Genomic DNA, 55,921 nt, shown 5'->3' with positions numbered 1-55,921 from the left:
TCGGCGCGGTCACCGTCGAGGTCCGCTACAGCAAGACGTGCAAGGCGGCCTGGGCGCGAATCCAGGGCGCGGCCCCCGGCGACAGCGTGCAGCTCGACGCGGGCGCCAAGTCGTCGAAGAAGGGCCTGGTCGGCGACGCGGACACGGACGCGTACACGCCGATGGTGGAGGTGGGCACGGCCTCCGACGCGAAGGCGTGCGCCACGCTCGCGACCGGCGTGAAGGGCTGCACCGAGTAGCCCGGCGCCGCCCCGCGAACGAATGTGCATGGGGGCTTCCTTTCGGGGAAGGCGCACCAGTACCCCCACGGGATGGTCACACGGTGACACCCACGACGGCCGCCACGCCCCCGCTCTTCCGGGCCGGCGGCCGTCCCCGTGTCCGGAAGGCGAATCCGCAAGCACGCTCTGTGGGGTGAGCCACACGAACCGGTAGGTCCGGTGGGGGCGGGGCGCGATAGCCTGACGAGCGGATCTCTTGATGCCGAGAGATCGATCAAAAGACCTGCTGTCATACGGAGAACGCCATGACCCGCACTCCCGTGAACGTCACCGTCACCGGCGCCGCCGGCCAGATCGGCTACGCACTGCTCTTCCGCATCGCCTCCGGCCAGCTGCTCGGCGCGGACGTGCCGGTCAAGCTGCGCCTCCTGGAGATCACCCCGGCGCTCAAGGCCGCCGAGGGCACCGCCATGGAGCTCGACGACTGCGCCTTCCCGCTGCTCCAGGGCATCGAGATCACCGACGACCCGAACGTCGCCTTCGACGGCGCCAACGTCGGCCTTCTCGTCGGCGCCCGCCCCCGCACCAAGGGCATGGAGCGCGGCGACCTGCTCTCCGCCAACGGTGGCATCTTCAAGCCGCAGGGCAAGGCCATCAACGACAACGCCGCGGACGACATCAAGGTCCTCGTCGTCGGCAACCCGGCCAACACCAACGCCCTCATCGCCCAGGCCGCCGCGCCGGACGTACCGGCCGAGCGCTTCACCGCCATGACGCGCCTCGACCACAACCGCGCGCTGACCCAGCTCGCGAAGAAGACGGGCTCGACGGTCGCCGACATCAAGCGTCTGACCATCTGGGGCAACCACTCCGCCACCCAGTACCCCGACATCTTCCACGCCACGGTCGGCGGCAAGAACGCCGCCGAGGTCGTCAACGACGAGAAGTGGCTGGCCGAGAACTTCATCCCGACCGTCGCCAAGCGTGGCGCCGCGATCATCGAGGCGCGCGGCGCGTCGTCGGCCGCGTCGGCCGCCAACGCCGCGATCGACCACGTGTACACGTGGGTCAACGGCACCGCCGAGGGCGACTGGACCTCCATGGGTATCCCCTCGGACGGTTCGTACGGCGTCCCGGAGGGCCTCATCTCCTCGTTCCCCGTCACCACCAAGGACGGCACGTACGAGATCGTCCAGGGCCTGGACGTCAACGAGTTCTCGCGTGCGCGGATCGACGCGTCCGTCGCGGAGCTGGCGGAGGAGCGCGAAGCGGTGCGCGGCCTCGGACTGCTCTAGCCTCCGGCCCGACCCTGCTTCAGCCGCCCTCGGTGAGTCTTCACGACTCGCCGGGGGCGGTTTCTGTTGCGACGAGCCACGACGGGAGCCGCGCCCGCCCGACGACCCCGGCACGGCAGACGCTCAGGCACGACCCCGGTAGCCAAGAGCCACCGGCACCACGGCAAGCAACGTCACCGTCCCCACCACGGCCAGCGCGGACGACATGCCGGAGGAAAAGTCCCGCCCGGCAGACGCCAGGACCGTTCCGGTGACGGCCACCCCGAGTGCCGCGCCGAGTTCGCGGGACGCCGTGCCGAGGCCCGAACCCAGGCCCGCCTGATGCGCGGGGAGCGAGGTCAGCACGCCGATGGTCAGGGCCGGCATGCAGGCGCCCGTGCCGAAGGAGATGACCAGGAGCCACAGGACGTAGACGCCGTACGGGGTATGCGGTCCGGCCGTCGACGCGCCGAGCAGGCCGGCGCCGATCAGGGCGAGCCCGGCCGTGACCACCGGGCGGGGCGTCGCCTGCCACCGCCCGACGATCTTCGGAGCCAGCGCCATCCCCACTGTCACCGGCATGATCGCGAAGCCGGTGAGCGCGGGGCCGTACCCCTTGATGTCCTGCAGGTATTGGGAGTTGACGAAGAACAGGGCGAACAGGCCGAAGAAGGCCACCGCCGTGCCGAGTGCCGCCGCCCGCAGCCGCGGTGAGCGGAAGACGCGCGGGTCGAAGAGGGGCGCGGCGGAGCGCAGGGCGTGCGTGGTGAAGGCCGCCGCGAGGAGCGCGCCGAGTGCGAAGGCGACGAGGATGCGGGCCGAGCCCCAGCCGTAGGTCGGACCTTCGATGATGCCGAAGAGGATCGCGACCAGGGCCGTCGTGACGAGGAGCGTGCCCAGCGGGTCCGGGTTGCCGCGGTCGGCGCGCGGAGTGCGCGGGACGGCCCGTGCGACGGCCACGGCCAGCAGAGCTGCGAGCGGGACCATCCCCCAGAACAGCGCCCGCCAGGACAGGAACTGACCCGCGAGCCCGCCGGTGAGGTTGCCGAACGCGCCGCCGACGCCCATCGCGAGCGTCCACGCGGTCATCGCCCGGGCGCGGCGCGCCGGGCCCCCGGCGAGGTGGACCAGGATCGACATGGTCGCCGGGGTGATCAGCGCGGCGCCGGTGCCGCAGACCGCGCGGCCCGCGATGAGGACGCCGGGCGCGGTGGCGAGCGCGCTGGTCGCGGCGCCCGCGGCGAACAGGGCGAGGCCGGACAGGAGCGCGCCCTTGCGGCCGTAGCGGTCGGCGGCGGCGCCCGCCGGGATCAGCAGGCCCGCGAACGCGATGACGTACGCGTCGACCGTCCACATGACCTGCGTCGAGGAGGGGTGCAGGGACGACGAACTCAGCTGGGGGATCAGGAGGTTGATCGCCGCGACCATGCTCTGCGCGACCAGCACGCAGGCGCAGACCGTGAGCAGCGTGAGGCGCCCCAGGCGGGGCGGATCGGCCGCGCCACCGGCCAGGGGCGGGGACGTCGTCCGGGCAGGCGTGGACATGGCTCCTCCAGGGGGCTTCGGGTGGTGGTGTGGGGTGCCCCTCGGGGGCCCGTCCAACGTAGGCTCGGCCCTGGCCTGCTTTCCAGTGCAACTTATGCAGGGGATGATTGTGTATGGCGCAATCCGGTGCGCGAGCTGCGGCGCAGCCGTCCGTGGCGGCCGGCCTCGACCTGAATCTCCTCGTCGCCCTCGACGTGCTGTTGGAGGAGCAGAGCGTGCGCGGCGCCGCCCGCCGCCTTCACCTCTCCGAACCCGCGATGAGCCGCACCCTCGGCCGCGCCCGCAGGGCGCTGGGCGACCCGCTCCTCGTACGCGCCGGGCGGCAGATGGTGCCGACGCCGTACGCGCTGTCGCTGCGGGCCGAGGTCGGGGCGGTGGTGGAGCGGGCGCGGGCGCTGTTCGCGGCGCGCGGGGCGGAGGACCTGCGATCCCTGACCCGTACGTTCACGGTGCACGGGAGCGATTCGCTCGCCGCGCTGCTCGGGCCGCCGCTGCTCTCCCGGGCCGCCGCGGAGGCGCCCGGGATCCGGCTCCGGTTCCTCGGCGAGAGCCACCTGGACGCGCCGGTGCTGCGGGAGGGGACGGCCGATCTGGAGGTCGGTGTCATCGACACGGCCGCGCCCGAGGTGCGGATCGAGCCGATGTCCGTGGACCGGATGCTGGGGGCGGTGCGCGCCGGACACCCCTTGCTGGAGGGGGAGTTGACGGCCCGTCGGTTCGCCGAGGAGGCCGAGCACCTCACCGTGTCGCGGCGTGGCAGGCTGCACGGCCCGATCGACGACGCGCTGGCCGAACTCGGCCTGCGGCGGCGGGTGGTGGGCAGCGTGGGCTCGTTCCCCTCGTCGCTGTTCTTCCTGCGCGACACGGACCTCGTGGGGCTGGTCGGCTCGTGGTGCCTGCCGATGACCGACGCGCTCGGCCTCGTCACCTTCCCGGTCCCGCTGGACCTGCCGCCGCTGCCGCTCGCCCTCGCCTGGCACCCGCGCCACGACGCGGACCCGGGGCACGCGTGGCTGCGGGGCTGCGTGCGGGACCTCATGCGGGCCCAGACACCTCTCTCTCGGGACGCCAACCTCTGAAGGTGCTCAACTCGGCGGCGCCGCACGGAAACCGTGTCGCAGCATGAGGGAATGATCAGGAAGTCGAGCCGTAGCCGTGAGCTGAACGTCCTCGTCCTGCGGGACAGCAACCGCCTCGCGGATGCCGTGGAGGCGGCCCTCCGAACGGCGCCCGACACCGAACGCCCCGGCCTGGAACGGGCCGCCGCCCTCATAGCCGAGGCGGCCGCCCGCAGCGACGCCGAACTGCGCGGCGACTGGGTGCGCGCCCGTCTCGCCGCGGCGGGCCAAGACCTCCCCGCCGACTCGGTCCAGGCCATCAGACTCCTCCGCCAGGCCGAGCCGAGCCTGAGCCTGTACGCGGCGGTCCGCCTGGCGAAGGCCGCGGCGGAGACTGCCTGAGGGCCGAACTGGTGCCGGGTGCCGGGTGCCGGGTGACGGGTAGCGGCTTACGTGGCTCCGAGCGAGGACAGCTTCGACACCTCGACCGACTCGGAGGCCGGCGGCGTCTTCAGGGGCACGGGCTTCCCGTAGTCCGCGTACAGCGTCGTCGTGTCGGTCGTGCGGGCGCCGGCCGCGCCTGCGCTCACCTCGGTGTACTTGAGGGCGTACGGCCTGCCGCGTGCGGCCACGTACAACGTCGTGGTCGTACCGTCCTTCTCGCCGGTCAGCGGGATGACGGGCGTGCCGCCCAGCGTTGTGGGCGTCCCCTTCTTGCCGACCTCGTCCGCGCTCGTCCCGCCGCGCAGCCGCTTCCGCAGCGCGTTCAGGTCGCAGACGCTCGCGAAGTTCTTGAGGGCCGATGTGCCGACGGGGCCCGTGACGTAGCGGCCCTTGAATTGCTCGGCTGCTGCCCGGCCCTCGGCGCCCGGCAGCTGGGCCCGCCAGAGCTTGTCGTCCATGCGCACCCATACGCGGTCGCCGCGCCGCACGATGTCGGCCTTGCCGTGGGCGCCGAAGCTGAGCGTCGCCATGCAGTCCTTGTCGCGGTCGAGGATGAGGTCCATCGCGGACGGGGACGTGGCGCCGGCCCCCTTCGACCGGTCCGCGACCGTGACGTGCAGTGACGAAGTGTTCAGCAGCTCCTGCTCCGCCCGGTCGGACAGCTCGCGGGCGGTGAGTCGTGTGACGCCGGTGGCGGTCCCGGTCCCGTTCGGGCTGCCGCTCCTGTCGCCGTCGCCGCCGTCCGGGCGCGCCGTCGCCGCGAACAGCACCGCCGTGCATGCCGCCGACACCAGCACCCACCCGTATGCGAACTTCTTGGCCTTGACCGTCATGGCGCGCCCCCTGAGAACAGAACGTCCCTCAGGGTACGTTTCGGCTCTTTCCCCGCTACATACGGTGACGCGGCACACTTTCGGCCACCGAACGCGCATGCTTCGCGCCCCTCAGGGCAGGGGCATCCGACATCACGGCAGAGTGCGCCGAGAGGCCGTCTGTGGTGTTCGGGGGAGCGATCCGGAACGGAAGGCAAAGCAGGACGTGTCAGTACAACGCACCATCCATGTCGGCGGCGAGTGGCGCGAAGCCACCTCAGGAGCCACCCGCGAGATCATCGACCCCGCGGACGCCAAGCCGTTCGCGGTGATCGCCGAGGGCGGTGCCGAGGACGCGGACGCCGCGATCACGGCGGCCCGCCGGGCCTTCGACGAGGGGCCCTGGCCGAGGACGCCGGTCGCCGAGCGCGCCGCGCTGCTGCGCCGCGTCGCCGACCTCCTCGTCCGTGACCGGGAGAAGATCGGTCTCCTGGAGAGCCGGGACGCGGGCAAGACCGTCGAGGAGGGCCGGGTCGACGTCGACTGCGTCGCCGACGCCTTCCGCTACTTCGCCGACCTCGTCACCGGCGAGGGCGCCGGACGCGTCGTCGACGCGGGCTCCGAGGAGATCCACAGCGTCGTCGTGCACGAGCCGGTCGGTGTCTGCTCGATGATCACGCCGTGGAACTACCCGCTGCTGCAGGCGAGTTGGAAGATCGCCCCGGCCCTCGCCGCGGGCAACACCTTCGTCATCAAGCCGAGCGAGATCACCCCGCTGACCACGGTCGTCCTCGTCGAGCTGCTGGTGGAGGCCGGACTGCCGGCCGGTGTCGCCAACATCGTGACGGGCCCCGGCGCCTCGGTCGGCGCACGCCTCGCCGACCACCCCGGCGTCGACCTCGTCTCCTTCACCGGTGGCCTGGTCAGCGGCACCAAGGTCGCTCAGGCCGCCGCCGCGGACGTCAAGAAGGTCGCCCTGGAGCTGGGCGGCAAGAACCCGAACGTCGTCTTCGCCGACGCCTGCGAGACCGAGGACGGCTTCGACACCGCCGTCGACCAGGCCCTCAACGCCGCGTTCATCCACAGCGGCCAGGTCTGCTCCGCGGGCTCGCGCCTCATCATCGAGGAGTCGGTACGCGAACGCTTCGTCGCCGAACTCGCCCGCCGCGCCGAGAAGATCCGGCTCGGCCGCGGGACCGAGGACGGCGTGGAATGCGGGCCGCTCGTCAGCGAGCAGCAGCGCGACAAGACCGAGTCCTACGTCGCCTCCGCCCTCGCCGAGGGCGCGGTGCTGCGCAGCGGCGGCAAGCGCCCCGAGGCGAGCGACGTACGGCCCGCCACCGGCTACTTCTACGAGCCGACCGTCCTCGACCAGTGTCACCGCGAGATGCGCGTCGTGCGCGAGGAGACCTTCGGGCCGATCCTCACCGTCGAGACGTTCCGCACGGAGGACGAGGCGGTCACCCTCGCCAACGACACCGAGTACGGCCTCGCGGGTGGCGTCTGGACCGCCGACGCGGGCCGGGCCCGACGGGTCGCCGCGCGCCTGCGCCACGGCACGATCTGGATCAACGACTTCCACCCCTACCTGCCGCAGGCCGAGTGGGGCGGCTTCGGAAAGAGCGGCGTGGGACGGGAGCTGGGCCCCGCCGGCCTCGCCGAGTACCGCGAGTCCAAGCACATCTACCAGAACCTGGCGCCGAAGCCGGTGCGGTGGTTCGCGGGCTGAACCCGCGCTGTTGAACCTACGCCCTCATTACGCGAAGTACCTTGCGACGTCCTGGAGTTGACGCATGCCTGAGAACCCCGAGAATCCCCAGCGCCCCGAACATGCCGAGAACACGTACGACTACGTGGTCGTCGGCGGCGGCACCGCCGGATCGGTGATCGCCTCCCGGCTCACCGAGGACCCGGACGTCACCGTCGCCGTCATCGAGGGCGGCCCCAGCGACATCGACCGCGACGACGTGCTCACCCTGCGCCGCTGGCTCGGCCTGCTCGGCGGAGACCTCGACTACGGCTACACCACGACCGAGCAGCCGCGCGGCAACTCGCACATCCTGCACAGCCGCGCCAAGGTGCTCGGCGGCTGCTCGTCGCACAACACCCTCATCTCGTTCAAGCCGCTGCCCGGCGACTGGGACGAGTGGGCCGCCGCCGGCGCCGAGGGCTGGGACCACAAGGCGATGGACCCGTACTTCGCCAAGCTGCGCAACAACGTCGTCGCCGTCGACGAGAAGGACCGCAACGCCATCGCCCGCGACTTCGTCGAGGCCGCGCAGACCGCGACCGGCGTGCCGCGCGTCGAGGGCTTCAACAAGGGCCCGTTCAAGGACGGCGTCGGCTTCTTCGACCTCGCCTACCACCCCGAGAACAACAAGCGGTCCTCGGCCTCGGTCGCGTACCTCCACCCCCACATGGAGGCGGGCGACCGCCCCAACCTGACGCTCCTGCTCGAGACGTGGGCCCACAAGCTGGCCTTCGTCGACGGCGTTCGGGCGCAGGGCGTGCACGTACGCACGAAGGACGGCACGGAAAAGCTCGTCTCCGCGCGCCGTGAGGTCATCGTCTGCGCCGGTGCCGTCGACACGCCCCGCCTGCTGCTGCTCTCCGGCATCGGCCCCAAGGCCGACCTGGAGCGGCTCGGCATCCCCGTCCTGCACGATCTGCCGGGCGTCGGCGAGAACCTGCTCGACCACCCGGAGTCCGTCATCGTCTGGGAGACGGACGGCCCGATCCCCGACAACAGCGCCATGGACAGCGACGCCGGCCTGTTCATCCAGCGCGACCCCGAGGCCGCCGGGCCCGACCTGATGTTCCACTTCTACCAAATCCCGTTCACGGACAACCCGGAGCGGCTGGGCTACGTCCGGCCCGAACACGGGGTGTCCATGACGCCGAACATCCCCAAGCCGCGCAGCCGCGGGCGGCTGTACCTGACCAGCGCGGACCCCGAGGACAAGCCCGCCCTCGACTTCCGCTACTTCACCGACGAGGACGACTACGACGGGCGGACCCTCGTCGACGGCATCCGCATCGCCCGTGAGATCGCCAAGACGCAGCCGCTGGCCGGCTGGCTCAAGCGCGAGGTGTGCCCCGGCCCGGACGTCACCGGTGACGAGGAGCTCAGCGAGTACGCCCGCAAGGTGGCCCACACCGTCTACCACCCTGCAGGGACCTGTCGGATGGGCGCCAAGAGTGATGAACTCGCCGTGGTGGACCCAGAGTTGAGGGTCCGCGGGCTGCAGTCCATCCGAATCGCCGACGCGTCCGTCTTCCCGACGATGCCCGCGGTGAACCCGATGATCGGAGTGCTCATGGTCGGGGAGAAGTGTGCCGAACTGCTGGGTGGTGACGCGTGATGAGTACGCAGACCGTGGTGAAGGACCCCGCCCCGGACGCCGGCGCGGGCTCCGCCGAGACCGTCTTCGCCGTCCGCAACCTGTGGAAGGTGTTCGGCCCCAAGGCCGAACGCGTCCCGGACGACGCGGAACTGGCCGGCCTGAGCGCCGCCGAACTGCGCTCCCGCACCGGCTGCACCGCCGCCGTGCGCGACGTCTCCTTCGACGTCAAGCGCGGTGAGGTCTTCGTCGTGATGGGCCTGTCCGGTTCCGGCAAATCCACGCTGGTGCGCTGCCTGACCCGCCTCATCGAACCGACGTCCGGCGACCTGTCCATCGACGGCGAGGACGTCCGCGCCATGGACAAGAGCCGGCTGCGCGCCCTGCGCCGGCACCGCGCCGCCATGGTCTTCCAGCACTTCGGCCTGCTGCCGCACCGCACCGTCCTCGACAACGTCGCCTACGGCCTGGAGATCCAGGGCGTCGGACGCGCCGAGCGCCGGGCGAAGGCGATGGAGGTCGTCGCGAAGGTGGGCCTCGAAGGCCTCGAAGGACGCCGCCCCGGTCAGCTGTCCGGCGGTCAGCAGCAGCGTGTGGGCCTCGCCCGGGCGCTCGCCGTGGACCCCGAAGTCCTCCTGTTCGACGAACCGTTCAGCGCGCTCGACCCGCTGATCCGGCGCGACATGCAGGAGGAGGTCGTGCGCCTGCACCGCGAGGAGGGCCGCACGATGGTCTTCATCACGCACGACCTCAACGAGGCACTCCGCCTCGGCGACCGCATCGCCCTGATGCGCGACGGCCGAATAGTCCAGCTCGGCACCCCCGAGGAGATAGTCGGCGCACCCGCCGACGACTACGTCCGCGAGTTCGTCCGCGACGTGCCCCGCGAGCAGGTCATGACGGTCCGGCGCGTCATGCGCCCCGCCGACACGGACGAGGCCGACCGCGGCCCCGAGATCGCTGCCGACGCCACGGTGTCGGCAGCGATCGAGGCGGTGGCGCGCAGCGGGTTCGCCGTCCGGGTCATGGACGACGGCCGGTGCGTCGGCATCGTCGACCACGAAGGCCTCCTCGAAGTCGTGGCCGGCACGAGCGCGGCCGCGGCGTCCGCGGCGTCCGATGGGGGTGGCGTGGCCGCGGAATCCGTTGCGGCGCGTGATGGTGAGGGTGGCGTCGCCGCCGAGCCCGTGAAGGCGCGGGACGCCAATGAGGCGGCGGCGCCCACGTCGGCCGCCGCGCGGCCCGACGGCGAGGAGGCGGTCTGAGATGACAGCTGCCGTCTCGGTCGCCCCCGTCAAGGACAACTCCGCCCGCCGCAGAGACCTGCTCCGCCACCGCGTACTCGGCAAGCTCCTGCTGCTCGCCGTGGCCGCGGCGGTCCTCGCACCGATCGTCAACGCCCGCTGGTCCAGCGGCACCTGGCCCGGCGCCCTCACCGTCGACATCTCCGAACCGCTCGGCAAGGCCAGCGACTGGATCATCGACAACCGCGACAGCCACCCGCTGTTCGTCTACTTCCTCGGCCACATCAGCAACGCGATCGTCATCTCCATCCGCGCCGTGTACCTCGTGCTGCTCGCCGCAGGCTGGGCCGGCGTGACGGCCGCGGCCGGACTGATCGCCTGGCGCGTCGCGGGCTGGCGCCTCGCCGCCTCCGCCGTGCTCGCCTTCCTCGCGTGCGGCGCCCTCGGCATGTGGGTGCCGACCGTGCAGACGCTCGCGCTCATGGTCGTCGCCGTGTTCGTCTCGGTCGTCCTCGGCGCCGTCCTCGGCCTCGCCGCGGGCCTGAGCGACCGGATGTACCGCGCCCTGCGCCCGGTCCTCGACACCATGCAGGTGTTCCCCGCCTACGCCTACCTCCTCCCGGTCGTCCTCGTCTTCGGCATCGGCGTACCCGCCGCGGTCCTCGCCACCGTCGTCTACGCGGCCCCGCCCATGGCCCGCCTCACGGCGCTCGGCCTGCGCTCCGCCGACGGCGGCGTCATGGAGGCCGTCGCCTCGCTCGGCGCGACCGGCCGTCAGCGCCTGCTGACCGCCCGCCTCCCGCTGGCCCGCAGGGAACTCCTCCTCGGCCTCAACCAGACGATCATGATGGCCCTCTCCATGGCCGTCATCGCCTCCGTCATCGGCGCGGGCGGCCTCGGCGACCGCGTCTACCAGGCACTCGCCTCCGTCGACGTCGGCGCCGCACTCGCCGCCGGCATCCCGATCGTGCTGCTCGCCGTCATCCTGGACCGCGTCACGGGCGCGGCCGGCGAACGGCTCGGCTCCCATGAGCCCCCGGCGTCCTGGAAATGGGGCGTCGTCGCCGTCGGCACCGTAGTGGCCGCCCTCGCGGCCCGCTTCGCCGACCGCCTCGAATGGCCCGACTCCTGGGTCGTGAACATCGCCACCCCCGTCAACGACGCCGTCGACTGGATGACCGACCACCTCTACACCGGCGTCCCCTACGTGGGCGGCACCGCCGACTGGGCCGGCCACTTCACCACCTGGATCCTCGACCCCCTGCGCTCCGGCCTGACCTGGCTGCCCTGGTGGTCGGTGCTGCTGATCGTCGCCGCGCTCGCCTGGCTGATCGGCACCTGGCGCACCGCCCTGACCGCCGTGCTCGCCATGGCCGCGATCGGCGTCCTCGGTGTCTGGAAGCCGTCCCTCGACACGCTCTCCCAGGTCCTGGCCGCGGTCGCCGTGACCCTGGTCCTCGGCTTCGCGATCGGCATCGGGGCCGCCCGCAGCGACCGCCTGGAACGGATGCTGCGCCCGATCCTCGACGTCTTCCAGACGATGCCCCAGTTCGTCTACCTGATCCCGGTCGTCGCCCTCTTCGGCGTCGGCCGCGCCCCCGCCGCGGCCGCGGCGGTCGTCTACGCGCTGCCCGCCGTCGTCCGCATCACCGCTCAGGGGCTGCGCCAGGTCGACCCGTCCGCGATGGAGGCGTCCCGCTCGATGGGCGCCACCACGGCCCAACAGCTGCGACAGGTCCAACTCCCGCTCGCCCGCCCCGCGCTGCTCCTCGCCGTCAACCAGGGCGTCGTCCTGGTCCTCGCCGTCGTCATCATCGGCGGCCTGGTCGGTGGCGGCGCGCTCGGCTACGACGTCGTCTTCGGCCTCGCCCAGGGCGACCTCGCCACCGGCCTCGTCGCGGGCGCCGCGATCGTCTGCCTCGGCCTGATGCTGGACCGCGTGACCCAGCCGACGGAACGCCGTAGCCGTACCGGAAAGGAGGCCTGACATGCCCGGAACCCGAACTCGCAGGACGTTCGCGGCCCTTGCCGGCGCCGGTGCCCTGCTGGCCGTCACCGGCTGTGGCGCCGCCGACATGACCAAGCAGGCGTCCCCGTACGCCAACGCCCAGGGCGCCAGGACGGTGACCCTCTCCGTCCAGTCCTGGGTCGGCGCCCAGGCAAACGTCGCCGTCGCCCAGTACCTCCTGGAGCACGAACTCGGCTACCGCGTCGACACCGTCCAGGTCGACGAGGTCCCCGCCTGGGACGCCCTCAGCCAGGGCCGCGTCGACGCGATCCTGGAGGACTGGGGCCACCCCGAGCAGGAACAGCGCTACGTGAAGGACAAGAAGACCATCGAGAACGGCGGGGACCTCGGCGTCACCGGACACATCGGCTGGTTCGTCCCCACGTACTTCGCCAAGCAGCACCCCGACGTCACGAACTACAAGAACCTCAACAAGTACGCCGCCCAGCTGAAGACCGCGGAGAGCGGTGGCAAGGGGCAGTTGCTGGACGGCTCCCCGTCCTACGTGACGAACGACAAGGCCCTGGTCCAGAACCTGAAGCTGAACTACCAGGTCGTCTTCTCCGGCTCCGAAGCCGCTCAGATCACCCAGATCAAGCAGTTCGCCAAGCAGAAGAAGCCGTTCCTGACGTACTGGTACCAGCCGCAGTGGCTCTTCAAGAAGGTGCCGATGACCGAGGTGAAGCTGCCCGCCTACAAGGAGGGCTGCGACGCCGACCCGAAGAAGGTCGCCTGCGCCTACCCGCAGACCCCGCTGCAGAAGTACCTCAACGCCGACTTCGCCAAGGACGGCGGCAAGGCCGCGGCCCTCCTGAAGAAGTTCCACTGGACGACGGAGGACCAGAACGAGGTCTCCCTTCTGATCGCCGACCAGAAACTCTCGCCGGACGAAGCGGCGAAGAAGTGGATCGACGCTCACCGCTCCACCTGGCAGGCGTGGCTGCCCAAGTAACCGGGCAGGTTCTACGGTGCCGGGTGCCTTTCCTGACGGGGGCACCCGGCACGGTTCTGTCTGGGGCGGGGCGTATCACAGCGGGGCGGGTCACAGCGGGGCGGGGTGGGGCACTTTCCCCGGCTGTTGACTCTCGGTTCAGGCGAGATTCTGCGCGATCTCCCGCAGCGCGGCGGCCGCCCGATGCTGCAACCCGGGCCCGAACGTGATCCGCGTCGCCCCCGCCTCGCCCCACTCCCGCAGCGAAGGCCCCGCGGGCGGCGCCCACGTGTTGATCGGCCCCTCGATCCCGGCCCGCAGCCGGGGCAGCACCTCGACCGGGGCCCCGATCGGATACACACAGTCCGCTCCCGCGGCCACGTACAGACGCGCCCGCTCGATCGCCGCCCCGACCGGATCGTCGACGCCCCTGATGAACGTGTCGATCCGCGCGTTGAGCACGATCCGGTCACCGGCCGCCGCCCGCACCTCGGCCAGCCAGTCGGCCTGCCGGCGTGCGTCCTTGAGCCCCGTGCCGTCCGCAGCCGGGTCCGTGGCCGAGTCCTCCAGGTTGCACCCGACGGCCCCCGTCTCCAGCAGCCGCGCCACCAACTCCTTCGGCGCGAGCCCGTACCCGCCCTCGATGTCCGCGGAGACCGGCACCGACACCGACCGCACGATCCGGGTCACGGCGGCGAACATCTCGTCCGCCGGCGTCTGTCCGTCCTCGTACCCGAGCGACGCCGCGACCCCCGCGCTCGGCGTCGCCAGCGCCGGGAACCCGGCCTCCTCGAAGACCCGCGCACTCACCGCGTCCCACGGACCCGGCAGGACCAACGGGCCGCCGGGGGAGCGGTCGTGGTGCAGCGCGCGCAGGACGTCCACGGGGCGCGCGTCCCCCTGCGGCCGGTCGGGGTTCACCATGCGGGGCCTCCAGGCTCGATCCGGCGACTGACCATCAGCCGGTTCCAACTGTTGATCACAGCGATCACCCCGATGAGATGGGCGAGTTCGGTCTCATCAAAGTGCTTGGCGGCGAACTCGTAGACCTCGTCGGGCACGAACCCCTCCGTGAGCACCGTCACCGCCTCGGTCAGCGCGAGCGCCGCCCGCTCCCGCTCGCTGTACAACTCCCCGGCCTCACGCCATGCGTTGAGCAGCGCAATCCGCTTCGCGCTCTCCCCGTTCTTCCCGACGGCGATGTCGACGTGCATGTCCAGGCAGAACGCGCACTCGTTGACCTGCGAGGCCCGGATCATCACCAGCTCGGCAAGGGCCGGATCCCCGATCCCCTTCTTCGCGGCCGCACTGAACGCGGCCATCGCGTCCCGGACACCGGCGTCCAACTGGGTCATACGCGCGCTCACTTGAAGTCCCCCGCCTTGTAGTGCCCCGGCGCCTGACGGGTGGACACACCGAACCGGTTCCACGCGTTGATCGTCGTGATCGCCGCGATCAACTGGCTCAGCTCCCGCTCGTCGTAGAGCTTCGCCGCCCTCTGGTACACCTCGTCCGGCACGAAACCGTCCGTGAGTACCGTGATGGCCTCCGTCAGTTCGAGCGCGGCGACCTCCTTCTCGGTGTAGAAGTGCTTCGACTCCTCCCAGGCGGAGAGCTGGATGATCCGCTCGACGCTCTCGCCCGCGGCCAGCGCGTCCTTGGAGTGCATGTCCAGGCAGAGCCCACAGTGGTTGATCTGCGAGGCACGGATCTTGACCAGCTCGTACGTCACCGGGTCGAGCCCCTGACGCGCCGCCGCGTCGAGCCGGACCATCGCCTTGAACACCTCGGGCGCGTGCTGGGCCCAGGCGAGCCGCGGCGTGTGCTCGTGCACGTATTCGTTCCCGGAGGAGGCGGGGGTGGCAGCCGTCGTCGTGGTTCCGGTGCTCTCTTGCGTCCTGCTCTCGTGCGTCGTCATGCTTCGAGCCTACGAAGGGATTAGCCCAGGGGTATGGTCCATTCCCATGGCAGAACCCTGGGCCACTTCGCCTTCCGGACAGTCCCTCGGCATCGACCTCCACATCGAGCCCACCGGCTCCGGCCTGCGCCGGGGCCTGACCGACGCGCTCCGGGAGGCCGTACGTGGCGGGCGCCTCGCCCCCGGCACCCGACTGCCCGCCTCACGCACCCTCGCCGCCGACCTGGGCATCGCCCGCAACACCGTCGCCGACGCCTACGCCGACCTCGTCGCCGAAGGCTGGCTCACCGCCCGCCAGGGCTCCGGCACCCGGGTCGCCGAACGCCCCGTCGAGGCCCCCCGCCCGGCCCCTGCCCCCGGCCCCCGGGCTCCCGGCGGGCTCCTCCACGATCTGCACCCCGGCACCCCCGACCTGGCCTCGTTCCCTCGGGCCGAGTGGCTCAAGGCCGCCCGACGCGCCCTGACCGCCGCCCCGAACGACGCCCTGGGCTACGGCGACCCCCGCGGCCGCCTCGAACTGCGTACCGCTCTCGCCGGCTACCTTTCCCGGGCCCGCGGCGTGCACGCCCACCCCGACCGCATCGTCATCTGCGCCGGCTTCGTGCACGGCCTGATGCTGCTCGGCGACGTACTGCGCGGCCGGGGCGTGCGCGACGTCGCCGTGGAAACCTACGGCCTCGACGGCCACTGGAACGTCCTGACCCGCGCTGGCCTGCGCACCCACCCCCTCCCCATCGACGAACTCGGCACGTGTACCGCGGAGTTGGACACCTGGGGGACGAGCGCGGCTTCTCATGGCGGAGGTCCTGCCGGGGCGGCGGCGGGGTCGGGCGTGGCGTCGGGGCTGGGTGTCAAGGCGGAACCGGGCGGGGAAGCGGAACCGGGTGGGGAGGCGGACGGCGCTGGGGCAGTGGTGGGCGGGGGAAGAGGTGTCCAAACACTGGGCGGGAGCGCGGCTGTCGGCGCGGCCCTGCTGACGCCCGCCCATCAATTCCCCATGGGCGTCCCACTCCACCCTGACCGGCGCGCCGCCGTGGTCGACTGGGCGCGTCGCACGGCGGGGCTGATCCTGGAGGACGACTACGACGGCGAATTCCGCTACGACCGCCAGCCTGTAGGCGCACTCCAGGGCCTCGACCCGGAGCGGGTCGTCTACCTGGGCACGGCAAGCAAGTCCCTCGCTCCCGGGCTGCGGCTGGGCTGGATGGTCCTGCCCGCGGGGCTCGCCGATGAGGTCATCGAAGCCAAGGGCTCCACCGACTGGTCGTGCGGCGTCCTCGACCAGCTGACCCTCGCGGAGTTCCTGAACTCCGGTGCCTACGACCGCCATCTGCGCAGCGCCCGCCTGCGCTACCGCCGGCGCCGCGATCAACTCGTCGCCGCCCTGTCCGAACACGCCCCCTCGGTCCACGCCACCGGCATCGCCGCAGGGCTGCACGCGGTCCTCCAACTCCCGCCCGGCACCGAACAGTCCGTGGTCCGTGCCGCCGCCTGGCAACGCCTGGGCGTCGCCGGCCTCTCCAGCCTCCGTCACGAGAACGCCGCCGCCTCGCCCGCCCCGCCCGACGCCTTGGTCGTCGGCTACGGCACCCCACCCGACCACGCCTGGGCCGGCGCCTTGGACGCGTTGTGCCGAGTACTGCCCTGACGGCGAGTGGCGTCTTCTCGGCGCCGGGCCTTGGAGAGGGCGGCGGGGATCAGGGGTCGGCGTGTCTGCTTGGCGCCCTGAGTCGGGGGCTGGGGCTGGAGCCCAAGGGCTGGGGCAGGTCGGGCAGGGGCAGAGCTTTGAGACTGGGACAGGGAGTGGAGTGCCGGCTCGTTCTCGCCTACCGAGCCGGGCTCGCTCACCCCTGGGTGCCTGCTGGGTGGGGCCGCCCCGTTGCCACTCACCGAGCCGGGCCCGCCCGCTACTCGCCCACCTGAGCCGGCTTCGTCTCCTCCATCGTCGGCGCCTCACCGAACCGGGCCAGGGCCAGCGCCCCCGCTACCGCCACCGCGAACCCCGATACCGCCAGCCACCCGAGCCCCGACCGCGTCCGGTCCCCGAGCCACACCACTCCCACCAGCGCCGGGCCCACCGTCTCACCGACGACCATCCCGGCCGTGGCCACGGTCACCGACCCGCGCTGCAACGCCGACGTCAGCAGGAGAAACGCCGCCCCTCCCCCCAGCAACAGCGCATAAGTCGCCGGATTCGACAGCAGCGCCGCCGGTGACACCTCGTCGATGAGCCGCACGCTCACCTCGACCACCCCGAAACCGAACCCCGCGCCGAGCCCCAACGCCAGGGCCCGGCCCCGCCCGGGCAGTCTCCCCGCCCCGGCCCCGATCAGCAGCACCCCGACCGCCACCCCGAGCATCGCGAACCGCAGCGCATCCGAACCGGCCCGCTCGCCCTCGGTCCCCGAAGCCAGCCCCAACATGGCGAGCCCCGCACAGACGGCGCCCACCGCGCCCCACTCGGCGCCCCTCAACCGCACGCGCAGCAGCCATGCGGCAACCACCGCGGTGACCGCCAGGCTTGCGGCGAGCGCCGCCCCCACGGCGTAGATGGGGAGGGACCGCAAGGCCACGATCTGCAGCACGAACCCCAAGCCGTCGAACCCGAGTCCTACGAGGTACCGCCACTGCCGCAACGCCCGCATCAGCAGCGCCGCATCCACCCCTGAACCGGTCCCGGGCTCGGCCGACCGTGCCGCCATCGCCTGTAGCACCGAGGCCGTACCGAAGCAGATCGCGGATCCCAGCGCGCAAATCATTCCAAGAGGCACAAAGCGACTCTAGGGGAAGAGAGGGATAGGCCAGTTTTCCCCTTGCCCGCTCGGCCCGCAGGACGAGGCGGTAGGCGCGGGCGGGCTCAAGCCGCCGATCCCGGAACCGGTTCCGGGATCGGCGCTTTCCGGTGTGTCTTCACTCTTCAGGTGTCAAGGAACTTCCGGATGCCTCCGGGCGCTGCCGTTCACGCGCCAAGTACCGCACGGAGCTGATCGAGCCCCCAGTCCAGGTCCTCCTTACTGATCACCAGGGGCGGGGCGATCCGGATCGTGGAGCCATGGGTGTCCTTGACCAGCACTCCCCGGCCCATCAACTTCTCCGAGATCTCCCGGCCCGTCCCGTACGCCGGATCGATGTCGACGCCCGCCCAGAGTCCGCGGCCCCGCACCTCTGTCACCTTGCCCGTCCCGGTCAACAGGCCCAGCTCGGCGTGCAGATGCTCGCCCAGCTCCGCGGCTCGCTGCTGGAACTCCCCGCCGCGCAGCATCGCGATCACCTCGATGGCCACAGCGCACGCGAGCGGATTGCCGCCGAAGGTCGACCCGTGCTCGCCCGGCCGGAACACCCCCAGCACCGCCTTGCTCGACACGACCGCCGAGACCGGTACGACGCCGCCTCCGAGCGCCTTGCCCAGCACATACATGTCGGGGACTACGCCTTCGTGCTCGCATGCGAACGTGCGCCCTGTCCGTCCCAGCCCCGACTGGATCTCGTCCGCGATGAACAGCACACTGCGCTCGCGCGTCAACTCGCGCACGCCCGCGAGGTAACCGGCCGGCGGCACCAGCACCCCCGCCTCGCCCTGGATCGGCTCCAGAAGGACCGCCACCGTGTCCTCGGTGACTGCCTCCTGGAGCGCCGCCAGGTCCCCGTACGGGACGATGTCGAACCCCGGCGTGTACGGCCCGAAGTCCGCTCGGGCCTCCGGGTCCGTGGAGAAGCTGACGATCGTCGTCGTCCGGCCGTGGAAGTTGTCGCTCGCGACCACGATCCGTGCCCGCCCGTCCGGCACCCCCTTGACCCGGTACCCCCACTTACGGGCGGTCTTCACGGCGGTCTCCACCGCCTCCGCCCCCGTGTTCATCGGCAGCACCATCTCCATGCCGCACAACTCGGCGAGCCGCGTACAGAACTCGGCGAACCGGTCGTGATGGAAGGCCCGCGAGGTCAGGGTGACCCGCTCCAGCTGATCCTTGGCAGCCTCGATCAGCCGTCGGTTTCCGTGCCCGAAGTTGAGCGCGGAGTACCCGGCGAGCATGTCCAGATAGCGGTGCCCCTCGACGTCCGTCATCCATGCGCCCTCAGCCGTGGCGACCACGACGGGCAGCGGGTGATAGTTGTGCGCGCTGTGCTCGTCGGAGGCAGCGATCAAGCCCTCCGACGTGGCGCGTGGGTCCTCGGCGGCATCGGCGGAAGTCACAGAAGTCACGGGATCTCCGTTCTTACGGCTCTGAAGGCCTTGCGGCTCTTACGGCGCGAGACGGGTTTGTAACCCTTTCCTATCGTCGCTCGCATCATGGACGCGGAAACCTTGTGCAGGGGCGAGCCCGGTAGGGTGATTCCCGGGCCGTGACTGGCGCGCTGGGATGGGACCGACCATCGGGGAGCGGCCCGTGAACTGTGTGCCGTGCGCCTGGGCCGAACCGTGCTCCGCCCCATGTGCCCGACTCCGGTCGGGCCGGGGAGAACCCGTCCCGGAGGTCCGTCATGCCAGAGCCCACTCCTTCCTCCTCCTTGTCGACCGAGTCCGTCGCCTTCCGTAGCGCCCTCGATGTGATCCGGGGTGTGGAGCCCCGGGTCGCCGACGCCATCGGCCAGGAGATCGCCGACCAGCGCGAAATGCTCAAGCTGATCGCCAGCGAGAACTACGCGTCTCCGGCCACCCTGCTGGCGATGGGAAACTGGTTCAGCGACAAGTACGCCGAGGGCACCGTCGGCCGACGCTTCTATGCGGGCTGCCGCAACGTCGACACCGTCGAGTCCCTGGCCGCCGAGCACGCCCGTGAACTCTTCGGCGCTCAGCACGCCTATGTGCAGCCGCACTCCGGCATCGACGCCAACCTCGTCGCCTTCTGGGCCGTCCTCGCGGACCGCGTCGAGGCCCCCGCCCTGAAGCGGGCCGGCGTGCGCAACGTGAACGACCTGTCCGACGCCGACTGGGCCGAGCTGCGTCAGGCCTTCGGTAACCAGCGCATGCTCGGCATGTCCCTGGACGCCGGCGGCCACCTCACCCATGGATTCCGGCCCAACATCTCCGGCAAGATGTTCGACCAGCGCAGCTATGGCACCGATCCGGCTTCCGGGCTCCTGGACTACGAGGCGCTGCGCGCCACAGCCCGCGAGTTCAAGCCGCTGATCATCGTCGCCGGATACTCCGCTTACCCGCGCCTGGTGAACTTCCGCATCATGCGGGAGATCGCCGACGAGGTCGGGGCGACGCTGATGGTCGACATGGCGCACTTCGCCGGTCTCGTCGCCGGCAAGGTCCTCACCGGAGACTTCGACCCGGTGCCGCACGCCCAGATCGTCACCACGACCACCCACAAGTCGCTGCGCGGCCCGCGCGGCGGCATGGTCCTGTGCGACGACTCGCTCGCCGACCAGGTCGACCGCGGGTGCCCGATGGTGCTGGGCGGGCCGCTTCCGCACGTCATGGCAGCCAAGGCCGTCGCCCTCGCCGAGGCCCGCCGCCCCGACTTCCGCGGCTACGCCCAGGCCGTCGTCGACAACGCTCGCTCCCTGGCCGAGGGACTCACCCGGCGGGGAGCCACCCTGGTCACCGGTGGTACGGACAACCACCTCAATCTGATCGATGTCGCCACCTCCTATGGTCTGACCGGCCGACAGGCCGAGTCCGCGCTTCTTGATTCCGGCATCGTCACCAACCGCAACGCCATCCCCGCCGACCCGAACGGCGCTTGGTACACCTCCGGTATCCGCATCGGCACCCCCGCCCTCACCACCCGTGGACTGGGTGCGACCGAGATGGACGAGATCGCCGCGCTCATCCACCGCGTCCTCGCGGCTACCGAGCCCGGCACCACCAGCAAGGGCGCCGTCTCGAAGGCCCAGCACGTCCTGGAGGCCAAGGTCGCCGACGAGGTCTCCCACCGGGCCGCCGACCTCCTCTCCGGCTTCCCGCTCTACCCGGGTGTCGACCTCACCTGAGCCCTGACCGCCGCCTCCGCCTGGGCCAACCCGGACGGAGGCGGCGCCGTCTCCTCTCTCGAATCAGGAACGTGCTCACCAGACGGCCCCAGGTCTCGCAGCTCCTGTCGAGGCCCCGGATCCATGCGCCTGCGAGCCGATGCCAGAGACTCCGGGAGACGCGTCACCAGCGGGCGCAGCAGCAGAGCCGCCGCGACTCCGGCGACCAAGCCGGGGAGTATCCACCACCAGCCGGTGCCATCGCCCTGTGCCGTCGCTGCGGCCGGTCCAGGCGCGCTGGCGGCCGTGCCTGGACCGGCCGCAGGAATGCCGGGGGCCTCCGGGCTGGGAAATATGGGAGGAGCCCCTCCCGTCGATCGCTTGCCCATCACGCCCAGCTCGTGCAGCAGCGATCGCAGCTCGGTCGGCTTCTCAGCCCTGTGCCAGTAGCCGCTGAACGTCTGGGGGATGGTCGTGGACGTGTATATCCAGACCTCTTTGGTGGCCGGTGTGTCCGGATAGACGCGGTCCACTCGCCAAGGCTGCACGTCGTGGAGCAGCCAGGTCATGTTGAGCTGTCGCCCCGCGCCGACGCCAAGCCCGGGCGGCAGTTTCTCGTGTCCTTCGCCCGGCTTGCCGAGCAGACTGCCGAGTCGCCGGTATCCCTTGTCGCTGAAGTAGAGCGACGCGCTCTGCTTGCTCTCCGGCGAAACGACGAGGACGCTCGTAGGCCCACCGGCCATTGCTTGGGATCCACTCCACACGACCATGACCAGTGCGACAGCGAGCCCTGTGATCAGTGCTGCCACTCTCTGTACCGCACGCATCCGACGCCCCCGATTCGCTCCCCGCACGGCTCGTCCGTAGCGGTTCACTTCTGGTACACCGCTCGAGCTGTCGAGGTTCCCAATCCGGCGGGAGGTCTTTTGCCGATGGCCGCCAGAGCTTGTCCGGCGCATCATGCGGCAGTGGGTGACCGTGGCTCCTCAGCGCGTGACGGAGGCCGGGTGTGCGGGTAGGCCCTAGCGTGGATCCCGGGTCGACTTCGCGATTTTCAGCGCTTCGTCGGCGGATGTGACGCCTTCCAACCGCAGCGTGAGATCGGAGCCGCGCCTCCACAGCAGTGTCGGCCCCGCAGCGCGTGCCGACCGAGCCCACCGTTCGCCGTGCTCGTCGTACATCCAGAAGCTCAGCCGGTGCTCGCGCTCGAACCACAGCCCAGTGTCACCGTCCACCGTCACCCAACGTGGACGGACCGGGACGGTCTTGGTGAAGGCGAGGTCTAGGTAGGCCGGATACTCGTCGAGCCGTATGGTGCGGTCCCCGTCTTGCCAGCACAGGGTGAGCAGAGCGCGATCGCCACGCTCGCGGGTGACCGTGATCGCGTCGGGCGTCCCCAGCTCGGACGGGAACAGCGGCTCGAAACCGGCCCGGCGCACCGCCTGCTCCAGAGAGACGGAGCCACCGCAGTCCGGGACGTGGGCAGCGGCCGACGGCGCTGCCGACGGGTCGTAGTGCACCTCGACACCACCGAAACTGAACCACTCCGTGACCGCCGCCCGCACGGGAGGCGTGAACACGACGATCGTCGCAACCCCGCACAGCGCAGCCACCAGAGCCCGCCAGCGCATCCGCGCCCAGCGCCGTATCCGACGGAGGAGCCTTCGCGGTCCCTGCGGCTCGGCGACCGGCGTGGGCACACGCTCGGCGAGTATCTGCCTCAGCACGCGCTCCGCCATCGTCTCGCCCGCGCCTTCCGGGCCCTCCAGGAGCCGGCCCAGCGATCGCAGTTCGTCAGGCAGCCCTTGCTCGTCATCGCGTCGCTCCTCCACGCTTGTCACCTCCCCTCTTCAACCGCTGCGTCGGTACCGAGGCCGGCTCCTGTCCCGCGGGCAACAACTGGCCGAGCCTGCGCAGCGCGCGATTGAGGCGGGACTTGACCGTGCCGCGCGGCCAACCGAGCGCTTGTGCCGTCTCCGACTCGTCCATCTCCAACAGGTAGCGATAGGTGACGACGAGCCGATGCTCCTCGCTCAGCAGCTCCAGCGCGCCGAGCAGCTCGGACCGGCGCTCTATTTCGACCGCCGCGACCGCCGGATCGGCCGACTCCGGTATCAGCGGCTCGGCCTCGACCATGGCGGCCTCCCGGCCCGCGACGGAGCGCTGCCGCCCCACCGTCCTCACTGTGTTCCTCGTCTCATTGGCGACGATCTTGAGCAGCCACGGCTTGAACGCCGAACCGTCCCTGAACCGCCCCAAGCTGCAGTACGCCTTGAAAAAGGACTGCTGCACCACGTCTTCCGCATCCGCTCCCGCGCCCAGCGCCACCGCGGCCCGCAGGGCCACTCCCGTGAAGGCGCGGACCAACTCCGCGTACGCCTCCGGCTCTCCGGCGCGCACGCGGGCGATCACCGCACCTTCGTCGACGACGCGGCCCCCCTCCAGGACTTCCCCCTGTGCCCTCACACCTTTGATACACCGGCCGACATCGATCGGTTCCCACCCGGCCCGCACGAGTTCTCACAGTCCGTCACGCCTGGGCCCATGCCCGCGCGCACGTCTTCCGCAGGTGGTGTGAGCGCGTCGCGCACCTGGGCCCGAGCAATGAGAGACACCTGAGAGAATGAGGGGCATGGCCTCTGATAGTCCCCGCGTGCTCTCCGGTATCCAGCCCACCGCAGGCTCGTTCCACCTCGGCAACTACCTCGGCGCCGTCCGCCAATGGGTAGCGCTGCAGGAGTCTCACGACGCCTTCTACATGGTGGTGGACCTGCACGCGATCACGGTTCCGCAGGATCCGAAGGAACTGCTTGCGAACACTCGGCTCGCAGCCGCCCAGCTCCTGGCCGCCGGTCTCGACCCGGACCGCTGCACGCTGTTCGTCCAGAGCCACGTTCCCGAGCACGCTCAGCTCGGCTGGATCATGAACTGCCTCACAGGGTTCGGTGAGGCGAGCCGCATGACGCAGTTCAAGGACAAGTCCGCCAAGCAGGGCACCGACCGTGCGACCGTCGGCCTCTTCACCTACCCGATCCTTCAGGTCGCGGACATCCTCCTCTACCAGGCCAACCAGGTCCCGGTCGGTGAGGATCAGCGCCAGCACATCGAGCTGACACGTGACCTGGCCGAGCGCTTCAACGGCCGCTTCGGGGAAACCTTCACCATCCCGGCGCCGTACATCCTGAAGGAGACGGCCAAGATCTACGACCTTCAGGACCCGTCGATCAAGATGAGCAAGTCGGCGTCGACTCCCAAGGGCCTCATCAACCTCCTCGACGAGCCGAAGACCACCGCGAAGAAGGTCAAGAGCGCGGTCACCGACACCGACACCGTGATCCGCTACGACGCGGTGAACAAGCCGGGTGTCAGCAACTTGCTCACCATCTACTCCACCCTCACCGGCACCGGTATCCCGGAACTGGAGCAGAAGTACGAGGGCAAGATGTACGGTGCGCTCAAGACGGACCTGGCTGAGGTCATGGTGGACTTCGTGACGCCGTTCCGGACCCGCACCCAGGAATACCTGGACGACCCGGAGACGCTCGACTCGATCCTGGCCAAGGGCGCGGAGAAGGCGCGGGCCGTCGCCGCCGAGACTCTTTCCCAGGCGTACGAAAAGGTCGGCTTCCTGCCCGCCAAGCACTGAACCCGGACCAGCCGCACGTCCCGCCCGCACGCCCACCACACGATGACAGGAGTACGACGTGGGGACCGTAACGATCGGTGTATCGATCGCGGTCCCGGAGCCTCACGGCAGCCTGCTCCAGGAGCGGCGTGCGGGCTTCGGCGACCCCGCAGCGCACGGTATTCCCACGCACATCACGCTGCTCCCGCCGACCGAGGTGGAGGCCGGGGACCTGCCGGCGATCGAGGCGCACCTGCTGGAGGTCGCGGGCTCTGGGCGGCCTTTCGCCATGCGCCTTTCGGGGACGGGAACCTTCCGTCCGCTGTCGCCCGTTGTGTTCGTGCAGGTCGTCGAGGGCGCCGAAGCCTGCACCTGGCTGCAGAAGCAGGTGCGCGACGCGTCGGGGCCCGTCGCGCGCGAGCTGCAGTTCCCGTACCACCCCCACGTCACCGTGGCGCACGGCATCGCCGAGGAGGCGATGGACCACGCCTTCGAAGAACTGGCCGACTACGAAGCGGCGTGGCCGTGCAATGGCTTTGCCCTCTACGAGCAGGGCGCGGACGGCATCTGGCGAAGGCTGCGGGATTTCACTTTCGGCAAACCCACGCTCCCGGCACAGGCCCCTGACCGCACGACGCGGGGACGGCGGCTGCCCGCCCGCTGATCCGGGCCGGACAGCGCGCACCACGCGGGGAGGCGGTGCCCACCCCGCTCGCCCGGGGGAGGAACGTGCTGCGTAGAGGAGTGTCAGACCGGGAGCCTGCGAAATAGCGGCCGCGGCGCGTGTCGCAGCGCAGACATGACCACGCGTAGCGTTCCCGGTACCCAGACGGTCTCCGACCGGCGACGGAGCCCTGTCTCGATGGCGTGTGCCACCGCCTCTGGCGTCGTGGCCATCGGAGCTTCGGCCATGCCTGCCGTCATCTTCGACCGCACGAACCCGGGCCGCACCACCATGACGTGGACGCCTGTGCCGTGCAGCGCGTCACCCAGTCCCTGCGCGAACGCGTCGAGACCCGCCTTGCTCGACCCATAGATGAAATTGGCGCGGCGGGCCCGCTCACCCGCGACCGACGACAGCACCACCAACGAACCGTGCCCCTGGGCTTGCAACGCCCTGGCACAGATCAGACCGGTCGAGACGGCGCCGGTGTAATTGGTCTGCGCGACACGCACGGCTGCCAACGGCTCGCCCTCGTCGCGGGCCTGGTCGCCCAGGATGCCGAAAGCCAGCAGCACCATGTCGATGTCGCCTTCGGCGAAGACCTTGCCCAGAGTCTCCTCGTGGGACTCCGGATCCAGGGCGTCGAACGGGACGGCACGGGCGTCGGCGCCCAATTCACGCAGTTGCGCCGCCGCGCTGTCGAGGGCGGGGGACGGGCGGCCCGCGAGCCAGACGGTGCGGGTACGTCGGGCAATGAGCCGGCGGGCTGTCGCGAGCGCAATCTCGGACGTGCCGCCGAGGATGAGCAGGGACTGGGGGATGCCGAAGGCGTCCTTCATGAAAATCAAACTCCCAGGGGCAGAAGTGGGTGGCGGTGAGCCGGCATGCGAGAGGCCCGCGATTCGAGTCCGAAAATCGAGGATCGGGGATCGGGAACCTGATCGGCTCGAGCGGTGTATCAAAAGTGCGAGGGCGCGGAGGTTCCGCGCCGACGACGGATCGGGTGGTTCAAGTGGCCGTGGAAATGGGTGAGTTGCGGGACGCGTGGTCGGGTCGGATGGCGAAGGGGAGTGGAAAGAAATGCGGAGGCGTTCGCATGTGGATTCAGCGCATGGCCCGGGCTCTGCCGAGGCTCAAAGATCCAGCCGTCGGGACAGGTCTGAGCGGAACACGCCTCGTGGATCCAGCCGTGCGCGAAGGGAGCGGAAGTCCTCCAGTCGCGGATACATGGCGGAGAGGAGTTCGGGGCGCAGCCGGGAGTCCTTGGCGAGATAGATACGCCCGTCCGCAGCGACCACCTCCTCGTCGAGTTCATCGAGGAAAGCGCCGAGTTCCGGCAGGTTCGCGGGGATGTCGAGAGCGAGGGTCCATCCCGCCATGGGAAAGGAAAGCCAGCCGGGGTCCCCTTCGCCGAACCGCTTGAGCACCGCGAGGAAGGAAGGGCAACCACGGTCGGAGATGCGTTTCACAATGCGGTGAAGCGACTCCTCCTTCCCGTATCCGACGACGAATTGGTACTGCACGAAACCGCTGCGCCCATAGATGCGGTTCCAGTGGGGGACGCCGTCGAGGGGATGGAAGAACGTGGAAAGTTTCTGGATTTCACCGACGCGGGATTTGGGCGCCTTGCGGTACCACAGCTCATTGAAGAGCCCGACGGTGGTACGGCCCAGCAGGCCTTCGGGCAGAAAGGAGGGAGCGGAGGGGAGCCGTCCTGGGCGGAAGGCCAGTGGAGATCGCCGCGCTCGGGCGGGCAGGGCGTCCAGTGGAGCGTGGTCACCGCGGGTGAGGACGGAGCGGCCCATCGCAGCTCCGCGGGCCAGCAGATCGATCCAGGCGACCGAATAGCGGTAGCGATGATCGGTGGCGGTGAGGCGGGACATCAAGTCGTCGAGGTCCGTGGCGCGTTCGGTGTCGACGGACATCAGCGAGGTCTCGACGCGCTGAAGGCGGACGGTGGCCGTGAGGATGACTCCGGTCAGCCCCATGCCGCCGGTGGTGGCGTCGAAAAGTTCGGTGCCGCGTTCGACGATCCGGACCTCGCCATCGGCGGTGAGGAGCTCCAGCGCGAGGACGTGGCGGGCGAACGACCCGGAGACGTGGTGGTTCTTGCCGTGGATGTCGGCGCCGATCGCCCCACCGACCGTGACATAGCGGGTCCCCGGGGAGACCGGGACGAACCAGCCGAGAGGAAGGAGTACTTCCATCAGCCTGTGCAGCGAGATTCCCGCGTCGCACAGCACGGTGCCGCCGGCGGCGTCGATGGCGTGGATCTGGTCCAGGCCGGTCATGTCCAGGACGGCGCCGCCCGCGTTCTGCGCCGCGTCTCCGTAAGCCCGCCCCAAGCCACGGGCAATGCTGCCCCGGCGGCCGGGGGCAGCGCATTCCCGGACTGCCGCCAGGGTCTCCTCGTAGGAGCGGGGGCGCACCAGATGCGCGGATGTGGGGGCCGTACGACCCCAGCCGGTGACAGGCACGGTGTCGTACCCAGGCATCGAGGGTGCACCCGGGGCCGGGGCCGGGGCCGGGGCCGGGGCTGGGGCTGGAGAAGCGGGCGCGGGCGCCGATGCGGAGGTGGGGCCGGGCAGGGGGGCAGCGACGGGTGCGGGTGCGGAAGTGGGGGTGGAGACAGGGTCGGCAGCCATGTGCGCGACCGTATCGTTCCAAGAAGATGGATTCACCCTAAAACTACTGATTCCTCCCCGAAATGGGTGATTGATCGAGTGTCATCCTAAAATGCCCAAGATGTAGATGTTTTGAGATTCAGAGTGGGCCACATGAACGACATGGACCGCCGACTGCTGACGGCACTGCGCGACTGTGGCACCGACCGGCGCGTGGCCGGGGCGGCGCGGGCGCTGTCCTGGGCCGGTGAACACGGGGCGCTGTGGCTGGCGGCCGGCCTGCTAGGTGCTGCGGCCGACCGTGAGCGGCGTCCGGCGTGGCTGCGCGGGACTGCTCTCACTGCGGGGGCGCATCTGGCCAGCATGGGCATGAAGCGGGTGGTGCGCAGGCCGAGGCCGGGTGCGGAGGCGGGTGCCGAGCCGCTGGTGCGGACGGCGGGGAAGCACTCGTTCCCCAGCTCGCATGCGACGTCGGCGGCCGCGGCGGCGGTCGCGTACGGGGCGTTGGGACCGATGGGGGCACGTCTGATTCCACCGCTGGCCGCCGCGGTGTGCGTCTCGCGGATGGTGGTCGGCGTGCACTACCCCTCCGATGTCGCGGCGGGCGCGGCGCTGGGGGCACTCACGGCGCGGCTCGGGGCGCGCTGGATGACGGGGGGTGAGGCGCGATGACGGAGCGCATGGAGAGGGCGGAGCGGCGGAGCGGGGGAGCAGAAGCAGCGGGCGGGGCGCGCGAGTTGGAGACGTTGGACGGCTTGGACGGCGGCCGTGGGGTGCTTGGAGAGGGACGGAACGGACAAGGGGGTGAGGAAGAGATGGCGAGTGGGAACGGAACTGGGCTCGTCGGGGCGGTGAGAGCCGGTGCGGGCGGGGTCGCCACGGCGGTACTGGAGCGACCGCGCGAACCGGTGCCGGCGGGTGGCGGGACGACACCGTTCGCATTGTCCGCCGGGCTGTTCAGGACGGCGCGGCCGAAACAGTGGGTGAAGAACGTCCTGGTGGTGGCCGCGCCCGCGGCGGCGGGGGAGTTGTTCGTCCGGCACGCGCTGGTTCAACTGGCCATCGTCTTCATGCTGTTCACGGCAGCGGCTTCGGCGGTGTATCTGATCAACGATGCTCGGGACGCCGAAGCGGACCGGGCGCATCCGGTGAAGCGGAACCGGCCGGTGGCGGCGGGGCTGGTTCCCGTGCCGGTCGCCTATGCCGTCGGAGGGGCGCTGGCCGTGCTCGCGCCAACCGCGGCGGCGGTGCTGTGCAATCCCGTGACTGCGGCGCTGCTGACCGCTTATGTCGGGATGCAGTTGGCGTACTGCATCAGCCTCAAGCATGTGCTGGTCGTCGACCTGGTCGTGGTGACCACCGGGTTTCTGATGCGGGCGATGATCGGCGGGCTCGCGCTCGGGATTCCGCTGTCGCGCTGGTTCCTGATCACCACCGGTTTCGGCGCGCTGTTCATGGTTGCGGCCAAGCGGTACTCCGAGGCGGTCCAGATGGCAGGCAAGGCGGGGGCCACACGGGCGCTGCTGTCCGAGTACACGACGGGATACCTGCGGTTCGTATGGCAGTTGGCGGCCGGGGTGGCCGTACTCGCGTACTGCCTGTGGGCGATGGAGGAAGGGGGTGTCGCGCGCAGCAGTCTCTTGCCGTGGCGGCAGTTGTCGATGGTGGCGTTCATCGTCGCGGTTCTCAGATACGCGGTCTTCGCCGACCGGGGCACGGCGGGTGAGCCGGAGGACGTGGTGCTGCGGGACCGGGCGTTGGCGGTGATCGGGATTGTGTGGCTGGCGATGTACGGACTCGCGGTCGCGGACTGGTGAGGGGGCGGGCGTGGAGGCAGCGGGGGAAGGAGCAGGGGGCGTGGAGGGTGAGGTGAGGAGGGCCGCGGGAGTGTGGCGCCGAGTGGTGGCGCGGATGCGGGAGCTGGGTCCCGAGTTGGCGGGATTCGCGGCGGCGGGAGTGTGCGCGTACGCCGTTGACCTGGGGCTCTTTGTCTGGTTGCGCGGGCCGGTCGGGATGGATCCGATCTCTGCCAAAGCGCTGTCATTCGTGGCCGGATGCTCGGTGGCGTACCTGGGAAATGCGCTGGGAACGTACCGCAGAAGGACGGCCGGGGTGTCGCGGCTACGGCAGTACGGGGTGTTCTTCGCGGTGAACGTGGCAGGGGCGCTGGTGCAGCTGTTGTGCATCGCGGTGTCTCACTACGTGATGGGCCTCGACTCGCCTCGGGCGGACACGGTTTCGGGGGCAGGGGTGGGGATGGCCCTGGCCACGTTGTTGCGGTTCTGGGGTACGCGGACTCTGGCTTTCGGTGCGAGACCGAGTGAGAGGCCGGCCGGCGACAGGCCGGTCGGAGCGAGACCGGTCGAACCGGTCGATGAGGGCAGGCTGGGATCATGGACTGGCTGAAGAAACTCCCCGTTGTCGGGCCGTTGGTCGGCTGGCTGATGCAGACCCATGCCTGGAAGGCCTACGAGCGGCTGGACGAGGTGATCTGGGCTCGGCTGGCGGCGGCGATGACTTTCATCAGCTTCCTGGCGTTGTTTCCGCTCCTCACGGTGGCCGCGGCGATCGCCGCCGGAACTCTCGGCGCCGGCCAGCAGAAGCAACTCGAGTCGAAGATCAGCGAGCAGGTACCGGGCATCGCCGACCAGCTGGACCTCGGGGCGTTGATCGACAACGCGGGGACGATCGGGGTCGTGGCCGGAGCGCTGCTGCTGTTCACGGGCGTCGGGTGGGTCGGGTCGATGAGGGACTGCCTGCGGACCGTGTGGGAGCTGCCGGACAGTGAGGAGAACCCGATCCTGCGCAAGCTCAAGGACGCCGGGGTGCTGGTGGGGCTCGGGGGTGCGGGGCTGGCTTCGCTGGTGGCGTCGACGGTGGCGTCCACGGCGGTGGGGTGGACCGCGGATCAGTTGGGGCTCGACAAGGAGGGGTGGGGCGGGGCGCTGCTGCAGGTTCTGGCGTTCGCGATCGCGGTGCTGGCGGACTTCCTGCTGCTGTTGTACGTGCTGACGTTGTTGCCCGGGGTCCAGCCGCCGCGGCGGGATCTGGTCACGGCGGCGCTGATTGGGGCGGCCGGGTTCGAGCTCCTGAAGCTGTTGCTCGGCGGCTATATGAAGGGCGTTGCGGCGAAGAGCATGTACGGGGCGTTCGGGACACCGGTCGCGTTGCTGCTGTGGATCAACTTCACGGCGAAGCTGGTGCTGTTCTGTTCGGCATGGACCGCGACGGGGCGCGCTGCCTCGCGCGGGCGGGAGGAGGGGAGTCCCGAGTCCGATGGTTCTGGTGGCGCTGATGACCCCGGCGTCGTTGGTGACGGGGTGGGTTCTGGAGGGAGCTCGGTCGCGCCCGGGGCGGGTTCCGTCAGGGAGTCGAGGTCGGGGAGTTGAGGGGTTGCTCCGGTTGCTCCGGTTGATGCGCGGGCCTGCGGGGCGTAAGGGCCCGGGCGGTGCGGGGCCGCCGGGAGGGTGCGCCCGGCCGGTGTTGTGCCGGATCAGGCAGGTTGTGGCGAGGGTCCGGCCGTCGGTGTTCGAGGGCCCCTGAGCCGTTGCCGTCTGGGGGCGTGCTGGCCGCGCCGCGGGAACCTGCGGCGCCTAGGGCTCGCCGACCGCTGGCAGCCGGTCCCCGGATCCGGGCCCGGCCTCCGATCCGGGACCAGCCTCGGGTCCCCGGTCGTCCGGGACCAGCCTCGGGTCCCCGGTCGTCCGGGACCAGCCTCGAGTCTCCGGTCGTCCGGGACCAGCCTCGGGTCCCCGGTCGTCCGGGACCAGCATCGAGTCTCCGGTCGTCCGGGACCAGTCTCGGGTCCCCGGTCGTCTGGGTCAGCCTCTGGCCTCTGGCCCAGCCGGCGTCTGCCCCCGGCCCCCCGGGCCCCAGCCCCCGGCCCCCGAACCCCGGACCGGGCAGAAGCCAAGACCAGCGTAGGAGCAACTGCCCGTGACCAGCCCGGCTCGGAGTCGTGATCACCCAGCCCAGCCCAGCCCAGCCCAGCCCAGCCCAGCCCAGCCCAGTCAGACCCAAGGCTCCAACTAGGCCCGGTCAGGCCTCAACGCAGTGGAACTCAGCCCAGCCCAGCCGAGTTCTTCGACCCGCTCAGGACTTCGTGCGGATCGGCCACTTCTTGCGGACGGCGTAGACCGCGCCGGCCAGGACTACGAGGATGCCGCCCGTGATGGCGAGGGCGGTGCCGACGCCGCTGGAGCCGCCTGTGGAGACCGCGGCGTGGGCGGCGGGCTTTGCGGGGCCCGCGTCGCCCTGGGGGCTGGCCGCGCCGGCGGTGCCGGAGCCGGGGGACTCGGCGCTCTTCGGCGGGACGAGGGTGCCGACGGGGGTGACCTTGCCGTCGGCCTGGAAGCCCCAGTCGAGGAGGCGGGCGGTCTCCTTGTAGACGGCCTGGCTCTCGGTGGAGTCGGGGTTCATGACGGTGACGAGGAGGACTTTGTTGTTGCGTTCGGCGACGCCGGTGAAGGTGGCGCCCGCGTTGGTGGTGTTGCCGTTCTTGACGCCCGCGATGCCCTTGTAGGGGTCGAGGCCCGAGTCGCCGGTGAGGAGGCGGTTGGTGTTCTGGATGGCGAAGCGTTCGGTGGTCTTCCCCTTCTTCTGCTTCTTGGGGAACTCGGCGGTGGCCGTGGCGGCGTACTCGCGGAAGTCCTTCTTCTGCAGACCGGAGCGGGCGAAGAGGGTGAGGTCGTAGGCGGAGGAGTACTGGCCGGGGGCGTCATACCCGTCGGGGCTGATGACGTGCGTGTCGTCGGCCTGGAGTTCCTCGGCGTGGGCCTGCATGTCCTTGACGGTCTGCGGGACACCGTGGTTCATCGCGGACAAGACGTGCACCGCGTCGTTGCCGGAGCGCAGGAAGACGCCGAGCCACAGGTCGTGGACGGAGTAGGTGTAGTTCTCCTTGACGCCGACGAGGCTGGAGCCCGCGCCCATGCCGGCCAGGTCGGACAGGAGGACCTTGTGCGTCGTGGTCTTCGGGAACTTGGGGAGGAGCGTGTCCGCGAAGAGCATCTTGAGGGTGCTGGCGGGGGGCAGCTTCCAGTGGGCGTTGTGTGCGGCGAGCACGTTGCCCGACTCGGCGTCCGTGACGATCCAGGACTTGGCGGTCAGATCTTTGGGCAGGACGGGGGCGCCGGCCCCCAGCTTCACCTGGGTGCCCGACTTCCCGAGCAGGTCGCCGCCGATCTTCGACATGTCGGCCGGGGGTTTGGCCTTCGCGGAGCTCTTGGACGGCTTGTCGTCCGGCTGGTCCGCGGCGGAGGCGGGAAGCGCGGCAGTCAGGGACAGGGCGGTGGCCGTGAGCAGGACCGCGGAAGTCGTGAACAGCGTGGAGCGCAGCGGGCTCGTCGCGCGCGTGGGCTGCGTGGACTTCTTCATGTACGACATGTACGACGCATGGAAGGCAGACACGGTCGAGAACGTACATGTACCCGGCCCGTAAGTCTCCGCCGAGGTCTTCTGTGTCTCTCCGGCCCCACCCCGGCGGCGGTGCGCGAAGGCGGCTGGCGATACTGAACGTATGAAGCTCAGCCGCCCCGTCTCCTGGTTCCTGCTCGCCTTCGGGGTGTGGAGCTGGATCATCTGGATCACTTTCGTCAAGAACCTGTGGAAGGACGGCAGCGGCCTCGCCTTCGACGATGCCGGTGACCCGACGGCGTACTTCTGGGTGCATCTGACTCTCGCCGTTGTCTCCTTTGTGTTGGGGACGGTGGTCGGGGCCATCGGGTTCCGTGGTGTGCGTGCACTGCGGCGAACCTCATAGGGACAACAAGTGCAACAGGCGCAACACACGCAACATGCGCGATGGGCTGAACGTGCGGAATGGACTGAACGGGCGGTCGGGGTCATGGTCGTTGTCTTTGTGCTGATCGCCCTTGTCGCGCTCGCGGCGTTCGCGGGGCTGCATTACTACGCGTGGCGCCGCCTCGTGCGGGACACGACGGCGGGGCCGGGGTGGCCGAGACGCCTGGGCACGGTGGTGTTCGTGGCGGGGCCGGCGCTGATGTTCGCGGCGGTGGGGGCGGAGCGGGCCGGGGCGCCGTTTCTGCTGCAGCGGGTTCTGGCGTGGCCGGGGTTCCTGTGGATGGCGTTCTCGATCTACCTGGTGCTCGCGTTGCTGGTGGGAGAGGTCGTGCGGCCTCTGCTGCGGCGCGTACTCGATCGGACAGCACCGCCTGTCACAGCCCGGGCCCCGATCCCGCCGCCGGCACCGGAAAACCCGGCCCCAGCCGAACCCCCGGCCCAAACCGCAGCCCCGTCCGCAGCTCCATCCGCAGCCCCGTCCGCAGCCCCGTCCGCAGCCCCGTCCGCAGCTCCATCCGCAGTTCCGTCCGCAGCCCGCCCCGCTCACCCCACCCGCCGCCTGCTCATCGCCCGCTCCGTGGGGGCCGCAGCCACCGTCGCTGCCGTGGGCGTCGTGGGCAATGGCGCGTACGGCGTGCTGCGTGGGCCGAAGGTGAAGCGGGTCACCGTGCCGTTGGCCAAACTGCCCCGCGCGGCCCACGGGTTCAGGATCGCGGTGGTCAGCGACGTCCATTTGGGCCCCGTGCTCGGGCGGGGCTTCGCCGAGCGCGTCGTGGACACCATCAACGCCACACAGCCCGATCTGATCGCGGTCGTCGGTGACCTGGTCGACGGGAGTGTGGCGGACCTCGCTCCCGCGGTCGCCCCGTTGGCCCGGCTGCGCGCACGGCACGGCACGTTCTTCGTCACGGGCAACCACGAGTACTTCTCCGGCGCGGACGCGTGGGTCGCGCACGTCCGCGAGATCGGGCTGCGCCCGCTGGAGAACGCCCGTGTCGAGATGGGCGCCTTCGACCTCGCGGGCGTCAACGACATCAGCGGCGAGAACCACGACGAGGGCCCCGACTACACGAAGGCGCTCGGCGACCGCGACCGGTCCCGCGCCGCCGTCCTCCTCGCCCACCAGCCGGTGATGATCCACGAGGCGGTGCGGCACGGCGTCGACCTCCAGCTGTCGGGGCACACGCACGGCGGTCAGTTGTGGCCCGGCAACTTCATCGCCGACGCGAGCAATCCGACCCTGGCGGGACTGGAGCGCTACGGAGACACACAGCTCTACGTCAGCCGGGGCGCGGGCGCCTGGGGGCCGCCGGTCCGGGTAGGGGCGCCGTCCGACATCACGGTCGTCGAACTCGCCTCGAAGCAGGCCTGACCTCCCCCAGCCGCAGCCACCCCACCCGGATCCCACCCCACCCGGATCCGACCCCACCCGGATCCGACCCCACCCGGCCCCCCGGACCTCACCCCACCCCGCGACTCGTCTCAACGCCCGACGACGTGTCCCACACCCCGGACACCTCACGGACCACTCCTTCCGCCTCCCTTCCCCTGGCTCAAATTCCTGTGCTTGAGTGACCTCCGCCACTGGGGAGTGGCATGGGGAGGGACGCCGAATGCGCTCGGTTCGCGTACGGATCTTCGCGATGGTCATCGTGCTCGTGGCGGCAGGGGTGGGCGTCTGGCAGTTGCTGCCGGACAAGGACGATCCGGGCCGGACGGTCACGGTCGGCACGACGGACGTCATCACCTCGCTCGATCCGGCGGGGGCGTACGACGCGGGGTCGTGGGCGCTGTACAGCAACGTGTTCCAGACCTTGCTGACCTTCGACGCGGGTGGCACAACTCCCGTGCCGGACGCCGCGCGCAGCTGTCGCTTCGTGGGCGCGGGGCTGCGCACCTACCGCTGCGAGGTGCGCGAGGGCATCCGGTTCCCGAGCGGCCGGGCGATGACCGCGCAGGACGTGAAGTACTCCTTCGACCGGGTCAGGGAGATCCATGCGCGGGTCGGCCCGGCCTCGCTGTTCGACACGCTAGGCACTGTCGAGGCGCGCGGCCGCACGGTCACCTTCCACCTCTCCTCGCCCGACGCGACGTTCCCGTTCAAGGTCGCCACGGGCGCGGGGTCCATCGTCGACCGCGATGTCTACCCGGCGGATGTGCTGCGCGGTGGCAGCGGCGTGGACGGCACGGGCCCGTACACCCTGAAGACGTTCGAGCCGGGCAGCCGGGCGGCGCTCGTGCCCAACTCCCGTTACCGGGGTGCCGTCGAGGTCCCCGATCACCCCACCACCCTGCGCTATTACAAGGATTCCGCCGCGCTGGAGTCCGCCTGGAAGCGGCACGCTGTCGATGTTGCTGCGCGCCAGCTGCCGCCGGCGTTGCTGGCGACCCTGTCCACGGGCGATGCGAAGGAGCGGTTGACGGAGGTCGACGGCGCGGAGACCCGCAACCTCGTGCTGAACGTACGTGCCGGAAAGCCGCTGCACGACCGGGCGGTGCGGCAGGCGCTCGCGTCGCTGGTGGACCGGGACGAGCTGGTGGAGTCGGTGTACCAGGGAACCGTCGACTCGTTGTTCTCCGTGGTGCCACGCGGCATCACCGGCCACACGACCGCGTTCTTCGACACGTATCCGAAGCCGGACCCTGCGCGGGCGCGCGAGTTGTTGCTCCGGGCCGGGGTGACGACGCCGGTCCGTTTCGAGTTCGCGTATTCGCGCGGCGCCGCCTCCAGGGCCGAAGCGGCGGAGATCAAGCGGCAGTTGGAGCGGTCGAAGCTGTTCGAGGTGACGACCAAGTACTACGACTGGGCGAAGTTCCAGAAGCAATACACGGCGGGGAAGCTGGACGCGTACGCGGTGGGCTGGCTGCCCGATTTTCCAGATCCGGACACGTTCACCGCGCAGCTCGTGCGTACCGGGTCGGGCATGAGCAACGGGTACAGCAGCAAATCCGTGGACGAGTTGATCGTGGCAAGTCAACAGTACGAGGACCGCAGCCGCACACTTAAGGACTTTCGCCGGCTGCAGCGACTGGTGGCCCGGGACGTGCCGATCCTTCCGCTGTGGCAGCGCAAGGAGTACGTGCTGAGCACGGAGGACATCACAGGCGGCCAGTATCTGGCGGACGGTACGGGTGTGTTCCGACTCTGGCGGCTCGACTGGATATGACCGAATAGCGGTGTGGGAGCGCGCACGCAGTGACACCCGCAGTGCCCCTCACGCTGCACTATGTGACGAATCTGTGTTCATAATGTGGAGGAGGTGGCTACGTGTGTTGCGGCGCAGTGCGTTCAGACTGCCCCGACACCCGGCCTCGGTGGGGGTGGCGCGGCTGCGCGTACGCGATCACCTGGCTGTCTGGGGTCACACGGGCCCGGCCGATGCGCTCGACACCGCCGTACTGCTCGTCTCTGAACTGGCGACGAACGCGGTACGGCACGGGCCCGCGCGTGAGCGGGAGTTCGAGATCGCGGTGACGGTGCTCGCGGACGGCTCGTGCTTCATCGAGGTGTCCGACGAGTCCACGGCCGACCCCGAGATGAGGCCCCCACGCGCACCCGAGGACGAGAACGGCCGCGGCCTGCACCTGGTCGACGCGCTCGCCGAGGCGTGGGGCGTGTGGCATCGGGGCCGTTACGGCAAGACGGTCTGGGCGCTGGTGCGTTCCTGACCCCGCTCCGATGAACCGGGCCCTGCCCCCGCCCTCTCCGTACCGAGACCGAGACCCAGACCCAGACCCAGACCGCCACACGCCCCCCGTGCCCCTGCCGCTGCCCCTGCCCCGCTCAGCCCCTCCGCCGGCGCCCCGCCGGCTTCCCGCGGTGGCGCAGTGCGAACAGGCTGCCGCCCGCGAGGGCCGCGATCGCCGCCGAACCGCCCAGCGCCCAGCCCTCCCCGTGCTCGGTGGGCCGGTTCGCAGAAGAGGCGCCCGGGGCGCCCGCCGCCGGTGACGCGGACGGCTTCGGCTGCTCGCTCAACGGCGTGACCAGTTCGCCGACCGAGCTCACCTTGCCGCCCGCCGCGAAGCCCCAGTCCAGGAGCGCGGCCGTCTCCCGGTAGACCGCCTCGTAGCCGGACTTCGGGTGCATGACGGTGACCAGGAGCGTGCGGCCGTTCCTGGTCGCGGCGCCGGTGAAGGTGTTGCCGGCATGCGAGGTGTAGCCGTTCTTGACGCCGATGAGGCCGTCGTACGCGGCGATGCCCAGGCCGGTCAGCAGCCGGTCGGTGTTCTGGATCTGGAACGTCTTGCCGCCGCCCGCCGGGAAGTCGGCGACCTTCGTGGCGCAGTACCCGCGGAAGTCGTCGCTCTTCAGCCCGGCGCGGGCGAAGAGGGTGAGGTCGTACGCCGACGAGAGCTGGCCCTTGTGGTCGAAGCCGTCCGGGCTGACCACATGGGTGTCACCGGCCTGGAGGTCCTTCGCGCGGGCCTGCATCGCCGCGACGGTCTTGTCGACGCCGCCGTACATCGAGGCGAGGACGTGCACCGCGTCGTTCCCGGAGCGCAGGAAGACGCCCTGCCACAACTGGTCGACGGTGTACGTCGTGCCGGCCTGGACGCCGACGAGGCTGGAGCCCGCCGGGATCCCGGCCAGGTCCTCGGCCGTCACCCGGTGCTTCAGATCGTGCCCGAAGGTGGGCAGGACGGTGTCGGCGAAGAGCATCTTCAGCGTCGACGCGGGCGGCAGCGCGCGGTGGGCCTGGTAGGAGGCGAGCACTTCACCGCTGTCGTTGTCGGCGACGAGCCACGCTTTCGCGGCGAGTTCCGGCAGTTTGGGCGCCCCGGTGCCGCGCCGTACCTGCACGCCGGACGCGGCGAGCCGTGCGCCCCCGACGGCGGTCGCGGCGGACGCGTGCTGTGCGGGCAGAGCGAGGGCGGCCGCCGCGCCGAGGCCCATGCCTAGGGCGCTGCGGCGGCTGAACTGCGGGGACGTCGAGGGCGCGCTGGATGCGGTGGTGCCGGGCATCCCGTGACGGTACCGGCCCAAGCTGAGGCAAAGGTAAGAGGGGCCCGTCGGGCGACGCTACGACTCGGTCCGCGTCATGCCCGGCAGGAAGTCGATGAACAGTTCGTGCACCTCGAGGACGAGCGGCCTCAGCACCCGGAACCGGGCGAGCGCGACGCCCCGCGTCGTCAGCCGGGCTCCCCGCTCGGCGAGCCGCCGGCTGCGTTCGCGTCCCTCGGAGCTGTCGAAGACCCAGTAGAGGACGAGCCCCATCTGGGACAGCCACATCAACTCCGGAAGGATCTCCGCCAGTTCGGCGGGGACCTTCGCCTTGGATCCGGCGAGCACCTCGCGGTGCAGGGCGATCGAGGCCTCCCGCGCCGGCTCGGACTCCGCCGAGAACGGGCTGAGCGGCGAGTCCGGGTCGGCCGCGTTCTTGAAGAACTGGGCCGCGAACTCGTGGTACGGCTCCGCGATCTCCAGCCACACCCGCAGCACCCCCGCGAGCCGCGCCTGGAGATCGGTCTCCTGGTCGAGGACGGACCGGACCGCCACCTCGTGCTCGGTGGTGATCCGGTCGTAGAACCCCTGGATGAGGTGTTCCTTGCCCGCGAAGTAGTAGTACGCGTTGCCGACGGAGACTCCGGCCTCCTGGGCGATGGCCCGCATCGTCGTCTTGTCGTAGCCCCGCTCCCGGAACAGCCGCATCGCGGTCTCCAGGATCAGCGCCCGCGTCTGCTCACTCTTGGCGCCCTTGACCTCTGCCTTGGTGTCCGCCTTGACGTCCGCCCTGGCCTCCGCCTTGTCTGTAGCCACGATCAGAGCCTAATCGGCCCCGCGGCAACCGCTGTCACAGGCAGCCGGCTCGCCCCCATGTCTGTACGCCTCGTAGAACCAGCCGTCCTTCGGGTCGTACGTCCAGCCGTCCGCCCGCCGGTACGCCCCGCCCCCGGCCACTCGCCCCCGGTGGAGCTCCCGGTACTTGGCGGCGCCGAGCACGACCTGCTTGGCGACCTTCATCCCGGCGGGTGTGGCCATCCGGTGGGCCGTGGCCCGGTGTTCGCGCAGCGCCCACATGCACACGACCCAGGCGGCGGAGCCGCGGTAGATCTGCCCGCTGTCCCCGACGACGGTGATATCGCCGAGGGTGGCGGCGTGGTCGAGCCCCGGGAAGCGCCCCCGCGCCTCCTCGGAACCCGCGGGAACGAACTCCAGCGGCACCAACTGCCGCTGCCGGCCCAGCCAGCCCCGCGCGAAGGCGCACAGCGGGCACTGCGCGTCGTACAGGACGGTGAGCCCGCGGACCGGGGCGTCCCCCCGGGCGCCCCGGTCCGCTTCCCCCATGACTCCCACCGCTGTCACGCCCCGGCCACCGGAGCGGCCCATCCCTGCGGCGGGACCGGCGGCCGCTGCTCGCGCTCCATGACGCCGCGCCGCCGGATCTTGTTGAGGACATAGACGTTGCCCAGGTGCATCACGCCGAGGACGAGCAGCACCACGCCGAGCTTGGTCGACAGGGCCTCGAAGATCCCGCGGGCGTTGTCGATGGTCCCGTCGCCGCTGAGGTAGAGGGCGACGAATCCGAGGTTCACCAGATAGAAGCCGACCACCAGGAGGTGGTTGACGGCGTCGGCCAGCTTCTCGTTCCCGTGCAGCACGTCGGAGAGGAAGACCCTGCCGTTACGGCTCAGGGTGCGGGCCACCCAGATGGTCAGCCCGATGCTGACGACGAGGTAGACGACGTAGGCGACGACTGTGAGGTCCATGCCCCACCCTCCTTGAACGCGTTCAAAAACGCTGACAGGACTGAAGATAGCCCTGTTTTTGAACACGTTCAAGCGAGAGTCGTCGTACGTGACGGGGGTCTCAGGAGGGGTGCGTCAGCCGTGCTGCGGAATGCTCAATTCCGGGCCAGCTCCGGGCGCTTGAGGTAATCGGTGAACCCGATGACGTTGCCCCACGGGTCGGCGATCTCGACGACGTACCCGGTGGAGGTGGAGAAGGGCGGGTCGAGCGGGGTGATGCCCGCCTCCCCCAATGAGCGGGCCACGGCGCGGGCGTCGGGCACCTCCAGCCAGAGCCGCGCCGCGGGCCACGGCGGCGGCCGGTGCCCGTAACCGTCCTCCGCGCGCAGCAGCAGGCCGGGCGTCTCCTTGCCGACCGAGAGCAGCGCGATGCCGGCCTCGTCGAGGCGGAACTTCACGGGGAGCCCGACGCGCTCGTAGAAGGCGACGGCCTCGGGGAGGTCGCCGACGGGGAGCAGGGCGTTGTCGAAGCCGAGGGTCTCCAGCTCAAGTGACATACCGTCAGATTAGCCATGGATCGGGTGAATCGCCGTACATGCGGTCAATGGCGAATGCGTGGCGCCCCGGTCACCGCCGTCATCAGGCAGTACACCGAGGTCGACGCGGCGAGGAACATGATGTTGTTCTTGGCGCCGCCGAACACGATGTTGGCGACCGGTTCGGGGGTCAGGAGCCGGCCGAGCAGGGTGCCGTCCGGGTCGTAGCAGTGCACGCCGCCGTCCATGGCGGCGGCCCACAGGCGCCCCTGGTCGTCGAACCGGATGTTGTCGAACCGCCCGAGCCCCTCCCGCATCTCGGCGAACACCTTGCCGTCGGAGAGGGTCCCGTCGTCGCGTACGTCGAAGACGCGCAAGACTCCGGAGCGCGTGTCGGAGACGTACAACTGGCTCTCGTCGAGCGAGAGGACGAGCCCGTTGGGCGCCCCGAAGCCGTCGGCGGCGAGCCGCACCTCGCCGCTGCCGGGGTCGATCCGGTAGACGTTGCCGGCGCCGATCTCGGACTCGGCGCGGAATCCCTCGTAGTCGCTGGTGATCCCGAAGTCCGGGTCGGAGAACCACACCGACCCGTCCGAGCGCACCACGGCGTCGTTCGGGCTGTTGAGCCGCTTGCCGCCCCAGGCGTCGGCGAGCACGGTGATCCGCCCGTCGTGCTCGGTCCGGGTCACCCGCCGGTTGCCCTGTTCACAGCTGATGAGCCGGCCCTCGCGGTCCAGGGTGTTGCCGTTGCTGTGCCCCGCGGGGGAGCGGAAGACGCTCACGGCGCCGCTGGTCTCGTCCCAGCGCAGCAGCCGGTCGTTCGGGATGTCGCTCCAGATGAGCTGGCGCCAGGCGGGCAGGTAGACGGGACCCTCGACCCAGCGGCCCTCGCTGTGCAGGACCTGCATGAAGTGGTCGCCGTCGGCGCAGCGGCCGGTACGGAAACGGTCGTCCAGGATCTCGTACGAAACGGGGACTCTCTGCGTGGACACGGTCATCCTCCGAAGCTGCGAACCGAATATGGTCCTGTCGGAGTCGACTATGGCAGAACGAGATATGGTCACGCCATGGAAAACGTGGACGGCATCGACCGGAAGCTGATCGCGGCGCTGCAGCGGGACGCGACGACGGCCTACGCGGCGCTCGGCAAGGAGGTGGGCCTCTCGGCGGGCGCCGCCCACGAACGCGTACGCAAACTGCGCGAGCGCGGCGTCATCCGGCGCACCACGGTCGACGTCGACCCGGCCGCGCTCGGCCAGGGAGTCCTCGCCTTCGTGATGGTCGATTCGTCGGTCTGGATGGGCGAGTCGGCGGCTGCCTTCGCGGCGATCCCCGAACTCGTGGAGGCGCACGTCATCGCGGGCAGCGCCTCGGTCCTGGTGAAGGTGCGCACCGCCACGACCGGACAACTCCAGGACGTACTGCGACGGTTGTACGCGATCGAGGGAGTGAGCGGGACGCAGGCGACGGTGGCCCTGGAGACGTTCTTCGAGCGCCCTGTGGCGGCGGACGCCGGCTGATTGTCAGTGGCGCCCCGTAGCGTCCTCGGCATGGGAACGGTGACGTTCGTCGACGAGACGACATCAGGGGACAGGGGCGCGGCCTTCGGGCTGGAGATCGCCGAAGAGCGGCTCACCGCGCGCGAGTTGATCAGGCGACGGGTCTTCCAGGAGGTCGCGGAGTTCAACGCGCGCTCGGCGGACCAGGTCTTCCAGGGCCTTGTGCAGCCGCAGGACACGGAGCGCGTGCTGAACGGGTACGCGTTGCGCACCCCGCGCCGTATCGACCCCGAGGCCCAGACGGAGCGCGCGCTGACCGCGTTCGCCGGGAACGGGTTTCTGGTGCTGGTCGGCGACCGGCAGGTCACGGACCCGGACGAGCAGATAGAGCTGCCGCTCGGCGTCGAGGTCACGTTCCTCAAGCTCGTTCCGCTGGTGGGTGGCTGACCGTGGACATGCCGATCAGGCTGGGCAAGGTGCGGGACCACGCGGCCGCGCGGGAGGCCGGTCCCCTCGCGTACGAGGCGCTGCGCGCGGCGACGGCCCGGGAAGGGTTCAGGGGCGATGTGTGGAGCCAGGTCGTCGCGGAGCTGGAGAGCCTCGATCCCGCGTTGCGCGCGGACGTCGCGGGGGAGTTGGGCCGGTTGTACGCCGAGTCCGGCTCCGAGCAGCCCGCTCGGATGCCTGTGCTGCGGATGCTGCAGGTCGTGGGCGCGGACCTGCCCGGTGACCCGCTCGCCGCCGAGCGGGCCGCCGAGCTGGACAAGCTCGGCCTGGAGCCGTCCGTCTGGTACGGCAACGGCGTGGAGGTCGTCGCCGAGGGCGAGCTGGCCGCGGGCCGCCCGCTGTCCGCACCTGTCGTGGCGTTCCTGCGCCGGTGCGCCCTGGAGGCGTACCGCCGACCGGAGATGGTGGCCTTGGCCAAGAAGCTGACGGAACCCGTGCTGAACGTGGGGGAGGCGTGGGCCGAGAAGGCCATGGCGCAGGCCGACGGCGCCTGGCGGGCCCTGCTCGCCCACGCCGCGACCGCGACCTCGGCGAAGCCCACGGTCAAGTGGGACAAGGAGGCGCTCACCCTCGTCGGGCCCATCGGCCCCGACGCCGTACGGGCGGCGGTGCTCGACTGGCTCGCGCTCGTCGGCCGCCCTCGTACCTTCGCCTTCGCCACCGTGCGGTACGGGCCCGACCCGAACCTCACCTTCGACCCGTACAACGCCAACGCCCTGCGCGGCCTCAGCTGGATCCTCGCCCTGCTCCCCGCCCACCCGGACACCGCCCGCGCGCTCGGTGCGCTCGTCGAGACCTCGCTCAAGAAGGTGGCGGGCCTCGGACCGGTGAACCCCAAGGTGGCGAACGCCGGGGTCAACGCGCTGGCCCGGATCGACGGCGAGGCCGCCCTCGCCGAGCTCGCCCGGCTCGCCACCCGCGTCACCTACAAGGCCACCCTCAAGCTCCTCGACGCCGCCCTCGACACCCGCGCGAGCGCCCTGGGCCTGACCCGGGAGGAGACCGAGGAACTGGCCGTGCCCGCGTACGGCCTGACCGACGTCGGCCGCGCCGAGATCCGGCTGGGGGACGTGACAGCCCGGCTGGAGGTGCGCGGCACCAAGACCGTCCTCACCTGGGTCGCCGCCACCGGCAAGGCCGTGAAGTCCGTGCCCGCCGCCGTCCGCCGCGACCATCCCGACGAGCTGAAAGAGCTCAAGGCGTCCGTCAAGGACCTCGACAAGATGCTCAGCGCCCAAGTGGAGCGCCTGGACCGGCAGTTCCTCGCCCGCCGCACCTGGTCCTACGCCGCCTGGCGCGAGCGCTGCCTCGACCACCCGCTCGTCGGCACCCTCGCCCGCCGCCTGCTGTGGACGGTCGACGGCACCCCGGTGGGCTTCGCGGACGGCGCGCTGCGCACCCTCGGCGACGATCCGGTCGAGCACGGCACGGAGGTCGCCCTCTGGCACCCCGTCGGCCGCGAGCCCGCCGAGGTGGTCGCCTGGCGGGACTGGCTGGAGCTGCACGCGATCACCCAGCCGTTCAAGCAGGCCCACCGCGAGGTGTACCTGCTCACCGACGCCGAGCGCACGACGGGCACGTACTCGAACCGGTTCGCGGCGCACATCGTCCGCCAGCATCAGTTCCACTCCCTCGCAGCGGTCCGCGGCTGGCGCAACAAGCTGCGGCTCTGCGTCGACGACGAGGCGCCGCCCGCCACCCGTGAACTCCCGCAGTGGGGCCTGCGCGCCGAATACTGGATCGAGGGCGAGGGGGAGGAGTACGGCGTCGACACCACTGAGTCGGGCAGTTACCTGCGGCTCCGCACCGACCAGGTCCGCTTCTACCCGATCGACGCCCCGGAGAACTCGGCACACTGCTGCGGCGGCGAGTACCGGATGTGGCTGCGTGACGGCGCCGACCCGGTCGAGCCGCTCCCGCTGGCGGACATTCCGCCGCTCGTCCTGTCCGAAGTGCTGCGGGACGTCGACCTGTTCGTGGGCGTCGCCAGCGTCGGCAACGACCCGACGTGGCAGGACGGCGGCCCCGGCGGCCGGTTCCGCGAGTACTGGGCGTCGTACGGCTTCGGAGAGTTGAACCAGAGCGCCGAGACCCGCCGCGTCCTGCTCGAACGGCTGGTACCGCGGCTCGCGATCGCCGGGCAGTGCACGATCGAGGGCCGGTTCCTGCACGTCAAGGGCGAACTGCGCACGTACAAGATCCACCTCGGCTCGGGCAACATCCTGATGACACCGAACGACCAGTACCTGTGCATCGTCCCCAAGTCGTCCGCCGGCACCGCCACAGGCACCGGTTACCTGCCCTTCGAGGGCGACCGCACCCTGGCCGTCGTGCTCAGCAAGGCGCTGATGCTCGCCAAGGACACCGAGATCACCGACCCGACGATCGTCAGCCAGATACGCCGCTGAACGGCCGTGGGCCCCGCTCCTCAAGAGGAGCGGGGCCCACGGACCGGGTACGACCGGAAGGTCAGTAGCGACGCGTGATCAGCGCGCGCTTCACTTCCTGGATCGCCTTGGTGACCTCGATGCCACGCGGACAGGCGTCCGTGCAGTTGAAGGTCGTGCGGCAACGCCACACACCGTCACGGTCGTTGAGGATCTCCAGGCGCTGCTCCCCGGCCTCGTCACGCGAGTCGAAGATGAAGCGGTGGGCGTTGACGATGGCGGCAGGACCGAAGTACTGGCCGTCGTTCCAGAACACCGGGCAGGACGACGTGCACGCCGCGCACAGGATGCACTTGGTCGTGTCGTCGAAGCGCTCGCGGTCCTCGGCGGACTGCAGACGCTCACGCGTCGGCTCGTTGCCCGTCGTGACCAGGAACGGCATGACGTCCCGGTACGCCTGGAAGAACGGGTCCATGTCGACCACGAGGTCCTTCAGCACGGTGAGGCCCTTGATGGCCTCGACCGTGATCGGCTTCTCGGGGTTGAGGTCCTTGATGAGCGTCTTGCAGGCAAGGCGGTTCTTGCCGTTGATGCGCATCGCGTCGGACCCGCAGATGCCGTGCGCGCAGGAGCGACGGAACGTCAGCGAACCGTCCTGCTCCCACTTGATCTTGTGGAGGGCGTCGAGGACGCGCTCCTTCGGGTCGATCTCCAGCTGGAAGTCGACCCAGTTCGAGTCCGCCGAGACCTCCGGGTTGAACCGGCGGATCCGGAAGGTGACGGTGATGTACGGGGAGTCGGCGAACCCGGGCTCGGCCGTGCCGGCCGCCTCCGCCTTGTCCATGATCGGGGTTGCCATCAGTACTTACGCTCCATCGGCTGGTAGCGGGTCTGGACGACCGGCTTGTAGTCCAGACGGATGGACTCGGAGCCGTCGTCGCCGACCTCGCGGTACGCCATGGTGTGGCGCATGAAGTTGACGTCGTCGCGGTTCGGGAAGTCCTCGCGGTAGTGGCCGCCGCGGGACTCCTTGCGGGCCAGCGCGGAGGTCGCCATGACCTCGGCCAGGTCGAGCAGGTTGCCCAGCTCGATGGCCTCCAGGAGGTCGGTGTTGAACCGCTTGCCCTTGTCCTGGATCGAGACGTTGAGGTAACGCTCGCGCAGCTCGGCGATCTTCTCGACGGCCGTCTTGATCGTCTGCTCGGTGCGGAACACCATCACGTTGGCGTCCATGCACTCCTGCAGCTCGTTGCGCAGGACCGCGACGCGCTCGGTGCCCGTCGCGTTGCGCAGGCGCTCGACCTGCGCGACGACCAGCGACGCCGGGTCCTCCGGAAGCTCCAGGTACTGGGCCGTGTGGGAGTACTCGGCGGCGGCGATGCCCGCGCGCTTGCCGAAGACGTTGATGTCCAGCAGCGAGTTGGTGCCCAGGCGGTTGGCGCCGTGCACCGAGACGCAGGCCACCTCGCCGGCGGCGTACAGGCCCGGGACGACGGTGGTGTTGTCCGCGAGGACCTCACCCTCGACGTTGGTCGGGATGCCGCCCATGGCGTAGTGCGCGGTCGGCTGGATCGGGATCGGGTCCGTGTAGGGCTCGATGCCGAGGTACGTCCGCGCGAACTCGGTGATGTCCGGGAGCTTGGCGTCGAGCTGCTCCGGCGGCAGGTGCGTCAGGTCGAGGTAGACGTGGTCGCCCTCGGGGCCGCAGCCGCGGCCTTCGCGGATCTCCGTGTAGATGGAGCGCGAGACGACGTCACGGGACGCGAGGTCCTTCATGACCGGCGCGTACTTCTCCATGAAGCGCTCGCCGTCCTTGTTGCGGAGGATGCCGCCCTCACCACGGGCGCCTTCCGTAAGGAGGATGCCCATGCGCCAGATGCCGGTCGGGTGGAACTGGAAGAACTCCATGTCCTCCAGCGGCAGTCCGCGCCGGTAGCAGGCGGCCTGGCCGTCGCCGGTCAGGGTGTGCGCGTTCGACGTCACCTTGAAGAACTTGCCGGTGCCGCCCGAGGCGTAGATGACCGCCTTGGCCTGGAAGACGTGGATCTCACCGGTCGCGAGCTCGTAGGCCACGACGCCGGCTGACTTCTTGACGCCGTCTTCCTCGACGATCAGCTGGTCCAGGACGTAGAACTCGTTGAAGAACTCCACGCCCTCCTTCACGCAGTTCTGGTACAGCGTCTGAAGGATCATGTGGCCCGTGCGGTCGGCCGCGTAGCAGGAGCGGCGCACCGGCGCCTCACCGTGGTTACGGCTGTGACCGCCGAAGCGGCGCTGGTCGATGGTGCCGTCCGGCGTGCGGTTGAACGGCAGGCCCATCTTCTCCAGGTCGAGGACCGAGTCGATGGCCTCCTTCGCCAGGATCTCGGCGGCGTCCTGGTCGACCAGGTAGTCGCCGCCCTTGATCGTGTCGAAGGTGTGCCACTCCCAGTTGTCCTCTTCCACGTTGGCCAGCGCGGCGGCCATGCCGCCCTGCGCGGCGCCCGTGTGGGAGCGGGTGGGGTAGAGCTTGGTCAGCACGGCGGTGCGGCTGCGCTTGGTCGACTCGATGGCCGCGCGCATGCCCGCGCCACCGGCGCCGACGATGACGGTGTCGTACTTGTGAATCTTCACGGGTTCGCTCGCCTCGGCTTTAACGGATGTTCGGGTCGAAGGTGAAGATCACCAGCGTGCCCAGCAGGACGGTGAAGACCGTCGCGGCGTACAGCAGGCCCTTCAACCACAGGCGGGTGTTGGGGCGCTCTGCGTAGTCGTTGATGACCGTGCGCAGGCCGTTGGCGCCGTGCAGCATCGCGAGCCACAGCATCAGCAGGTCCCAGCCCTGCCAGAACGGGGACGCCCAGCGGCCCGCGACGAACGCGAAGCCGATCTTGGAGACGCCGCCGTCGAGGACGAGCTGGATCAGCAGGTGGCCGAGGACGAGAACGACCAGGACGACGCCGGACAGACGCATGAAGAGCCACGCGACCATCTCGAAGTTGCCGCGGCTGCCCTTGCCGGTCTTCGAGGTGCGCTTGCGCGGCGCCTCGATGGTCGGGGCCGGGTTGTCGGCGCTGTAGACGGCGTCGATCGAAACGCCCTCGACGGGGCCGACGCCGGACGGAGCGGGGGTGGTGTCAGCAGACATGTCTGGCCTCAGCTCCCGAAGAGTTCACGGACGGCGTGGCCGAGGACGGGGTACAGAGCCCCGACCATCAGGACGACCCAGATGCCCACGACGGTCCAGAGCATCTGCTTCTGGTAGCGCGGGCCCTTCGACCAGAAGTCGACGGCGATGACACGCAGCCCGTTGAGCGCGTGGAAGAGGATGGCAGCGACGAGGCCGTACTCAAGGAGCGCGACGATCGGCGTCTTGTAAGTGGAAACGACGTCGTCGTACGACTCCGGGGAGACGCGGACGAGAGCGGTGTCCAGCACGTGTACGAACAGGAAGAAGAAAATGAGGACACCGGTGACTCGATGAGCCACCCACGACCACATGCCTTCCCGGCCGCGGTACAGCGTTCCAGCCGGCACGGAAGAACCCTCCGGGAGCGGGGACTAGGGGCCGGCCGGCTTCGGTGTCGGACGGGCCCGGCCGGGTACGGTCCACCGGCCGCTCGTCATCGTATCGACGAGTTGTCGGCTCTTTCGCGCGGGGGCCACTGGTGTGATCAAACAGGCAATCAAACAGGCACGTACGGGCTATAGCCGAAGCTGTCCCGGCGGGCCGTGTCCGGGGTCACCGGGCGGCCGACCGGGAGATTGCGGACAAGTCGGGTGATGCGGCCCCGGGCGAGTCGGCGCAGCTCCTCCGCGGCGAGCACCCGCTCCTCCTCCTGGTCGTTGCCCAGGCGGTCGCGGAGCCCGGTGAGCAGGTGGTCGAGGGCCTCGCCGGGGGCGATGTCGTCCAGGCAGATCACGAAGGCGTGCCCGAAGCGGCTCTCGTACACGCTGTGGGCCGCGGCGAGCGCGGTGTAGGCGGCCGAGTAGGCGGCGGCAGCCGGGAGCCGGGGCCGCTCTTCGCAGGCCAGGGCCCGTGCGGTGTCGTCGAGGGTGAGGTCGTACGCCGCCTCGTCGGCCGCGGCGAGCAGCGAGTCGAGATCCGGGTAGGGGCGGTGCGCGGCGAGCCGGTGGGCCCAGGCGCGGCTGCCGCAGCAGGTGCGCAAAGCGTCCTCGGCGGCGTCCTGCGGCAGCGCGTTGAAGTGGGTGAGTCCCCCCGGCTCTCCGGCCTGGCCCGGTATGGGCAGACGGCCGGGATCGTGAGGGGCGCGGTGCGCGGCCAGCGGATGCCTCCGGCGGGACGGGTGGGGGACGTGCGGTGTTTGTGCCGTAACGGTAGCGATGGCTGATTGCGAGTGTCATACGGATGCGCGAATTTCACTCGGACGGGAGAGTTTGGGGGCGCGCGGTGGACTTCGACGCCTTTGCGGCGTCGCGGCCCGTGCACTGTTCGCGGATGCCGACTCGTCGCGGCCGGTCGCGCGGTTCCCCGTGCCCCCGAGGGGCGCCGGTTACGGTCGGCGAAGACATGATCGTGAGCGGAGGCGCACGTGGAACGAGAGCGGAAGGCCTTGCTGGTCGCGGGCGGGGTCGTCGTGGCCGGGGCCGTGGTGGTGACGGCGGTGGTGTGGCCGGACGGCGGCGACGCCTCCTCGGGGCAGGCCCCCTCCGACGGGAAGACCGGCGTGTCGTCGGCATCGGCGGCGCCGTCGCCCAGCCGCTCGTACCCGCTGTCGAAGCACCCGCGCACGATCCCCTCAGTACGTGATTTCACTCCGGCGCACGGCCCCGGCTGGAAGCCGGACGGCGGCCGGGTCGTCGTGCGGGACAAGGGCCTCGCCGACGAGGGGCGGCTGATCGCCGGCGAGTTGGGGCTCACGTACGGCGGCGAGGACGCCGAGGCCGGCCCCGGGGACGTCGAGCTGGCGCTCGGCGGGGCGCGCCGCGCGAACCAGGAGTCGTACCGGATGACCGTGCGGGACGGGCGCGTGCGCATCGTCGGGCCGAGCGGGACCGGCGTGTTCTACGGCACGCGCACCCTCAAGCAGGAGGCGCACGGCGGGGCCACCGTGCCCGAGGGGGTCGTCGCCGACGAACCCGCCAAGCCGCAGCGCGGGTTCATGATCGATATCGCGCGCAAGCACTTCACGGCCGACTGGATCAAGGACCGGATCAGGGAGATCGGGGACCTGAAGTTCAATCAGCTGGGGCTGCACTTCTCCGACGACCAGGCGTTCCGCATCGCGTCCGACTCGCATCCGGAGATCGTCTCCGCCGAGCATCTGAGCAAGAAGCAGGTGCGGGAGATCCTGGCGCTGGCCGCCGAGCGGCATGTGGCGGTCGTGCCGGAGATCGACTCGCCGGGGCATCTGGGCACCGTCATCAAGGCCCACCCCGACCTGCAGCTGCGCGATGTGAACGGCGCGGCGCAGCGCGGTGCCGTCGACATCTCCAAGCCGGGCGCCGCGAAGATCGTGGACGATCTGCTGAAGGAGTACGCGGGTCTCTTCAAGGGCGCGTACTGGCATCTGGGCGCCGACGAGTACCGGGCGCTGACGGTCAAGAACCCGGAGGCCTCGTACCCGCAGCTCGCCGCCGCCGCGCGGAAGAAGTACGGGGCGGACGCGCGGGTGCAGGACCTCGCGCAGGGCTGGCTCAACGACCGGGCGAAGACCATGGCCCCCTTCGACCGGAAGCTGAAGGCCTGGAACGACGGCTTCTATCCGGGCGGTGTCGTGGACGCCGACGAGGACCTCGAGGTCGCGTACTGGACCGGCAAGGAGATCGGGGCGCGCGAGCCGGTCTCGTACTTGAGCGACGGGCGGAAACTGACCAACTACAACGACGAGTTCCTGTACTACGTCCTCGGCCAGCCCAACACCTTCACGTACCCGACGGGGCAGCGCATCTACGAGAGCTGGACGCCGCGCGTCGTGCGCGGCACGACGGCCGTCCCCGCGAAGTACGACGACCAGATCCTCGGCGGCACCTTCGCCGTGTGGTGCGACCTCGCGCAGTCGCAGACCGCGGCTCAGGTCGCGCAGGGCGTGCGGATGCCGCTGCGGGCGACCGTGCAGAAGCTGTGGGACCCCGACAAGCCGGAGCAGACGTGGTCCCAGTTCGCCGAGCTGGCGGACCGGCTGTCCGGCTGACCTGCGAAGACGTGTGGACAGCGGGGGCCTGCGGGCCGTATGTTCCGCTGGCCGCGCGGCCGGGGGGCCGCAACACTCGCGGTGGTTCCCTGGGGAGGGTGCGCGGCCGTGCTGTGCAAAAGATGCGGGAAGAACAACGCGCTGGTCGAGGACGGGCTGTGCGCGCGCTGCGCGGACGAGGCGTTCGGGACGCTGACGGCGGCGCCGGGCAGCACGGAGCAGGCCGGGGTCGCGGAGCCGCCGTTGCCGCCACGGGTGCCTTCCGCGCCGTACGACCCGATGGCCCGGTGGGCGTTGCTGAAGTCGCCGAACCGGCATGCCGCGGTCGCCGTCGCGCTGCTCGGCCTCGTCATCGCGATCGATCTGGGCGCCATCGCGGCCGGGTTCGCCGAGTACCGGTTCGCGGCCGGCCTGGCGGACGGCGACTGGTCCGGGTACGACCCGGGGAAGGCGGAGCGCCTCGACGACCTGTACGCCCTCGCGGGCCAGGCCCAGGTGATCGCGCTGGTGGTCACCGCGATCGGTTTCATCGCCTGGTTCCTGCGCGTGCGCGACAACGCCGAGGTCTTCGAGCCGTCCGGGCAGAGCAAGGCGCGCTCGTGGGTGGTCCTCGGTTTCCTCGTGCCGGTCGTCTCCCTCTGGTTCCCGCGCCGGATCGCGCTCGACACCTGGCACTCGAGCGCCGACGGCCTGGAGCTGTCCCGCAAGCAGGGGTGGTCGGGAGTGATCGACCTGTGGTGGTTCCTCTGGCTGACGAACCAGCTCGTGGGGCGGTTCGTCAGCCGCCTCCACGACGACCCCGGGACCCTTGGCGAGGTCAAGTCGGCGATGACGGGGGCGATCGCCGGTGACGCGCTCGACATCGTCAGCGCCGTCGCCGCGATCATCTTCGTCCGCTCCCTGACCCGTCTGCAGAACCGGAAGGTGTCGGTCGGCCTCCGGCCGGCCGCGGTCACCGCGTAGTTCGCGTTTCTGGTGGCGAAAGCGCGTACTGCTGTGGTGTATTCGGCCCGAGCCGCGAAGAACACCGGGACGGGGGCACGGACATGGGCTACTGGGGCTATTACGTGGTGGCCAGAAGCGAGCGCCCGCTGAAGGAGCTGGAGACCTTGAGCGGTGTGCGCGACGAGCTGACGCTGCTGGAGGAGCGGGCCGGACAGTGGCAGGTGTGGGAGTGCCCCGGCGGCGGCGACGAGCCGCCGCGGGACGTGGGCAGCATGAACTCCCTCGCCGCGGAGACCGGTTCGCCGGCCCTGTTCGCGTACGTCATGGACAGCCGCTGCGCCGTCGTCGAGGCGGCGGCGCCGCGCAGCGGGGCGTGGACGACGTGCCTGGGGCGCACCGCGATGACCGCGTTCATCGGCGGGGACGAGCGCTCGCTGGAGGACTACTTCCTGGCGGCGTCGGACGCCGCGGACCGGGCGGTCGAGTGGGCCGCGGAGGGAGGGCGGACGGTGGTGCCGCAGCCGCTCACCGATGTGCTGCGGGCGGCGGCGGAGCCGTCGGCCGAGGAGCTGTTCTTCCGGTTCCTGGACCGCCTCGGTGTGGTGACGCGGTGAAGGAGATGTGACGTTTGTGGGTGTCGTGGCGCAGTAAGCCACGTAGCCTCACGGGGAAGTGGCGGCTCGGGGTGGGGGAGGCGTACGTCCATGAATCTGGTGGAATCGATCGCGCGGGCCGACGAGCGGACGCTCGCCGCGAGCGCCCTCGGCTGTCTCGACCGGTGTGTGCCGCTGCTCGGCGCCGACCCGGCCCACGACGAGGCGCTGCGCCCGCTGTGGACGTGCCTCGCCGAGGACGGCGTGGGCTGGGACGAGCGGATCACGGAGGCGCGGGACGCGCTGTGCGACGGCGTCGCGGTGGGAGAGGCCGCGCAGTGGGCGCGCCGGATGCTGGAGACGGCGCCGGACAAGTGGGTCTCCGACGCTTGGCGCGAGTGGGCCGACCTGTGCTCGGTGGCCGCGCTGCAGGCGCACCGGCTGCTGCCCGGGGCCGGGGCCGGGGACCGGACGGCCGGTGTGGCGGCCCTGCGGGAGGGGGACACGGTGCGGATGTCCCCGCTGATCGCGGCCGAACTGCAGCGCCAGACACGGACTCTGCACGCGCTCGGCGGTGGCGGGGGCGGTCTGCGCGAGGCCCTCGACGTGTCGACGGAAGGCCGCCGGGTGCTGCGGGCCGTGATGTCGCGGCGGGCCCGCAGCGGGACGTGACGATGCGGCTGCCCTGAGGGGGCTACCGCTTCACGCGGGGCGGCCGAGCCAGCGGGCCAGCGACTCCTTGAGGCCGTCGTCCGGTCCGCCGGCGTCCGCTGCCCAGGCCACGTAGCCGTCGGGGCGGACGAACAGGGCCGCCCGTTTCGGGTGCGTCGCGTTCGTCGTCGTACGGGCGAGCAGGCGGTCGGCGCCGTATCCCGCCGCGCACTCCCTGACGTCCCGGGAGTCGGTCAGGTCGAGGAGCAGGGCGCGGCCGGCGAGTTCGAGGTCCGGGGCGCTGCGGCCGGCCAGCGGGTGATCGACCGCGCCGGGCAGGTCGTAGCGCTGCCCGACGCCCGAGATCCTCTTCACGAAGTGCGTCGTGCCGGCGACGGTGCGCGTCAGGTCCGTGACGACCGTGCGCGGCGCGCGGGCCTGGCTGTCGGGCCGCATGACGGCGATCTGCGCGCGGGTCCATTCAAGGACCCAGGCGCCGATCGGGTGGCGCTCGGCGGTGTAGGTGTCGAGGAGTCCGGCGGGCGCCGTGCCGCGGACGGTCGCCGCCGGCTTCCGGCCGAGGTTCATGGCGTCGCCCAGGCCGAGGTCGAGGCCCTGCCCGCCGAACGGTGAGTGGACGTGCGCCGCGTCGCCCGCGAGCAGCACGCGGCCCTTGCGGTAGGCGGTGGCCTGGCGGGCGTTGTCGGTGAAGCGGGTCGCGGAGCGGACGGACGTGACGGTGGTGACGTCGGCGCCGCTGACCTTGCGGATGCCGGCCGTCAGCTCCTCTGCCGTGACCGGGGCCCGGCGGTCGTCGGGCGGGCCCTCGAACTCGACCGTGAGGATGCGGCCGGGTATCGGGCCGTGCGCGTAGACACCGGCGGGCCCGCGCTGCGGGCGCGGGCGAGGGAGGCCCTGGAGGAGATCGAGGACGCGCTGGTGCCGCTGTTCGAGCGGGCCGGGACCACGAGCCCGCAGCTGGCCGCGGCGCTCACGGTCGCCGGATGGCGGACGCTGTACGCGCGGGCCGCGGGACGGCAGCTGGCCGGGGAGGCGGCCGAGGACGTCGTCGCGGGCCACCGGGTGATGATCGGCGAGGTGTTCGACGCAGTGGAAAGGGCCGTGGGGGACTGAACGGCCCCCACGGCCCTCCTGTACGCAACTAAGGTGCTACGGAGCCAGGTTGGTGCCCAGGCGGGCGCCCGCCTTGGTGCCCAGCGTGGTGTTGTTGAAGGTCTTGGTCGAGGTCAGACCAGGACCGGAGCTGTTGCTCGGCACGTACATCAGGGTGCCGTTGCCCGCGTCCTCGCCCGCCGTGCCGATGACCAGGTCGGCGCGGCCGAAGCCGGAGAAGTCGCCGAGGGCGACCGCCGTGCCGAGGTTGTCGTCGGTCTCGGTGGAGCCGGGGATGCCCTCGGTGTCCTGCGAGATGGCGATCGCGCCGGTGCCGGTCAGCCCGGTCGACGTGCCCTTCAGGAGGAGCGACGTGCCCGCGTTGGAACGGTTCGAGGTACGGGTGATGTCCTCGTTCGGAGCGCCGGTCAGGACGTCCGCGTAACCGTCGAGGTTGTAGTCGCCGACCGCGACCGACCAGCCCATCGCGTCGCCGGACTCGGCGGCGCCCGGCACCCCGGACGTGGACTGGCTGACGGACTTGGCGCCCGTCGCGGTCAGACCGGTGCCGGCCACGCCCTTGACGAAGGTGACCTGGCCGCCGGCGGTCGCGCCGGACTCGGCGGTGTAGGGCTGGCCGATGGCGATGTCGTCGACGCCGTCACCGTTGATGTCGCCGGCGCCGATGGAGCGGCCGCCCTTGACGGTCAGCGTCGCCGCCTTGCGCAGGCCGCCCGCGCCGCCCTTGTACCAGGTGACGCGGCCGATGCCGGTGGAGTCGCGGTAGTTGAGGGCGACGTCCGCGTAGCCGTCCTGGTTGAAGTCGCCGGACGCCGCGTCCGCGTAGGCCAGGTTCTTCTCGGTGCTCGTGACGGTCGAGTCGCTGTCCCAGCCGTCGCCGTAACGGGCCATCCAGGTGCCGCCGAGGCCGGTGGAGGCGGCGAACACGTCGGCCGTGCCGTCCGCGTTGAAGTCGCCGACGGCCACGGCCGAGCCGAACCGGGCACCGGCCAGGTCGTAGCTCGCGTCCATGTTGATGCCGAAGCCGGTGGTGAAGCCCGGCCCGTACAGGACGGTGGCCGCGCCGCGGTCCGCGTGGCCCGAGCCGTCGTCCTCGCCGGGCTGGCCGACCACGAGGTCGGTGTAGCCGTCGCCGTTGACGTCACCGGTCGCGGTGGAGGCACCGAACTCGTCGCCGGTCTCGGCCGCACCGGGCACCTCCCCGGCCTGCGAGATGACCTTCTTGCCGGTGGCGGTCGGACCGGCCGAGGCGCCCGGGACGACGACGACCTGGCCGCCGCTCGCGCCCTTGGGCACGCCGGTCACGATGTCCGCGGTGGCGTCGCCGACGAGGTTCTGGGAGGCCAGGGCGTGCGAGATGCCCGGCGTCGCGGCGAGGGTGCGGACGCGGGACAGCTTCGGGTACAGGTTCGCGC

General features: G+C 70.7%; 52 protein-coding genes, 1 pseudogene and 1 riboswitch (2 of these 54 only partly in view). Of the genes and pseudogenes, 28 read left to right on the top strand and 25 right to left on the bottom strand.

The annotated features are described in order from the left end of the window. A protein-coding gene (locus tag AB0J02_RS29895; RefSeq protein WP_363196903.1) for an XRE family transcriptional regulator crosses the window boundary here: on the top strand, positions 1–239 show its final stretch. 799 nt of this gene lie to the left of the window's left edge; the window shows 239 of its 1,038 coding nt (coding positions 800–1,038); its start codon lies off the left edge, out of view; its stop codon occupies positions 237–239. Positions 240–526: 287 nt separating this feature from the next. Beyond that, positions 527–1,516 carry a malate dehydrogenase gene (locus AB0J02_RS29890; protein WP_363196902.1) on the top strand — a complete coding sequence of 330 codons (990 nt, stop codon included), beginning with the start codon at positions 527–529 and terminating at the stop codon, positions 1,514–1,516. A gap of 123 nt (positions 1,517–1,639) precedes the next feature. Here AB0J02_RS29890 and AB0J02_RS29885 read toward each other — a convergent pair whose 3' ends face one another. Then, entirely contained in the window at positions 1,640–3,040 is a 1,401-nt protein-coding gene (locus AB0J02_RS29885) for an MFS transporter (RefSeq protein WP_363196901.1), read from the bottom strand. A 113-nt stretch (positions 3,041–3,153) separates the two neighbouring features. On the opposite strand from AB0J02_RS29885, the gene AB0J02_RS29880 reads away from it, so the two are divergent. Together AB0J02_RS29880 and AB0J02_RS29875 are read left to right on the top strand one after the other, a co-directional pair. Then, positions 3,154–4,119, top strand: coding sequence for a LysR family transcriptional regulator (locus AB0J02_RS29880; protein ID WP_363196900.1), 966 nt, complete (start codon positions 3,154–3,156; stop codon positions 4,117–4,119). Between the two features lie 51 nt (positions 4,120–4,170). Then, positions 4,171–4,500, top strand: a complete 330-nt coding sequence (locus tag AB0J02_RS29875; RefSeq protein WP_363196899.1) for a hypothetical protein — start codon at positions 4,171–4,173, stop codon at positions 4,498–4,500. A gap of 47 nt (positions 4,501–4,547) precedes the next feature. Here AB0J02_RS29875 and AB0J02_RS29870 read toward each other — a convergent pair whose 3' ends face one another. Further along, complete coding sequence (locus tag AB0J02_RS29870; RefSeq protein ID WP_363196898.1) at positions 4,548–5,375, bottom strand: hypothetical protein; 828 nt, start codon at positions 5,373–5,375, stop codon at positions 4,548–4,550. Between the two features lie 205 nt (positions 5,376–5,580). On the opposite strand from AB0J02_RS29870, the gene AB0J02_RS29865 reads away from it, so the two are divergent. From AB0J02_RS29865 to AB0J02_RS29845, 5 genes are all read left to right on the top strand, one after another. Continuing rightward, positions 5,581–7,083, top strand: coding sequence for an aldehyde dehydrogenase family protein (locus AB0J02_RS29865; RefSeq protein WP_363196897.1), 1,503 nt, complete (start codon positions 5,581–5,583; stop codon positions 7,081–7,083). Positions 7,084–7,147: 64 nt separating this feature from the next. After that, a complete protein-coding gene (locus tag AB0J02_RS29860) occupies positions 7,148–8,716 on the top strand; it encodes a GMC oxidoreductase (RefSeq protein WP_363196896.1) in 1,569 nt (522 codons plus the stop codon). After that, complete coding sequence (locus AB0J02_RS29855) at positions 8,716–9,960, top strand: glycine betaine/L-proline ABC transporter ATP-binding protein (RefSeq protein ID WP_363196895.1); 1,245 nt, start codon at positions 8,716–8,718, stop codon at positions 9,958–9,960. Before AB0J02_RS29860 ends, AB0J02_RS29855 begins: the two co-directional genes overlap by 1 nt. Before the next feature lies 1 nt (position 9,961). Further along, positions 9,962–11,926 carry an ABC transporter permease subunit gene (locus AB0J02_RS29850; RefSeq protein ID WP_363196894.1) on the top strand — a complete coding sequence of 655 codons (1,965 nt, stop codon included), beginning with the start codon at positions 9,962–9,964 and terminating at the stop codon, positions 11,924–11,926. 1 nt (position 11,927) lies between these two features. Further along, on the top strand, positions 11,928–12,899 hold the full coding sequence (locus AB0J02_RS29845; RefSeq protein WP_363196893.1) for an ABC transporter substrate-binding protein: 972 nt from the start codon (positions 11,928–11,930) through the stop codon (positions 12,897–12,899). A gap of 138 nt (positions 12,900–13,037) precedes the next feature. Here AB0J02_RS29845 and AB0J02_RS29840 read toward each other — a convergent pair whose 3' ends face one another. The 3 genes from AB0J02_RS29840 to AB0J02_RS29830 are packed head-to-tail and all read right to left on the bottom strand — an operon-like array spanning position 13,038 to position 14,796. After that, entirely contained in the window at positions 13,038–13,802 is a 765-nt protein-coding gene (locus AB0J02_RS29840) for an isocitrate lyase/phosphoenolpyruvate mutase family protein (protein ID WP_363196892.1), read from the bottom strand. Then, entirely contained in the window at positions 13,796–14,233 is a 438-nt protein-coding gene (locus AB0J02_RS29835; protein ID WP_363196891.1) for a carboxymuconolactone decarboxylase family protein, read from the bottom strand. The genes AB0J02_RS29840 and AB0J02_RS29835 overlap by 7 nt, the downstream gene beginning before the upstream one ends. An 8-nt stretch (positions 14,234–14,241) precedes the next feature. Then, positions 14,242–14,796 (bottom strand): carboxymuconolactone decarboxylase family protein, encoded by a 555-nt coding sequence (locus AB0J02_RS29830; protein WP_363196890.1) that lies wholly within the window; start codon positions 14,794–14,796, stop codon positions 14,242–14,244. A gap of 46 nt (positions 14,797–14,842) precedes the next feature. Between AB0J02_RS29830 and AB0J02_RS29825 the strand changes: the two genes are divergently transcribed. After that, the gene (locus tag AB0J02_RS29825) at positions 14,843–16,444 is read left to right on the top strand and encodes a PLP-dependent aminotransferase family protein (protein WP_363196889.1); all 1,602 of its coding nucleotides are present in this window, start codon (positions 14,843–14,845) and stop codon (positions 16,442–16,444) included. A gap of 259 nt (positions 16,445–16,703) precedes the next feature. Here AB0J02_RS29825 and AB0J02_RS29820 read toward each other — a convergent pair whose 3' ends face one another. After that, positions 16,704–17,555, bottom strand: a complete 852-nt coding sequence (locus AB0J02_RS29820; RefSeq protein ID WP_363196935.1) for a hypothetical protein — start codon at positions 17,553–17,555, stop codon at positions 16,704–16,706. Between the two features lie 200 nt (positions 17,556–17,755). Next, entirely contained in the window at positions 17,756–18,991 is a 1,236-nt protein-coding gene (gene rocD, locus AB0J02_RS29815) for an ornithine--oxo-acid transaminase (RefSeq protein WP_363196934.1), read from the bottom strand. Positions 18,992–19,130: 139 nt separating this feature from the next. Further along, a riboswitch (ZMP/ZTP riboswitch) is annotated at positions 19,131–19,217 on the top strand. A gap of 61 nt (positions 19,218–19,278) precedes the next feature. On the opposite strand from rocD, the gene AB0J02_RS29810 reads away from it, so the two are divergent. Continuing rightward, the gene (locus AB0J02_RS29810; RefSeq protein ID WP_363196888.1) at positions 19,279–20,739 is read left to right on the top strand and encodes a glycine hydroxymethyltransferase; all 1,461 of its coding nucleotides are present in this window, start codon (positions 19,279–19,281) and stop codon (positions 20,737–20,739) included. Positions 20,740–21,740: 1,001 nt separating this feature from the next. Here AB0J02_RS29810 and AB0J02_RS29805 read toward each other — a convergent pair. Beyond that, complete coding sequence (locus AB0J02_RS29805) at positions 21,741–22,550, bottom strand: hypothetical protein (RefSeq protein ID WP_363196887.1); 810 nt, start codon at positions 22,548–22,550, stop codon at positions 21,741–21,743. After that, positions 22,531–23,130 (bottom strand): sigma-70 family RNA polymerase sigma factor, encoded by a 600-nt coding sequence (locus AB0J02_RS29800; RefSeq protein WP_363196933.1) that lies wholly within the window; start codon positions 23,128–23,130, stop codon positions 22,531–22,533. Before AB0J02_RS29800 ends, AB0J02_RS29805 begins: the two co-directional genes overlap by 20 nt. A gap of 220 nt (positions 23,131–23,350) precedes the next feature. Between AB0J02_RS29800 and trpS the strand changes: the two genes are divergently transcribed. Together trpS and AB0J02_RS29790 are read left to right on the top strand one after the other, a co-directional pair. Continuing rightward, positions 23,351–24,364: a tryptophan--tRNA ligase gene (gene trpS, locus AB0J02_RS29795; protein ID WP_363196886.1), complete on the top strand. Its 1,014-nt coding sequence runs from the start codon at positions 23,351–23,353 to the stop codon at positions 24,362–24,364. 58 nt (positions 24,365–24,422) lie between these two features. Continuing rightward, positions 24,423–25,007 (top strand): 2'-5' RNA ligase family protein, encoded by a 585-nt coding sequence (locus tag AB0J02_RS29790; protein ID WP_363196885.1) that lies wholly within the window; start codon positions 24,423–24,425, stop codon positions 25,005–25,007. Between the two features lie 83 nt (positions 25,008–25,090). Here AB0J02_RS29790 and AB0J02_RS29785 read toward each other — a convergent pair whose 3' ends face one another. Next, on the bottom strand, positions 25,091–25,846 hold the full coding sequence (locus tag AB0J02_RS29785; protein WP_363196884.1) for a decaprenylphospho-beta-D-erythro-pentofuranosid-2-ulose 2-reductase: 756 nt from the start codon (positions 25,844–25,846) through the stop codon (positions 25,091–25,093). Positions 25,847–26,140: 294 nt separating this feature from the next. Further along, positions 26,141–27,502 carry an FAD-binding oxidoreductase gene (locus AB0J02_RS29780; protein ID WP_363196883.1) on the bottom strand — a complete coding sequence of 454 codons (1,362 nt, stop codon included), beginning with the start codon at positions 27,500–27,502 and terminating at the stop codon, positions 26,141–26,143. A gap of 282 nt (positions 27,503–27,784) precedes the next feature. Here AB0J02_RS29780 and AB0J02_RS29775 point away from each other — a divergent pair, with 282 nt between their 5' ends. From AB0J02_RS29775 to AB0J02_RS29760, 4 genes are all read left to right on the top strand, one after another. Then, positions 27,785–28,303, top strand: a complete 519-nt coding sequence (locus tag AB0J02_RS29775) for a phosphatase PAP2 family protein (RefSeq protein ID WP_363196882.1) — start codon at positions 27,785–27,787, stop codon at positions 28,301–28,303. 143 nt (positions 28,304–28,446) lie between these two features. Next, a complete protein-coding gene (locus AB0J02_RS29770; RefSeq protein WP_363196932.1) occupies positions 28,447–29,448 on the top strand; it encodes a decaprenyl-phosphate phosphoribosyltransferase in 1,002 nt (333 codons plus the stop codon). Positions 29,449–29,542: 94 nt separating this feature from the next. Beyond that, entirely contained in the window at positions 29,543–30,037 is a 495-nt protein-coding gene (locus AB0J02_RS29765; protein ID WP_363196931.1) for a GtrA family protein, read from the top strand. Further along, on the top strand, positions 30,025–31,020 hold the full coding sequence (locus tag AB0J02_RS29760; protein ID WP_363196881.1) for a YihY/virulence factor BrkB family protein: 996 nt from the start codon (positions 30,025–30,027) through the stop codon (positions 31,018–31,020). Before AB0J02_RS29765 ends, AB0J02_RS29760 begins: the two co-directional genes overlap by 13 nt. 703 nt (positions 31,021–31,723) lie before the next feature. Here AB0J02_RS29760 and AB0J02_RS29755 read toward each other — a convergent pair. Beyond that, positions 31,724–33,007 carry a D-alanyl-D-alanine carboxypeptidase gene (locus AB0J02_RS29755; RefSeq protein WP_363196930.1) on the bottom strand — a complete coding sequence of 428 codons (1,284 nt, stop codon included), beginning with the start codon at positions 33,005–33,007 and terminating at the stop codon, positions 31,724–31,726. 142 nt (positions 33,008–33,149) lie between these two features. Between AB0J02_RS29755 and AB0J02_RS29750 the strand changes: the two genes are divergently transcribed. The 4 genes from AB0J02_RS29750 (at position 33,150) to AB0J02_RS29735 (ending at position 37,102) form a co-directional block, all read left to right on the top strand. Continuing rightward, positions 33,150–33,392, top strand: a complete 243-nt coding sequence (locus tag AB0J02_RS29750) for a hypothetical protein (protein WP_363196880.1) — start codon at positions 33,150–33,152, stop codon at positions 33,390–33,392. Between the two features lie 84 nt (positions 33,393–33,476). Beyond that, positions 33,477–34,805 carry a metallophosphoesterase gene (locus AB0J02_RS29745; RefSeq protein WP_363196879.1) on the top strand — a complete coding sequence of 443 codons (1,329 nt, stop codon included), beginning with the start codon at positions 33,477–33,479 and terminating at the stop codon, positions 34,803–34,805. Between the two features lie 241 nt (positions 34,806–35,046). Beyond that, positions 35,047–36,600 carry an ABC transporter substrate-binding protein gene (locus tag AB0J02_RS29740; protein WP_363196878.1) on the top strand — a complete coding sequence of 518 codons (1,554 nt, stop codon included), beginning with the start codon at positions 35,047–35,049 and terminating at the stop codon, positions 36,598–36,600. Positions 36,601–36,703: 103 nt separating this feature from the next. After that, positions 36,704–37,102 (top strand): ATP-binding protein, encoded by a 399-nt coding sequence (locus tag AB0J02_RS29735; RefSeq protein ID WP_363196877.1) that lies wholly within the window; start codon positions 36,704–36,706, stop codon positions 37,100–37,102. A gap of 115 nt (positions 37,103–37,217) precedes the next feature. Here AB0J02_RS29735 and AB0J02_RS29730 read toward each other — a convergent pair whose 3' ends face one another. The 6 genes from AB0J02_RS29730 to AB0J02_RS29705 all read right to left on the bottom strand — a co-directional run bounded on the left by AB0J02_RS29730 (position 37,218) and on the right by AB0J02_RS29705 (position 41,648). After that, complete coding sequence (locus AB0J02_RS29730; RefSeq protein ID WP_363196876.1) at positions 37,218–38,396, bottom strand: serine hydrolase; 1,179 nt, start codon at positions 38,394–38,396, stop codon at positions 37,218–37,220. A 57-nt stretch (positions 38,397–38,453) separates the two neighbouring features. Continuing rightward, positions 38,454–39,083 carry a TetR family transcriptional regulator gene (locus AB0J02_RS29725; protein ID WP_363196929.1) on the bottom strand — a complete coding sequence of 210 codons (630 nt, stop codon included), beginning with the start codon at positions 39,081–39,083 and terminating at the stop codon, positions 38,454–38,456. Between the two features lie 117 nt (positions 39,084–39,200). Continuing rightward, positions 39,201–39,719, bottom strand: coding sequence for a DCC1-like thiol-disulfide oxidoreductase family protein (locus AB0J02_RS29720; protein ID WP_363196875.1), 519 nt, complete (start codon positions 39,717–39,719; stop codon positions 39,201–39,203). 14 nt (positions 39,720–39,733) lie between these two features. Continuing rightward, positions 39,734–40,141 (bottom strand): hypothetical protein, encoded by a 408-nt coding sequence (locus tag AB0J02_RS29715; protein ID WP_363196874.1) that lies wholly within the window; start codon positions 40,139–40,141, stop codon positions 39,734–39,736. A gap of 134 nt (positions 40,142–40,275) precedes the next feature. Beyond that, on the bottom strand, positions 40,276–40,677 hold the full coding sequence (locus AB0J02_RS29710; protein WP_363196873.1) for a VOC family protein: 402 nt from the start codon (positions 40,675–40,677) through the stop codon (positions 40,276–40,278). Between the two features lie 44 nt (positions 40,678–40,721). After that, positions 40,722–41,648, bottom strand: coding sequence for an SMP-30/gluconolactonase/LRE family protein (locus tag AB0J02_RS29705; RefSeq protein WP_363196872.1), 927 nt, complete (start codon positions 41,646–41,648; stop codon positions 40,722–40,724). Between the two features lie 84 nt (positions 41,649–41,732). Between AB0J02_RS29705 and AB0J02_RS29700 the strand changes: the two genes are divergently transcribed. Genes AB0J02_RS29700 through AB0J02_RS29690 form a run of 3 tightly spaced genes read left to right on the top strand, consistent with a single transcriptional unit; the run spans position 41,733 to position 45,070 of the window. Continuing rightward, positions 41,733–42,176: an Lrp/AsnC family transcriptional regulator gene (locus AB0J02_RS29700; protein ID WP_363196928.1), complete on the top strand. Its 444-nt coding sequence runs from the start codon at positions 41,733–41,735 to the stop codon at positions 42,174–42,176. A 30-nt stretch (positions 42,177–42,206) separates the two neighbouring features. Then, a complete protein-coding gene (locus tag AB0J02_RS29695; RefSeq protein ID WP_363196871.1) occupies positions 42,207–42,602 on the top strand; it encodes a hypothetical protein in 396 nt (131 codons plus the stop codon). Between the two features lie 8 nt (positions 42,603–42,610). Further along, a complete protein-coding gene (locus AB0J02_RS29690) occupies positions 42,611–45,070 on the top strand; it encodes a DUF4132 domain-containing protein (protein ID WP_363196870.1) in 2,460 nt (819 codons plus the stop codon). 61 nt (positions 45,071–45,131) lie between these two features. On the opposite strand, the gene AB0J02_RS29685 is transcribed toward AB0J02_RS29690, so the two are convergent. From AB0J02_RS29685 to AB0J02_RS29665, 5 genes are all read right to left on the bottom strand, one after another. Continuing rightward, on the bottom strand, positions 45,132–45,908 hold the full coding sequence (locus tag AB0J02_RS29685; RefSeq protein ID WP_363196869.1) for a succinate dehydrogenase iron-sulfur subunit: 777 nt from the start codon (positions 45,906–45,908) through the stop codon (positions 45,132–45,134). After that, positions 45,908–47,662 carry a succinate dehydrogenase flavoprotein subunit gene (gene sdhA / locus AB0J02_RS29680; protein ID WP_363196868.1) on the bottom strand — a complete coding sequence of 585 codons (1,755 nt, stop codon included), beginning with the start codon at positions 47,660–47,662 and terminating at the stop codon, positions 45,908–45,910. The genes AB0J02_RS29685 and sdhA overlap by 1 nt, the downstream gene beginning before the upstream one ends. A 19-nt stretch (positions 47,663–47,681) precedes the next feature. Then, entirely contained in the window at positions 47,682–48,176 is a 495-nt protein-coding gene (locus tag AB0J02_RS29675; RefSeq protein WP_363196867.1) for a succinate dehydrogenase hydrophobic membrane anchor subunit, read from the bottom strand. 8 nt (positions 48,177–48,184) lie between these two features. Continuing rightward, positions 48,185–48,565, bottom strand: coding sequence for a succinate dehydrogenase, cytochrome b556 subunit (gene sdhC / locus AB0J02_RS29670; protein ID WP_100594758.1), 381 nt, complete (start codon positions 48,563–48,565; stop codon positions 48,185–48,187). A 149-nt stretch (positions 48,566–48,714) separates the two neighbouring features. Next, positions 48,715–49,272: a 2-oxo-4-hydroxy-4-carboxy-5-ureidoimidazoline decarboxylase gene (locus tag AB0J02_RS29665; protein ID WP_363196927.1), complete on the bottom strand. Its 558-nt coding sequence runs from the start codon at positions 49,270–49,272 to the stop codon at positions 48,715–48,717. A gap of 309 nt (positions 49,273–49,581) precedes the next feature. On the opposite strand from AB0J02_RS29665, the gene AB0J02_RS29660 reads away from it, so the two are divergent. From AB0J02_RS29660 to AB0J02_RS29645, 4 genes are all read left to right on the top strand, one after another. Beyond that, positions 49,582–51,183, top strand: coding sequence for a glycoside hydrolase family 20 protein (locus tag AB0J02_RS29660; protein ID WP_363196866.1), 1,602 nt, complete (start codon positions 49,582–49,584; stop codon positions 51,181–51,183). A gap of 108 nt (positions 51,184–51,291) precedes the next feature. Continuing rightward, positions 51,292–52,146, top strand: a complete 855-nt coding sequence (locus AB0J02_RS29655; protein ID WP_363196865.1) for a DUF4328 domain-containing protein — start codon at positions 51,292–51,294, stop codon at positions 52,144–52,146. Positions 52,147–52,229: 83 nt separating this feature from the next. Further along, positions 52,230–52,742 carry a hypothetical protein gene (locus AB0J02_RS29650; protein ID WP_363196864.1) on the top strand — a complete coding sequence of 171 codons (513 nt, stop codon included), beginning with the start codon at positions 52,230–52,232 and terminating at the stop codon, positions 52,740–52,742. A gap of 90 nt (positions 52,743–52,832) precedes the next feature. After that, positions 52,833–53,393: a hypothetical protein gene (locus AB0J02_RS29645; protein ID WP_363196863.1), complete on the top strand. Its 561-nt coding sequence runs from the start codon at positions 52,833–52,835 to the stop codon at positions 53,391–53,393. A gap of 30 nt (positions 53,394–53,423) precedes the next feature. Here AB0J02_RS29645 and AB0J02_RS29640 read toward each other — a convergent pair. Further along, a pseudogene (locus tag AB0J02_RS29640) lies at positions 53,424–54,251 on the bottom strand (FAD-dependent monooxygenase); the annotation flags it as partial. 291 nt (positions 54,252–54,542) lie between these two features. Then, a protein-coding gene (locus tag AB0J02_RS29635; RefSeq protein ID WP_363196862.1) for an N-acetylmuramoyl-L-alanine amidase crosses the window boundary here: on the bottom strand, positions 54,543–55,921 show its 3' portion. It continues 1,273 nt past the right edge of the window; the window shows 1,379 of its 2,652 coding nt (coding positions 1,274–2,652); its start codon lies beyond the right edge, outside the window; its stop codon occupies positions 54,543–54,545.

It is taken from the genome of Streptomyces sp. NPDC050264 (genome assembly GCF_040655895.1).
In the GTDB taxonomy this organism is placed as follows: Bacteria; Actinomycetota; Actinomycetes; order Streptomycetales; family Streptomycetaceae; genus Streptomyces.
The sequence above is the reverse complement of the archived record's forward strand: the minus strand, read 5'-3'. Positions and strand labels throughout refer to the sequence as shown.

Bases quoted from the DNA above. Each gene is read 5' to 3' on its own strand.
- AB0J02_RS29890 (WP_363196902.1), top strand. From the start codon at position 527: ATGACCCGCACTCCCGTGAACGTCACCGTCACCGGCGCCGCCGGCCAG.
- AB0J02_RS29885 (WP_363196901.1), bottom strand. From the start codon at position 3,040: ATGTCCACGCCTGCCCGGACGACGTCCCCGCCCCTGGCCGGTGGCGCG.
- AB0J02_RS29880 (WP_363196900.1), top strand. From the start codon at position 3,154: ATGGCGCAATCCGGTGCGCGAGCTGCGGCGCAGCCGTCCGTGGCGGCC.
- AB0J02_RS29875 (WP_363196899.1), top strand. From the start codon at position 4,171: ATGATCAGGAAGTCGAGCCGTAGCCGTGAGCTGAACGTCCTCGTCCTG.
- AB0J02_RS29870 (WP_363196898.1), bottom strand. From the start codon at position 5,375: ATGACGGTCAAGGCCAAGAAGTTCGCATACGGGTGGGTGCTGGTGTCG.
- AB0J02_RS29860 (WP_363196896.1), top strand. From the start codon at position 7,148: ATGCCTGAGAACCCCGAGAATCCCCAGCGCCCCGAACATGCCGAGAAC.
- AB0J02_RS29855 (WP_363196895.1), top strand. From the start codon at position 8,716: ATGAGTACGCAGACCGTGGTGAAGGACCCCGCCCCGGACGCCGGCGCG.
- AB0J02_RS29850 (WP_363196894.1), top strand. From the start codon at position 9,962: ATGACAGCTGCCGTCTCGGTCGCCCCCGTCAAGGACAACTCCGCCCGC.
- AB0J02_RS29845 (WP_363196893.1), top strand. From the start codon at position 11,928: ATGCCCGGAACCCGAACTCGCAGGACGTTCGCGGCCCTTGCCGGCGCC.
- AB0J02_RS29840 (WP_363196892.1), bottom strand. From the start codon at position 13,802: ATGGTGAACCCCGACCGGCCGCAGGGGGACGCGCGCCCCGTGGACGTC.
- AB0J02_RS29835 (WP_363196891.1), bottom strand. From the start codon at position 14,233: ATGACCCAGTTGGACGCCGGTGTCCGGGACGCGATGGCCGCGTTCAGT.
- AB0J02_RS29830 (WP_363196890.1), bottom strand. From the start codon at position 14,796: ATGACGACGCACGAGAGCAGGACGCAAGAGAGCACCGGAACCACGACG.
- AB0J02_RS29825 (WP_363196889.1), top strand. From the start codon at position 14,843: ATGGCAGAACCCTGGGCCACTTCGCCTTCCGGACAGTCCCTCGGCATC.
- AB0J02_RS29820 (WP_363196935.1), bottom strand. From the start codon at position 17,555: ATGATTTGCGCGCTGGGATCCGCGATCTGCTTCGGTACGGCCTCGGTG.
- AB0J02_RS29810 (WP_363196888.1), top strand. From the start codon at position 19,279: ATGCCAGAGCCCACTCCTTCCTCCTCCTTGTCGACCGAGTCCGTCGCC.
- trpS (WP_363196886.1), top strand. From the start codon at position 23,351: ATGGCCTCTGATAGTCCCCGCGTGCTCTCCGGTATCCAGCCCACCGCA.
- AB0J02_RS29785 (WP_363196884.1), bottom strand. From the start codon at position 25,846: ATGAAGGACGCCTTCGGCATCCCCCAGTCCCTGCTCATCCTCGGCGGC.
- AB0J02_RS29780 (WP_363196883.1), bottom strand. From the start codon at position 27,502: ATGCCTGGGTACGACACCGTGCCTGTCACCGGCTGGGGTCGTACGGCC.
- AB0J02_RS29775 (WP_363196882.1), top strand. From the start codon at position 27,785: ATGAACGACATGGACCGCCGACTGCTGACGGCACTGCGCGACTGTGGC.
- AB0J02_RS29770 (WP_363196932.1), top strand. From the start codon at position 28,447: ATGGCGAGTGGGAACGGAACTGGGCTCGTCGGGGCGGTGAGAGCCGGT.
- AB0J02_RS29765 (WP_363196931.1), top strand. From the start codon at position 29,543: ATGCGGGAGCTGGGTCCCGAGTTGGCGGGATTCGCGGCGGCGGGAGTG.
- AB0J02_RS29760 (WP_363196881.1), top strand. From the start codon at position 30,025: ATGGACTGGCTGAAGAAACTCCCCGTTGTCGGGCCGTTGGTCGGCTGG.
- AB0J02_RS29755 (WP_363196930.1), bottom strand. From the start codon at position 33,007: ATGAAGAAGTCCACGCAGCCCACGCGCGCGACGAGCCCGCTGCGCTCC.
- AB0J02_RS29750 (WP_363196880.1), top strand. From the start codon at position 33,150: ATGAAGCTCAGCCGCCCCGTCTCCTGGTTCCTGCTCGCCTTCGGGGTG.
- AB0J02_RS29745 (WP_363196879.1), top strand. From the start codon at position 33,477: ATGGTCGTTGTCTTTGTGCTGATCGCCCTTGTCGCGCTCGCGGCGTTC.
- AB0J02_RS29740 (WP_363196878.1), top strand. From the start codon at position 35,047: ATGCGCTCGGTTCGCGTACGGATCTTCGCGATGGTCATCGTGCTCGTG.
- AB0J02_RS29730 (WP_363196876.1), bottom strand. From the start codon at position 38,396: ATGCCCGGCACCACCGCATCCAGCGCGCCCTCGACGTCCCCGCAGTTC.
- AB0J02_RS29725 (WP_363196929.1), bottom strand. From the start codon at position 39,083: ATGCGGCTGTTCCGGGAGCGGGGCTACGACAAGACGACGATGCGGGCC.
- AB0J02_RS29720 (WP_363196875.1), bottom strand. From the start codon at position 39,719: ATGGGGGAAGCGGACCGGGGCGCCCGGGGGGACGCCCCGGTCCGCGGG.
- AB0J02_RS29715 (WP_363196874.1), bottom strand. From the start codon at position 40,141: ATGGACCTCACAGTCGTCGCCTACGTCGTCTACCTCGTCGTCAGCATC.
- AB0J02_RS29710 (WP_363196873.1), bottom strand. From the start codon at position 40,677: ATGTCACTTGAGCTGGAGACCCTCGGCTTCGACAACGCCCTGCTCCCC.
- AB0J02_RS29695 (WP_363196871.1), top strand. From the start codon at position 42,207: ATGGGAACGGTGACGTTCGTCGACGAGACGACATCAGGGGACAGGGGC.
- AB0J02_RS29690 (WP_363196870.1), top strand. From the start codon at position 42,611: ATGCCGATCAGGCTGGGCAAGGTGCGGGACCACGCGGCCGCGCGGGAG.
- AB0J02_RS29685 (WP_363196869.1), bottom strand. From the start codon at position 45,908: ATGGCAACCCCGATCATGGACAAGGCGGAGGCGGCCGGCACGGCCGAG.
- AB0J02_RS29675 (WP_363196867.1), bottom strand. From the start codon at position 48,176: ATGTCTGCTGACACCACCCCCGCTCCGTCCGGCGTCGGCCCCGTCGAG.
- AB0J02_RS29650 (WP_363196864.1), top strand. From the start codon at position 52,230: ATGGGCTACTGGGGCTATTACGTGGTGGCCAGAAGCGAGCGCCCGCTG.
- AB0J02_RS29645 (WP_363196863.1), top strand. From the start codon at position 52,833: ATGAATCTGGTGGAATCGATCGCGCGGGCCGACGAGCGGACGCTCGCC.